The organism is Mesorhizobium sp., assembly GCF_004963255.1.
Taxonomy (GTDB): Bacteria; Pseudomonadota; Alphaproteobacteria; order Rhizobiales; family Rhizobiaceae; genus Mesorhizobium.
In genome coordinates, this window is the sequence record NZ_SUGA01000010.1 from 1 (window position 1) to 55,941 (window position 55,941).

A 55,941-nucleotide genomic window follows, 5' to 3' on the forward strand; every position below is an offset into this window, starting at 1 on the left:
CTACTCCCCTACTCCCCACGTACCCAGCCACGCCACCCTCCGTCAGTTCCGCCAATGCCAGCGACTGGTCGAGGTGAGCGGCGCGCCAGGCAAGCATCTTCTCCGCGAACTCCAGCCGTACCGGCAGATAGGCCGGGTCGTTCGCCACATTGTTCAGTTCCCCGGGGTCTTTCTGCAGGTCGAACAGAAGCGCTGGCAGGCCACCACCGAAATGGACATATTTGAAGCCGGCCGAGCGGATGACGGCGAGGTTGCAGTCGCGCGACTCCATGCCGAAATGGCGTTCGGCTTCGCCTGCCGCGATCGTGCGGAAGTCGAACTCCCAATGCGCGGCGTCGCGCCAGTTTCCGGGCCGGTCGCCGTCAAGCCACGGCGCGAGCGAGCAGCCGTCGAGATGGTGCTGCGGCGCGGCGCCGATCAGGTCGAGCAAGGTCGGAAAGACATCGACGGCTTCGGTGAAGTGCTCCACGGATGAACCGGCCGCGGCTCTCCGGCGCGGGTCGCGGACGATCAGCGGAATGTGGTAGCTGGCATCGAAGAAGCCGCCTTTGCCCAGCATGAAATGGTCGCCCATCATCTCGGCGTGGTCGGATGTGAGCACGACGATGGTGTCGTTCCAGGCGCCTGCCGATTTGATCGCCCGCCAGATGCGGCCGAGCTGCGCATCGACCTCCGAAATCATGCCGTAATAGATCGCGCGGATGCGGCGGAAATTCTCCTCACTCCAGTCCGGCACGCCGCCCTCCATGCCCGGAACGAATTTCGTTCTTTTCTGGAGGGCGAGATCATAGGCGAGATAAGGGTGGCTTGCGGCCTCGGCCTGCCAATTTGCCGCGCGCTTGAAAGCGGGGCCTTCAGCCGGATCGTACATCGTATTGTAAGGCTCCGGCACGATGAAGGGCGGGTGCGGGCTGATGAAGGAGATGTGCGCGAACCATGGCGCGCCCTTGTCCTGCTCGCCAAGCCAGCGGATGAATTCGCCGGCCAGGAAAGCGCTCGGCGTCTGGTCCTTCGAATAGACCGGCGGCGCGTTGGTGACGTCGCATTCCGCCTGCCCTTCGGCCAGACGGTGGATGCCAGGGCTGCCGGAGCCGGTGTCTACGCCTTGCGCGCGCAGCCATGACAGCCACTGCTTCTGATGCTCGGGCAAAGCCTGTCGGACGGTGAAGCCGGGCAGCACGCCTTCATAACTGCGCAGGCGCGGATCCCCCACCGCAAGCTGGCGCGGGTCGAGCGAGACATCGGTGTATCCGAACAGGGTTGGATCGTAGCCCGCCGCGCGCGCCGAAAGCGCGATGTTGCCATGGCGCGCGTCGAGCGGCGTGCCGTTGCGGCAGACGCGATTGTTCATCTGGTAGAGGCCTGTATAGAGACAGGCGCGGGCTGGAGAACAAGGCGCTGCCCCGCCATAGTGGCGGCGGAAGAGCACGCCCTCAGCGGCGAGCGCATCCGCATTTGGCGTCTTCACCACCGGATGGCCGGCGGCCGAAAGGCAATCGCCACGCCATTGGTCGCAAGTGATGAGGAGAACATTCGGGCGGCTCGTCGGATTGTCCAAGATCATCTCCTTGTGGAAGCGCTCAGATGGAACGGAAATCACCTGGGTTGCAAGCCGATGCTGGTGATGGATTGGTGAACATATTTTGAACAGTCGTTCACGTTTATGATACAGTCCATCCTGTGTTTGCCCGCTTTGCCGCAGAGCCGCCCCTCCTCATATTGGCGTGGACAGCGGCGAGGGCCGCGCAAGAACAAGGGAAGGAGCACGATCATGCTCAATCAGATCCAGGGCCTGCATCACGTCACCTCGATGGCGAGCGACGCACGCCGCAACAATGAGTTCTTCACGAAAAAGCTTGGCCTGCGCCGGGTGAAGAAAACCGTCAATTTCGACGCGCCGGACGTCTATCACCTCTACTATGCCGACGAGGTCGGCACGCCGGGTTCGGTGATGACGTATTTTCCGTTCCCCGATATCGGCAAGGGCCGGCACGGCGTCGGCGAAGTCGGCACGACGGTGTTCTCGGTGCCGGAAGGCACGCTCGCCTATTGGGAAAAGCGCTTCGCCGACGAGGGCGTGGGCAATGTTGCCCGCACCCAAACCTTTGGCGAAAAGCGGCTTACCTTCACCGGCCCGGACGGTGACAGCTTCGCGCTTGTCGAGGACAAGGCCGACAGCAGAGCGCCCTGGGTCAAGGGCGGCGTTCCCGGCGACGAGGCGATCCGCGGCTTTCACTCGGTCTCGCTCCGGCTGAAGGACGGCGGCGCCACGGAGGAGCTCTTGAAGTTCATGGGCTATGAGGAGGTCGACAAGTCCGGCAATATCCGCCGGCTGGCGATCAAGAACGGCAATGGCGCCGATGTCGTCGACATCGAATCGCTGCCCGGCGCCGGCTTCGCCAATCTCGGCGCCGGCTCGGTGCACCATGTCGCCTTCGCGGTCGAGGATCGCGCCAAGCAGCTCGAGGTGCGCAAGGCGCTGATCGACACGGGCTATGGCGTGACGCCGGTCATCGATCGCGACTATTTCTGGGCGATCTATTTCCGCACGCCGGGCGGCGTGCTGTTCGAGGTGGCAACCAACGAACCGGGCTTCGACCGCGACGAAGACACTGCCCATCTTGGCGAGGCGCTGAAGCTGCCGACGCAGCATCAGCATCTTAGGCCTTATCTCGAAGAGCACCTGCAGAAGCTGGAAGGCTGAAGCCATGAGCAAGGACGCTTACATCCACAAAACGCTGCCCGGTTCGCCGGGCAGCCCGCTGCTCTTTGTCTTCCACGGCACCGGCGCGGACGAGAACCAGCTTCTTGGCTTCGGACGCGATCTGGTGCCTTCGGCGACGATCGTTTCGCCGCGCGGCGACGTGTCGGAGCATGGCGCTGCCCGTTTCTTCCGCCGCACTGGCGAGGGCGTCTATGACATGAACGACCTGGCGCGCGCGACATCGAAGATGGCGGGCTTCGTCAAGGCGCATGTCGAAACGGCAAAACCATCGGCGGTGTTCGGTCTCGGCTATTCCAACGGCGCCAACATCCTGGCTTCGGTGGTGTTCGCCGAGCCAACGCTGTTCGATGCCTCGGCACTCATGCATCCGCTGATCCCGTTCGAGCCGAAGGTGCAGGGCAGCCTTGCCGGCCGCCATATCCTGCTCACGGCCGGCAGGCGCGACCCGATCTGCCCGCCTAACCTGACGTCGCGGCTCGAGGCCTATTTGCGCGCCGACGGCGCGGATGTCACAGTGGAATGGCACGACGGCGGGCATGAGGTTCGGCCGAATGAAATCGAAGCGGCGCGGCGGCTCTTTGCGCTGGCGCCAGCTGCCCAAGGAGGCAAGTGAAATGGCTGACCAACTGCCCGAGATCGAACTGGAAGACCGCGGCTCCAAGGGGCGCTATGTGCTGCGCGGCCCCGGCGGCGCCGAGGCCGAGATGACATTCACCAAGATCGGCGAGCACCAGCTGATCATCGATCATACCGAAGTGCCGGACGTCTTTCGCGGCCAGGGCGCCGGGCTTCGGCTCGTCACCCGCGCCGTGGAGGATGCCCGTGCCGCCGGCAAGAAGATCATCCCGCTCTGCCCCTTCGCCAACGCCCAGTTCCGCCGCCACCCGGAATGGGCGGATGTGTTGAAGCAGTAGCGCGGCTTCTCCCTTCTCCCCTTGTGGGAGAAGGTGGATCGGCGCGCAGCGCCGAGACGGTTGAGGGGTGGGGGACGGATCACCGTCCTTGTCAAGCTGGAGCACCCCTCATCCGACCGAGCTTCGCTCGGCCACCTTCTCCCACAAGGGGAGAAGGGAAAGACGCGCTCTGGCATTTGCACCGGCCGGCCATCTTGCCTAAGTTGACGGTTCGTTCGGACGAAACCTGTCGTCCCGCCTGTCCCCGATTTGAATGGCTCCCCTGATGACCGATACCGACCTGATCCCCGTTTTCGACGGACATAACGACACGCTGCTGCGACTCTACCAGTCGAAGGAAGCCGATGTCGAAAAGCTGTTCATCGAGGGAACGCCGGGCGGCCATATCGACCTGCCGCGCGCCAGAAAGGGCGGCTTTGCCGGCGGCATGTTCGCGATCTTTCCGCCGCCGGTCGAAAAGTCGAAGCGCAGCGCGGTGCCGCCGGCGCCGAGCGACAACGAGCCCTTGCCGCCCGAACTGCCGCAAGCAGAAGCGATCACCTCAACCATAGGGATGGCTTCGATCCTGTTCAGGCTGGAGCGCGCCGGCGCGCTGACCGTCTGCCGCAGCGCCGGCGATGTTCGCGCCGCGATGGCGAAGGGTTCGATCGCGGCCGTGTTCCACATCGAAGGCGTCGAGGCGATCGATCCCGGGCTTGCCATGCTCGACGTGCTGCATGCTGCGGGCCTGCGCTCGCTGGGCATCGTCTGGAGCCGCCCCAACGCCTTCGGCAATGGCGTGCCGTTCCGCTTCCCATCGTCGCCCGATACCGGGCCTGGCCTCACCGATGCCGGCAAGGCGCTGGTCAAGGCGTGCAACCAGCTCAGGATCATGATCGACCTCTCGCACCTCAACGAGAAGGGTTTTCGTGACGTGGCGGGCTTGAGCGACGCGCCGCTGGTCGCGACTCATTCCAACGTGCATGCGATCTGCGGCCATTCGCGCAATCTGACCGACTGGCAGCTCGGCGCGATCCGCGAATCGGGCGGCATGGTCGGCCTGAACTTCGCCACCGGCTTCCTGCGCGAGGATGGCCGCATGAACGCCGACACCAGCATCGACATCATGGTGCGCCACATCGATTCGCTCTTACAGGCGCTGGGCGAGGATGGCGTGGGCCTCGGCTCCGATTTCGACGGCGCCATGATCCCGGCCCCGATCGGTGATGTCGCCGGCCTGCCCAAGCTCATCGATGCGCTCGCGGCGCGCGGTTTCGGACGCGCGCTGATCGAGAAGATCGCTTACCGGAACTGGTTGAGGGTGCTGGAAAGAACAATAGGGTGAAGCCTGCCTACTGCGCGTAACCCATCCGCTTCAGCCAGTCCTTGTCGACGCCGCGGTCGCGGATGATCGCCAAGGGGCTTTCCGCGTCGAGCCGGGCGCAGACGCGATAGACCTCCAGCGTCTCGGCATTCATATCGCCGCGCTTGAAGAAATACATCGCCGCCGCGTAGCGGGTGCGGCCGGACCACATCTCGCCGAGCGGCGTGTTGACCAGCTGCCACTGCTCGGCGGCTTCCGCCTCCAGGTCTTCCGCTTCGCTTGCCATCGTCAGAAGTCCGCCGGCGGGTTGGCGGTGCGGCGGTCGAGCTTGATGAAGGGCCGCGGCACCACCTTCGCCTTCTTCATCAGCTTCTGGTACTGCAGCTCGCGCATGGCGTAAATCTCGACCCAGAGATCGTCGACGATCGTGTCGCCATAGGGCCGCTGCAGGGAGGCAAGCGCGATGTTGCGCTTGGCCATGGGCGACCACATCGCCGCGCTGACCAGCCCGACCTCCTGGCTCTTCCTATAGTAGACGATGGCATGCTCGGCCGGGATGTTGCCTTCGATCTCCAGCCCAACCAGCACATGGCGCAGCCTCTTCTTCGAGCGCGCTTCGAGGATGGCGCGGCGGCCGTTGAAGTGGCCCTTGTCCGGATCGATCATGAAGCCGAGGCCGATCTCGTCGGGCATGCGCAGGCGGTCAGCGCGGATGGCATGCTCGGCAGCTGTGAAGTCGGCATTGGCGACGATCAGCCCGGCTTCCAGCCTGGCGCGGTTCAGCGCGGTGTAGCCGATGGCGCGGATGCCGCGCAGCTCGCCCGCCGCCATCAGCCGGTCCCAAAGGCTCAGCGCCTTGTCGGTCGGCACGAACAATTCGTAGCCGAGATCGCCGGTGAAGCCGGTGCGCGAGATGGTCACGGTAGCACCCTCATGCGCGAATTCGGCAAGGTCGAAGATTTTCAGCCGCTCGACGCCGGCAAAGCCAGCGTCGCGCAGGATGGCGAAGGAGGTCGGGCCCTGCAGCGCCAGTCCGGCGACGGCCTCGGTCTCTTCCTCGACAGTCACATCGTATCGAAAAGCGCTGTCGAGCAGCCAGGGCAGGTGCCGCTCTTGCGAACACAGGCGGAAGCGTGTCGGCGAGAGCCGGAACAGCGTCCCGTCATCGAGCACGAAACCGTCGTCGTCGCACCAGGCGGTGTAATGGACGCGGCCGGGTTTCAGTTTGGTCACGTCGCGCAGCGTGACGCGGTCGAGATAGGCCTCGGCGTCCGGGCCCTCGATCCGGTATTTGGTCATCGGCGAGATGTCGAACAGCGCCGCCTGGCTGCGGATGGCGAAATATTCGAGCTCCTCGTCCCACAGCGAATGCGGGGCGCGGTAGCCGGCCCAATTGTACCAATCCTGCTTCAGTGCCAGCGCGTCGATGCGGGGCTGGAACGGCGTGCCGAGCCGCAGCGTGCGGAAGTGGGATTGGGCTGCTGTGCGGGCGTCGGCCAAGGGCTTGATCGTGGGATGATGGTTCATGACGGCGTTCCTTCGCCGTAGCGCACGACTTCAGCGATTTGCAAAAACATCCCTAGGCCCTCATCGCGATGATGCGGCGCGCGGCGTTGAGGCCGGGCGCGCCGGAGATGCCGCCGCCCGGATGTGAGCCGGCGCCGGCAAGGAACAGCCCTTCGAGCGGCGTGTCGTAACCCGACCAGCCGGAAACCGGCCGCGACATCAGCATCTGATCGGCCTGCAACTCGCCATGGTGCCAGTGGCCGGGCATGCGGTAGCGCGCCTCGATGTCGGCGGGCGTCAGAAGCTCGGCATGGCGAACCGTGGCGCCGATCCCCGGGGCATAGATTTCGAGCTGTGCCATGATTGCTTTCAGGAATAGCGGCTTTCCGGCAGTCCAGCCTTCTTTCAACGCATAGGGCGCGTATTGCACCACGGCCGAGAGCACGCAGGCGCCGCACGGTGCGAGCGAGGCATCGACAAGGCTGGGCAGCGTGATCTCCATCACCGGCTCGGGCGAGAACGCGCCATATTTCGACGGGTTGAAGGCGCGCTCGACATGGTCGGGCGAAGGCGCGATGACGAGGCGGCCTTTGTGGCCGGCGGCGTCCACGCCTGGGAATTGCGGCGGCCGGTCGAGCGCCAGATGGAGCTTCGCCGCATCGCCCTTCATGCGGATATTCCGGACCTTGCGCACGAAGCCGGTGTCGACCTCGCGCGGGCCGACGAGATCGAGGATCGTGGTTGCGGGATTGATGGCCGAGACGACGGTCTTTGCGCGCAGCGTCTCGCCGCTCTGCGTGACGACCCCCACGGCGCGGCCCTTCTCGACGATCACCCTGGCGACCGGCGAAGCGTGACGGATGGAGACGCCGGCCTTCTCCGCCGCGGCGCGAATGGCGGCAACGACGGCGCCCATGCCGCCTTTCGGCTGGACTTGCGCGCCCGCAAGGCCGCCGATCTCGCCGGCAAGCCTGTAATAGAGGCCCAGCAGCGAGGTCGGCGAGCGTGGCCCCAGATGCGAGCCGAGCGTCGCGTCGAAGGCGAGCAGGCCCTTCAGCCGGTCGTCCGAAAGCTGCTCGTCGAGCAGGTCGTAGACGTTCATCAGAAGCACGCGCAGAAAGTCGCGCATGTCTTCCTTGCCGAGCCGCTTCAGCGCCAGCGCGGTCTGGCCAAGCCCGGTCATTTCCGCGAGCGACATGTTGCCGAGGTCTGGCGCCCGGCGCGACAAGAAAGGTTTCAGCACGCCGGCATAGCGCAGCAACTGCGCGCGCAGTTGCTTCCAGGCGGACTGCTCCGCCGAGCTTGCACCTGTCAGCACCTCGCCATAAGCGCCGTGCAGCGTAAGCGGGCCGTTCTTGGACAGCGCGACCGATGGCACAAAGTTACCGCGCTCAATCGTCAGCCCATGGCGCTCGAGCTCCAGGGTCTTCACCACATCGGGATGTAGGCGGTTGAGGAGATGCGCGACGGCGGAGACGCGAAAGCCCGGCGCGAATTCCTCGGTGCGCGCGGCGCCGCCGACCTCGTTGCCGGCTTCGAGCAGCAGCACCCTGCGGCCGGATTTCGCCAGCATCGCGGCAGCGACGAGGCCGTTATGGCCGCCGCCGATGACGATGGCGTCCCAATTCAGTTCAGATGACGTCATGGGCCGGGCTCATATGCAGGGTCGGCTTGGCGAGATCGCGCAGGATCTCGGCGGCGGCGTTGCGTCCGGGCGCGCCCATGACGCCGCCGCCGGGATGGGTGGAGGAGCCGCACATATAGAGCCCGCCTATCGGCGAACGGTATTGCGCGTAGCCCGGCACCGGGCGGTTGAAGAGCAACTGGTCGAAGGTCAGCTCACCCTGGAAGATGTTGCCTTCGGTCAGGCCTACCTCGGCCTCGATCTCGCGCGGCGTGCGTACTTCCATGTGGACGATGCGGTCGCGGAAGCCGGGCGAATATTGCGCGATCTGGGAAATCACGCTTTCGGCGAAGCCGTCGCGGTCGGCGTCGGTCCAGTCGCGCCCGTCTATCTTGGGCGGCGCGTATTGGACGAAGCAGCTCATGAAGTGCTTGCCCGGCGGCGCCATGGTGGGGTCGAGCGTGGTCGGGATCATCATGTCGAGGAAGGGATCGGCAGACCAGCGCCCGGCCTTCCAGTCGTCATAGGCGCGCTCCATGCGCTCGATGGAATCGGTGAAGTGCATGTCGGCGCGGTAGACCGGCGAGTCCTTCGGCAGAGCCGGGAACTCGGGCAGTGAATCCAGCGCGATGTTGACCTTGCCTGAGGAGCCACGAATCTTGAAGTTCCTGACACGGCGCAGGAAGATCTCGGGCAGTTCCTTCTCCTCGACCAGCTTCAGGAAGGTGCGCTTGACGTCGGCGTTGGAGACGACCAACTTGCCGTAGATCTCCTCGCCGCCAGCGAGCACCACGCCCTTCGCCTTGCCTTTTTTGATCAGCACATGGTCGACCTCGGCGCCGGTGCGGATGGTGCCGCCGGAAGCCTTGAAGGAGGCGGCCAGCGCCTTGGTGACGGCGCCCATGCCGCCGCGCGCATAGCCCCAGGCGCCGACCGAGCCGTCGACCTCGCCCATATAGTGGTGGAGCAGCACATAGGCCGTGCCGGGCGACATCGGCCCGAGCGCCGTGCCGATAATGCCGGACAGCGCGAAATTCGCCTTGATCACGTCGGTCTCGAAATACTCGTCGAGGAAGTCCGAGATCGACATCGTCCAGAAGCGCAGGGTCAGCGCCATCTCCTCGGCCGAGAGGCCGACGAATTTCTTGCCGAGATAGAGCAGCTCACCGAGGTCGCGCGGCTTGAAACTCGTCGGGTCGGGGGCGGTGCGCATCAAGAGCGGCTGGATGAAGCGGCACTGCCGCGTGACGTCGCGCGAATAGCGGTCATAGGCCTCGGCGTCGCGCTTCGAGAAACGGGCGAACTCGCGGCGATGCGCGTCATGGTCGCGGTAATTGGCGAGATAGTCGCCGTCGCGCGTGAACACGGCACCGCCTTCATAAGAGATCACCTGCAGGCCGAAGCGCGGCAGCTCCAGGTCGCGCATGATCTCGGGCCGGAACAGCGAGCAGACATAGGAACAGTTGGAATAGAGGAAGCCCGGCGTTAGCTCGCGGCTGGTCGCCGCGCCGCCAACCCAGTCGTTCTTCTCGAGAACCAGAACGTCGAGCCCGGCGCGCTGCAGATAGCAGGCGTTGACCAGGCCGTTGTGGCCGCCGCCGATGACGATCGCGTCCCAGGCCTTCATGTGCGCAGAACCTCCATCCGGCCGCCCTTTTTCGATGCTGTTTTGTTCCCTGATTGCGAGAATTTGGCACGGTTCACGGATTTTTGTCCAGCCATTTTGAATGAATGTTCAACAAATGATGTTGCGTTTTGCTGTTGATGCGCTAGGCTTTGGCAGCATTCTGGACTGATCCGCATCGGCATTTGGGGTTGAAGATCCGATGATCGAAACGGCTGACGCCGAGCCGGAATATGACGACACCGCCATCCGCTTTCTCGAAGCGTTGTGGGGCGAGGGCTACCTGTCGCCGGGTGGCCCGGAAGAGGTCGACCGCGTCATCGAGGGCCTGTCGCTCAAGGGCAAGACGATCCTCGATATCGGCTGCGGAGCCGGCGGCATCACGCTGCATCTGGTAGCAAAGCACGGCGCGGCTCGAGCCACCGGCTTCGACGTCGAAAAGCCGGTGATCGAGGCGGCAAGGCGAGGGGCGATAAGGCAGGGCCTCGAGGACCGCGTCAGCTTCGTGCAGGCGCCGCCGGGGCCGCTGCCTTTCACCGATGCCTCCTTCGACATCGTCTTCTCCAAGGACGCGCTTTTGCATGTGCCGGACAAGGACGCGCTGTTCGCAGAAATTTTTCGCGTGCTGAAGCCGGGCGGGGTCTTTGCGGCATCGAATTGGATGATCGGGCATGACGGCGAGCCGTCGCCTCAGATGAAGGCTTATATAGCGGCCGAAGGGCTCTCCTTCGCCATGGCCTCGCCGGCGCGTTATGCCGAAGCGATGCGGCGCGCCGGCTTCACCGACATCGCCGTCCGCGACCGCAATCCATGGTACCGCGAGGTCGCGCGCGAAGAGCTTTCGCGGCTCAAGGGGCCGCTCTACGCCCGGGCCGCGGCAGCGGTCGGCGCGGCCTATGTCGACAAGAACATCAGGACCTGGGAGGCGATGCAGAAGGTGCTTGACAGTGGCGAGCACCGCCCCACTCATCTGCGCGGTTGGAAGCCGGTTGGATAGCCGGCCATGCTGGAGACCGTCACACCCATGAACACCGAGGCGAGCGATGCTCTCTCCGAAACGTCGCAAAAAGGCGATGCCGAAAAGCGCGGCCGCAAGGCCTCGAAAGAGGTCCGGCGGTTGCAACTGATCGAGGCGACGATCGATTCACTGGCCAAGCGCGGCTATGCCGAAACGACAATGGCTGACGTGGCCGACGGCGCGGGCCTGTCGCGCGGCATCGTCAACTTCCATTTCGAGAGCAAGGAAAAGCTGCTCATCGCCACGCTGCAGCACATGTATGACGAGTATTCGGCGCATTGGCGCACCGCCCTCCAGAAGGCGGGCGACGATCCGGCGAGACAATTGCAGCAGCTGGTGTGGGCCGATTTCGACCGCTCGATCTGCAACAAGCGAAAGCTCGCGGCCTGGCTGGCCTTCTGGGGCGAGGCCAAGTCGCGGCCGACTTACCAGGCGCTGAGCAGCTCGCGCGACGCCTATTACCAGCAGGTCTTCATCGATCTCTGCACGACGCTCAAGGAAAGCGGCGGATACTGCTATGACCCCCAGGCCATCGCGCTCGCGCTCAGCGCCATGCTCGAGGGCCTGTGGCTGCGGCTGATGATGGGGACGGAGGACACCACGCGCGAGACCGCGCTGCAGGCGGCGAACGCGTTTTTGGCCGCCGCCTTCCCGAAGCACTATGGCTAGCGAGTACTGGGACTAGCAAAAACCGGGGTTAGCAACAGCCGGCCAAACAAGACCGGCAAACCAAAAGAGGATGGAACAGCATGAAGAAACTCAGCCGACGCCTGACTTTGACCCTGGCGCTTGGGAGCGCGATCACGGCTTCGGCGGCGGCGTTCGCCGTCGCCGCCGACAAGGATCTGATCGTGTTCGACTGGTCCGGCTACGAGGATCCGAGCTTCCACGGCAAATATGTCGAGAAGAACGGCGACTCGCCGACCTTCGCCTTCTTCGGCGACGAGGACGAGGCCTTCGAAAAGATCCGCTCCGGCTTTAAGTCCGATCTCGGCCATCCCTGCTCGCAAAGCGTGGTGAAGTGGCGCGAAGCCGGGCTCTTGCAGCCGCTCGACACCTCGAAGATCACCGGCTGGAAGGACCTCAATCCCGGCATCATGGCGATGAAGGACCTCGCCACCACGCCCGACGGCAGGGCCTGGTTCATGCCCTGGGACTGGGGCGACACCCAGCTCACCTATAACTCCGACAAGATCGCCGAGAAGGACGTGCAGTCGCTGAAGGCCTTCGCCGATCCGAAATACAAGGGCAAGGTCTCGATCGGCGACAATGTCGACGACGCCTACGCGCTGGCCAGCCTCGCGATCGGGCTCAAGGACTGGACCAAGATGACGGACGACCAGTTCCGCCAAGCGTCTGATTTCCTGCGCCAGGTGCACAAGAATGTGCGCTCCTACTGGACCGACACCACTGACATCGTGCAGCTGCTCTCGGGCGGCGAGGTCGATCTCGCCTGGGCCTGGAACGACGCCACCGTGCAGTCGGCCGCCGCGGGCGTGCCGATCAAATCCAAGAAGGATACTGACGAGGGCATCTCGACCTGGGTGTGCGGCTACGTGCTGTTCAAGGACGCGCCAGGCAATATCGACAAGGCCTATGACTACCTCAACGCCGTCAACGATCCGGAAGTCGCCAAGGTGCTGGTCAAGGACTGGGGCTACGGTCAGGCCAATGCCAAGGGCATGGCGGGAGTCGACCCGGCGATCCTGAAGGAAAAGGGCTACGACAATGTGGAGAAATGGGTCGACAAGACGCTGTTCCAGCAGCCGCTGCCCTCGGAGCTCAAGCTCAAGATGATCGCCGAATTCGAGAAGATCAAAGCCGGCTATTGAGCGAATTTTGGCGACCCGCTCACTTGCCAAGCAGAGCAAAGTGAGCGGGCTCGCCAAAGCTTCTGAATTCTCCTAACTTCCTTCAGTCGTCCGCGATGGGGGAGTTTCTCGCGCCATGAAATCGATGCTTCGCCGCCTTGCTTTGACCGCCCTCGTCACCGTCGGCGCGGGCACCGCCCATGCGCTTGCTGAAGGCGGCGGCGACCTCGTCGTCTTCGACTGGTCCGGCTACGAAGATCCGCTGCTGCACCCGGCCTACACCGCCAAATACAATGCCGAGCCGACCTTCTCCTTCTTCGGCGACGAGGACGAGGCTTTCGAGAAGATGCGCGCCGGCTTCAAGGCCGATATCGCGCATCCCTGCTCGCAAAGCGTGGTGAAGTGGCGCGAGGCGGGATTGCTGCAGCCGCTCGACACCTCGAAAATCGCCGGCTGGAAAGATCTCAATCCCGGCATCATGGCGATGAAGGATCTGGCCACCACCGTCGACGGCAAGGCCTGGTTCATGCCTTTCGACTGGGGCAACACCTCGCTGCTCTACCGCACCGACAAGGTGACGGCGGACGAGGCGCAGTCGCTGAAGATCTTCGCCGACCCGAAGTTCAAGGGCCGCGTCACCATCGGCGACAATGTCGACGACGCCTATGCGCTGGCGAGCCTGGTCATCGGCCTGAAGGACTGGACCAGGATGACGGACGAGCAGTTCGGAGAGGCATCCGCCTTCCTGCGCGACGTGCACAAGAATGTCCGCTTCTACTGGACCGACGACACCGACCTGAACCAGGCCTTCACGGGCAATGAGGTCGACTTGGTGTGGGGCTGGAACGAGACCTATGTGACGCTGAAAGGCCAGGGGATGCCGATCGCCATGAACCGCGACACCAAGGAAGGCATTTCGACCTGGGTGTGCGGCTACGTGCTGCTCAAGGATGCGCCGGGCAAGCTCGACCAGGCCTATGATTTCCTGAGCGCGGTCAACGCGCCGGGTGTCTCTGAGTATATGGTGAAGACCTTCGGCTACGGTCACGGCAACAGCGCCGGCATGGCGGCGATGGACCAGAAGCTGCTCACCGAGCGCGGCTTCGACAATCTCGACAGGTTCCTCGACAAGACGCTGTTCCAACAGCCGGTGGCGCCGGATCTCAAGCAGCGCATGGTCGCCGAATTCGAGAAGATCAAGGCCGGCTATTGAAGAGCATCGTTGAAAGAACCGACGTCGTCATCGTCGGCGCCGGCTTCACCGGCCTGTCCGCCGCGCTCGAGTTGAACCGCGCCGGTATCGATTTCCTAGTGCTTGAAGCACGCGATCGTGTCGGCGGCAGGGTGGAGGCCGTCCGCAACGGGCTCGGCGAGCTGATCGACAGCGGCGGGCAGTTCCTGTGCGTCGACATGCCCGAGGTGATGGCGCTGGCCAAGGCCCACGGCAAGGCCTTCGTCGAGACCTATGTCGACGGCGAATTCATCACCCATCCGTCGATGACAGCGGCGCGGGCGCAGCGGACCTACCATGTCTCGATGGCGATCCGCGAGCGCATGAACCGGATCGATCCGGACGATCCGGCGATTGCCGGACTGACCGTCGCCGATTGGCTGGAACGCCAGCACGACGAGCCAGACGCCAAGGCCGCATTCCGCTCGCTGGTAGAGGGCCTGTGGTGCCTGGCGGCGGACAAGGTGCCGCTCTGGTACCTGATCGACAATGATCGCCGCATCACCAACGAGGTGTTCGAGCTGCAGTATTTTCTGGGCGACACCATGCAATCGCTGGCCGAGGATCTGGCCGCCGAGCTTGGCGACCGGCTGCGCCTGAACCAGGCGGCGACGCGTGTCGAGCGCGCCCCGCAAGGTGTTCGCATCAGCACCGGCGCGGCCACGATCGAAGCGCGCGAGGTTCTGATCGCGTTGCCGCCGGCGACGGCCGCCAAGCTCGACTTCGCGCCTGCCCTGCCTGCCGAGCTTGCGGGCGCGCTCGGCGTCTGGGAAAGCGGCGCGGTGATCAAGATCCTGGTGCGCTACGCAAAGCCGTTCTGGCGCGAGCGAGGCCTGTGCGGCATGGTGATGTGGCGTGACCAGCCGGGGTTGTTTGCCTGCGACGCCAGCAGGGATGCCGAACACGCCGCGCTCGTCGTCTTTGTCGGCGGGCCGCTGGCGCTGCGCTGGCATCGGCTCGGCGAGGCTGCATTGCAGGCGGAAATCACCGCGAGGCTTGTCCAGGCGCTCGGCCCGCAGGCCGCCGACATCGTCGATTTCAGCGCGCGTGACTGGACGCATGACCGCTGGAGCGGCGGCGCCTATAGCGACCTCATCACCGACGTGACGGCGCGCGATGCCGAGCGCGTGATCCTTGCCGGCGCGCCGCCGGTCCATTTCGCCGCTTCTGAGGTCTCGCCGTCTTTCCCGGGTTATGTCGAGGGCGCGATCGTCGCCGGGCGCATCGCTGCCGCAAAGATTCAGTCGGCCATCGCCACCAAGGCCTCGGGGTCGTAGGCGAGGCGGATCGGGGCGCCGACCGGAATATCGTCGGCGCCGAAATCGTTGGTCTCGGTCACCGAGAGCGGTTTTTCGAGCCCCGGTATCTCGACGATCAGATGGGTGATCTCGCCGAAATAATGCCGCTCGACGACCTTGCCGGCGACCTCGAATTTCGCCGACGCATTGTCCCACAGAACGCGCAGGCGTTCGGGCCGGATGCCGAGCGTCGCCGCGCCGCCATTGCGCATGAAAGCTTTGGGCTTGTCGGTCCTGACGCGGCCGAAGCCCAGCGTGTCGAGCACCAGCGAAGCGCCGTTCTCCTCGACGATCTCGGCCTTGACGAAGTTCATGCCGCCGAGGAAGTCGGCGACCTGGCGGTTGACCGGGCGCTGGTAGATCTCCTTCGGCGAAGCGACCTGCGCGATGCGGCCGCCGAACATCACGGCGATGCGGTCGGACATCGCCAAGGCCTCGTACTGGTCATGCGTGACCAGCACGAAGGTGATGCCGACCGCCTGCTGCAGCCGGCGCAACTCGACCTGCATCTGCTCGCGCAACTTCTTGTCGAGCGCCGAGAGCGGCTCGTCCAGGAGCAGAACCTTGGGACGCATGACCAGGGCGCGGGCCAAAGCCACGCGCTGGCGCTGGCCGCCGGAAAGCTCGGTGGCGCGACGCTTGCCGAGGCCGGTGAGCGAGACCTGGGCCAGCGCCTCCTCGACGCGGCGTTTTTCTTCGCCGCCCTGCAGCTTCAGGCGCTTCAGCCCATACGCGACATTCTGCTCGACATTGAGATGCGGGAAGATCGCATAGCTCTGGAAGACCATGTTGGTCGGCCGCCGGTTGGCGGGGATGCCGTCCATCGGCTGGCCATCCACGGCGATGGAACCGCTGGTCGGCGTGTCGAATCCGGCGATCATGCGCAACAGCGTGGTCTTGCCGCAGCCTGAGGGCCCGAGCAGCGAAAAGAACTCACCTTCGCGGATCGCCAGCGAGGCGTTGTCCAGCGCCTTGAACGATCCGTAGCTGCGGGTGACGTCGCGGATCTCGATCATGGTGCGCTCGGACTGGATGCGCTCGGACTGGACCCGCTCAAGCATGGAGGCCTCCCTCGTTCTGGGTGCGTCTCGCCGCGCGGCGGCGCAGGATTTCGGCAATTGTCATCAGCACGAAGGACGCCAACAGCAACAAGGTGCCGAGCGCCAGCACGCCAGGAAGCTTGGCCGCGAAACGCAACTGGCCCCAGATGTAGATCGGCAGTGTCGCCTCGGTGCCGGTAAGAAAGAAGGCGATGATGAATTCGTCGAGCGAGATGGTGAAGCACACCAGCAGGCTGGAGATGATCGCCGGCGCGACCATCGGCAGCGTCACGCGCCGGAAGGTGCCGAAGGCGCTCTCGCCGAGATCGGCGGAGGCCTCCTCCAGGCTGCGATCGAAACCCTCGAAGCCGGAGGTCAGGACGGTCATGGAGTAGGGGATGCAGACCAGCACATGGCCGAGCACAACGGTGAACAGCGACAGGCTGAGGCCCAACTGCAGCATGACCAGCAGCATGGAGATGGCGACGATCACCTCGGGCAGCACGAGCGGCGCCATGATCAGCCCGTTGATGGTGCGGCGGCCGGGATAGCGGTAGCGGGTGATCGAGCGGGCGGCGAGGATGCCCAGCACCGTCGACAGGATCGAAGCCGATATGCCGACCAAAAGGCTGTTCCAGGTGGCGTCGATCAGCGCCGGCGTTTTCGGCAGGTCCTCGTACCAGTGCAGCGTTATGCCGGAGAGCGGGAATTTCGGTGTCGCCGCCGTGTTGATCGAGAAGATCGGCAGGAAGATCACCGGCAGATAAAGGAACAGGATGTAGAGCGTGGCGTAGCTCGACAGCCATCCAGGCAGGAAACGTCTCATCGCCGTCATCGTGCCAGCCTCTGCAGGGCGCGGATGACCAACACGGTGGCGCCGGCCATCAGCGAGACGATGATCATGGTGGTGACCGAGAGCGCGGCGCCCAGCGGCCAGTTCGACGCCTTGCCGAACTGCGCCTGGATGGCATTGGCGATCATGACGCCGTCCTTGCCGCCGACCAGCTTCGGCGTGACATAGTCGCCGACGGTCGGGATCATGACGATCAGCGCCGCCGAGATGACGCCGGGCGCCGACAACGGCAGGGTGACGCGCAGGAAGGAGCGCAGCGGCCCGTCGCCGAGATCGGTCGCCGCCTCGACCAGGGTTCGGTCGACCTTCTCCAGCGAAACGAAGATCGGCAGGATGGCGAAGGTCGCCCAGGCATGGGTGAGCGTGATGATAACGGCGGTGGAATTGTAGAGCAGCGCGTCCGACGGCTCGCTGATGATGCCAAGGCCCATCAGACCGGAATTCAAGACGCCGTTATAACCGAGGATCACCTTCCACGACATCACGCGCAGCAGGTAGCTGGTCCAGAACGGGATGGTGATGAGGAACAGCCACAAGCTCTTGTGGCGGCCACCATGGAAGGAAATGAAGTAGGCGATCGGGTAGGCGAGCGCCACCGTCAGCAGGCTGACCGTCAGCGAGATGTAGAGCGAGCGCCAGAGCAGGTCGCGGTAGATCGGCTCGGTCAGCGCGATCCGGTAGTTCTCCAGGGTGAAGGTGTGGTCGATGGTGAGATAGTTCTGCGTCCAGAAGGAATGGGCGATAACGACCAGGATCGGCAGGACGAGAAGAATAAGGGCGTAGACGAAGGTGGGACTGATCAGGGCAAAGCCCTGGACGGCTTCCGATTGCAGAAGGGGATTTCGTCTGGCCCCCGCCATGCGCAACGGGGGCGACCCTTCCGCGGCAACCGTCATTGCAGAGCTCCGGGCGTGATTTCGGTAGCTGGCACGGACTGTCCCGCCATGCGGCCTTCCCATTCGTGGCGCCGGCCGCCTGTTCCCGAATTATGCTTGGAGCATGATCGCTCCCTGGCTTGCCGGCTTTCTTTCATCATGAGCGTATCCGCCGATTGAAATCAAGCGCTATTTCTGCGATATTGATTGAACGAACATTCAAAATGAAGTGGTGAAAAGCCGAATTTCCTTGGTTTTCCGCGCTTTTTGATGTGCGACAAGGTTTCTGCAACCCGATAGTGTGAGGCGAAGATGGCGGCTCAAAGCAAGATCAAGGCAAGCGAACTGATCGGCCCTGGCGATGACGACGCGGTCGCGCTCGCCAAGCGCCATCTGGTTCAGCCCTGGCCCTATGCCGGCTCGGTCGGCGACGAGGCGCGCACGCTGATCGGCGAGGGCGACGGCATCTACATCACCGACGCCTCCGGCAAGCGGCTGATCGATGGCCCGGCCGGCATGTGGTGCATCAATGTCGGCCATCGCCGCGAGGAACTGGCCAAGGTCATGTACGACCAGGCGATGGCGCTCTCCTACAACACGCCGTGGTACACGATGAACGCGCCCTCGGCCGAGCTGGCGCGCCGCATCGCCGATGCGGCGCCCGGCGACCTCAGCCACACCTTCTTCACCACCGGCGGCTCATCGGCGGTGGAGACGGCGCTGCGCTTCATGCAGTTCTACAACAATGTGCGCGGGCGACCGGAGAAGAAGCTGATCCTCAGCCGCGGCGGCGCCTATCACGGCTCGACCTATCTGTCGGCCTCGCTCAACGGCCGTCCGCGCGATCACGACTGGATGGATGGCGCAAGCGATCTGGTGATCAAGCTTTCCTCGCCCGATCCGTTCCGCCGGCCCAAGGGCATGAGCATTGCCGCCTTCACCGACTTCCTGGTCGATCAGTTCCGGGACGCGATCGTGCGCGTCGGCGCCGACCGCATCGGTGCCTTTGTCGGCGAGCCGGTGCAGGCTTCGGGCGGCGTCATCGTGCCGCCGGACGGGTATCTGAAGCGCATCCGCGAGATCTGCCGCGAGAACGATATCCTCTATGTCTCGGACGAGGTGGTCACCGGCTTCGGACGGCTCGGCCACGTCTTCGCTTCGGGCGACGTGTTCGGCATCGATCCGGACATGATCACCTTCGCCAAGGGCGTCACCTCAGGCTATTTCCCGCTCGGCGGCGTCATCATCTCCGAGCGGCTGCTGGAAGAGCTGCGCCGCTCCAACCATCCCGACGCATTGTTCGGTCATGGCCTGACCTATACCAGCCATCCGATCAGCTGCGCGGTGGCGCTGAAGAATCTCGACCTGCTGGAAGAAGGCGTACTTGCCCACACGCGCGAGATCGCGCCCTACTTCCAGGCGCAGTTGAAGACGTTGGAAGAGCTGCCGCTGGTCGGCGAGGTGCGCGGCGTTGGCCTGATGGCTTGCGTCGAATGCGTGGCCGATCGCGAAAGCAAGGATCCGCTGCAACTCGACAAGGATGTCGGCAAACGCATCGACGCGCATTGCCACGAACTCGGCCTTCTGGTGCGGCCGCTGATCAACATGTGCGTGATGTCGCCGCCGCTGATCATCACCAAAGAGCAGGTCGACGATATGGTGGCGATCCTGCGCGAAGGGATTTCGCGGACGATGGATGATTTGCGGAAGGAAGGCGTCTGGCGGGGGTGATTAGCTCTTTCCTTCTCCCCGTTTCACGGGGAGAAGGAGGAGAGGAGCTACCCCCTCGACCGCAGCGCGTCGTTCAGGCCCCACATGTCCTTTTCCTCGGGTGCCGTCTCCAGGTTCAGCACCGGGACCTGCCTGCGCAGATGGTCGTGGTGGGTGCGCACGCCGTACTCCAAATCCGACAAGTAAAAGCCTTCGAAAGCCTCCGACAGCATGGATTCGTTCGACCACACCGAAAGCTGCACGTCCTCGTTCATGGTGTCGCGATCGATGCGGTACGCAAGGTAGCGCGCGGCCGCCTGCTCCCTGGTCTCGTCCTTGTAACGGTAGATGGCGCCGCGCAGCAGCGTCTCGCCGGTCGACAGCGGGAACTCCTGATAGAACTGGACGGATTCCGGCATGATCGACAGCGCGTTGTTGGGGAAGATGCCGTAATAGATCCAGGCCTTGCGCAGATGCTCCGGCAGATGCGCGGCCTCGGGCGCGAGCTTGATGTATTCGCGCACGCTCCAGCGCCGGCCGGCATGCGGATTGTAGGTGGCGAAGGAGCGCGACACGCCGTTGACGAAAGGCTCGTCGAAATAGGTGGCGCCGTAGAGGTCCTGCAGCGCCGGATGCGCCATGGCGACGTGATAGCCTTCATTGTCGACGTCGCGCACCGACTTCCAGTTGACCGGCGATTTCTGCGTCCAGATGCCCCAAGACGGCACCATGTCGGCGACGTTGTAATGCGCCATCTCGGCCTCGATCGGCTTGAGCAGCTCGGCGACCGAAGGCTGCGGGCCGCCCTTGCGGAAGCGGATGAAGATGAACCCCATCCAGATTTCGAGATCGAGCGGCATAAGGCCGAACTCGGTCTTGTCGAGCTCGGGGAAGGAGCGCGGACGGGCAGCGCCGCGCAGCGTGCCGTCGAGATTGTAGACCCAGCCGTGAAACGGGCAGACCAGCGCGTTCTTGCAGCTGCCCTGGCTGTCGGCGACGACGCGGCTGCCGCGGTGGCGGCACATATTGTTGAAGGCGCGCACGACGCCGTCCTTGCCGCGCACGATCAGCGCGCGCTCGCCAATGACGTCCATGGTCAGATAGTCGCCTGCATTCGGCACGTCGGAGACATGGCCGGCGATCTGCCAGTGATTGCGAAAGACATATTCCTTCTCGAGCTCGAGAAGGGCGTTGGAGTGATAGCTCCACCCCGGCAAACCCCGCCGGTCCCAATCGTTGGGGATCGCCACGTCACGGAGGTGCGGGTTCATCGGAATGCTCTTCTTTTTGTTGAATGCTCATTCAATATAGACATATTTTCCATTGAAATGCAACGGCTTGTAGGAATACGGAAATTCCAAGGCTGTAAGTTCGACCTCGTCCGGGCCGGAAAAATCCCGTAGAATCCGGGCCTTAATCGAGGAAGCGGAACGGCGCTTGCGAGCGCCGGTGCCCGCGTCGGAAAGGGCATGTTTCGATCGATGCCGAGCTGCGGCAGACGACAGCGACGCGCTCGATTCAAGCGTTGCTGTGTGAGGCTGTTTACAGTCGGGCAGGCGCGACAGGCGCATAGCTGCGCCAACCAGCTCGATAATCGGTCGAATGGTTGCCGTGGATCCGAAGGCCGCACCGCTCAGCGTCTGTTTCAATCCTGTTACACAGGCAATCGCCGCCAATCATCCGACTGTTACGTGGTGCGACTAAGTTCGTTTCACAGCAAAAAGAAAGATAACGAAGGGAACAGCCGATGTTTGCGAAAGTTCATGCCGCCGATACGAATCGCCGCCAGCATGGCCCGGAGCGCAATGACCGCCGGCCGAAACTTGCGCTGCGCCAGCGCGCCAGCGACCATCCGATGGCGATGTTCATGCTGATCGGCGCCTGCGCCTTCGTCGGCATGCTGGCCGCGCCCGCCTCCGGTCCGGCCTTCGCGTCGATCAACCCGCCAGGCAATGTCGTTGAAGGCGCGCAGACCACGCTCAAGACCGCCCGCCTGCCGGAACCTGCAATCGACTTTGCCTGTAAGGGCCAGAACTGGGGCGCCGAGAGCGTCGAGTGCCTGCGCGCCATCGCCGAGCAGTCCGGCCAGCACCGTGAGCGCGCTGTGCGCATGATCGCCAACGCCGCGCCGGTCACCAACACGCCCAACATTTTTTAAGACCTCCCCAGAGCGCTCCCTCCTGCGCTCAAGTCAGGCTCCCGCCGCTAAGTCGGTCGGGAGCCTCTTTTTTTGGGGTCTGTCCATATTCAGGTGAGGCCGGCCTGCGAAGGGTGGCCTCCTGCGCTTCCGGTGCTCACGTACTTTTAGTACGCTCCGCTCCGGTTCTCGGAAGCCACCCTTCTCGGCTCGGCCTGACCTGAATCTGAACAGACCCGTGCAGGCGCCAACTCGGAATTCGGCCGCGCGCCTTTCCAGGTTAGCCCGCTCAGATGTGCGAGCCATTGTCGGCTGCTGCTGCGGCTTCGTCAGCTACGGCCGACAGGATGCCGCGGACGTCGAGCGTCGAGAACGGCTTTTCCAGAATGTGCGGGCGCTGCGGCGGCGGCAGCGCTTCGATCTCCGCCTTGGCGCCGATGAGGTCGCCGGTCACCAGCACGAAGCGCTTGGCCAGAGCGGGCTGCTGCGAGAGCAGCTCGCGGTAGATCGCGATGCCGCTGATGCCCGGCATGCGCAGGTCGGAAAAGACGATGTCCGGCGGCATATGGCCCGTGAGCACGTCGGCGGCGGACGTCCAGCTTGCCACCACACGCGACTTGAGCCCCATCAGCTCCAATATATCCGAAAGCGAGCCCGCGACGTCGGGCTCGTCGTCGATGATCAACGCATGGCGCAACCCGCTCGAGCGCGCCGGCCCTTCACCCGCGCTTGCGGCACCGCCGGCAATCGCCGGCAATTGCACGACGAAGCGCGCGCCGGTCGGTTGCACTTCCTCGAACCAGATGCTGCCGTTGTGGCGCTCGACGATCGACTTCGAGATCGACAGGCCGATGCCGGTGCCAACCCCGACCGGCTTGGTGGTGAAATAGGATTCGAAGATGCGCGCGCGGATCGCCTCTGGAATGCCCGGGCCGTTGTCCTCGACGGAGAAGCCCGGATTGCCGTGCTCGTTGCGGAATGTCCGCACCTTGATGATCCGCTCGCCGGTGATGCCGGCCAGCGCATGCTGGCTGTTGATGAGGAAGTTCGCCGCCACCTGGGTGATATGGTCGGCGTCGGCCATGGCAAGCAGCGGCCCGGTGGCGAAATCGGTGTCGATGATGATGCCGCTGGAGCGGGCGCCATAGGCGGTGACCTCGAGCGCCGAGCGCATCACCTGGTTGAGATCGGTCTCGGCCTGCTCGGTCGGGTGCAGGCGCACCATCGACAGGAAGCTCTTGACGATGCGGCCGCAGCGCTCGGCGGCCGCGCGCACCTTCTCGGCGCGCACCTTGGTCTGCGGGTCGCCGGCGAATTCGTGCAGCAGCGTCGCCTGCGCCACCACCACCGCCAGTGGGTTGTTGAGCTCGTGCGAGACCCCGGCGAGCAGCGAGCCCATCGCCGCCATCTTCTCGTTCTGGTGCAGCTTCTCGCGCTGGCGGTTGATCTCCTCCTCGGCCTGCAGCTTTTCGCGCAGGTCGCGGATCGAGCCGAAGATCAGGCGGCGGTCGGCAACGCGCATCTCCGTCGCCGTCAGCTCGATCGGGAAAATCTCGCCGGCGGCGTTCTGGGTGACGGTCTCCAGGCGCTGGCCGACCATCGGCGCGCCGCGGCCGGCCATGTATTCGGCACCCGAGGCGTAGCCCTTGCGGTAATATATCGGAACGATGGTATCGAGCAGGTCCTTGCCGAGGATGGCGCTGCGCTGGAAGCCGAACATCTTCTCGGCGGCCGGATTGAACTCGATGATCGAACCCGTCTCGTCGATGACAATGATGGCGTCGAGCGAGGCCTGCAGCATGGTGCGGCGGATCACCTCGCTGGCATGCGCCTCGGATGGCGAGCGCTCGATGGCGTCGCCGATGGCCAGAGCGATGATGTGCAGCGTCGCCTCTTCCTCATCCGTCCATTCACGCTCGGCGATGCAGTCGTTGACGGCCAGCGTGCCCCAGAAATGGCCATGCGCGAAGACGGAGACGGACAGGAACGACTTGATGCTCTGCTTCTCGAAATCGGCGCGCAGGAAACCGTCCAGGTTGCGCGTGTGGCCGGAGAAGATCTTGCCCTGGCGCTCGTCTTCCTGCAGCCGCTCCAGCAAGGAATCCGAGTTGATGATCGACTGCATGATCACGGTGGGCGAGGCCAGGTCGCCGCCGAAGTCGGGGTCGATCCAGTAGGCAGCGACGGACTGCGCAAAACCCTCACCCGGCAATTCACGCAGCCGGAAGAGAATGCCGCGCTGGCAATCCATCTTGCGGCACACCGTCTCCAGTATGCCGTCCATCTCGCGCTGCCAGTCGCCCGCCTCGCGCAGGCGGCGCACGACATGGACGGCCGCCATCGCGGCGCCGCCCGGGCGCGAGGCATGCATATCGGTGCGTGCTGCATCAGCAGTCATGGTCATTCCAGCCCGGAACGTCGGTCGTTCAGAGCATCCTCCGTTCCCGCGGAAACGGCGAACCACTCTATCGCTTTGTTTTGACGCAATTCCGGACGGAAGGCTACGGCGAAACCGCCGAGCCGCCACTCACACTTTCCCGGAACCGATCTAGTTGGGCTCCCCGCTCGGCAGCGAGAAGATATAGCCTTCGCCGCGCACCGTGCGCAGGAATTTCGGATTGGCTGGGTCGGCCTCGATCTTCTTGCGCAACCGCATGATGCGGATGTCGACCGCGCGCGAGGATTCCGGGTCCTCGACGAAGCCGATGGCTTCCGAAATCGCCGCGCGCGTCAGGAGGCGGTTGGCGCGGGTGAGGAAAACCTCGAGCACGTCGAATTCGCTCTTGGCCATCTCGATCACCGCGCCGTTGGCGGCGGTGACCAGGCGACCGTCGAAATCGGCCTGAAAGCCGCCGAAATTCATGAAACGCCGATTGCCGGTCTCGGCCTTCGCGGCTTGCGGCTCCGCCGGTTGCGGCACGCGGCGCAAAACGCTGCGCACCCGCGCCAGCACCTCGCGCAATTCGTACGGCTTGACGATGTAATCGTCGGCGCCGAGCTCCAGCCCGACGATGCGGTCGAGCGCGGTGCCGGCTGCGGTGGCATAGATGATGCCGATCGGCGTTTTCGAGCGCAGCCAGCGGCCGAGCGACAGCCCGTCCTCGCCGGGCATGGCGATGTCGAGGATGGCGAGGTGAAAGGGCTGGGCTTCGAACAGCGCTCGCGCCGCCACGGCATTCTCGGCCGTCACGACGTCATAGCCGCTGGCGCCGAGATACTCGGCCACGGCCTCCCTCAGATCAGGTTCGTCCTCGACGACGATGATGCGTGCCTTCACGACGCGCTCGCTCCCGCTTTCAGTGGAAAGTAGATTGGGTATAAACATGATGTCCAGCACTCATCTCGAGTTGTCTGTGGCGGGGTGGAGAAAATGGCCGCACGATCCGTCATTGCGCTTGTGTCCGTCGCCGAGGTGGTGGCAGGCGATCTCGCCGACCATCTCGAGCGGCGCGGGCACGACGTGCGCCAGGCGCGCCAGCCCTGGGAGGCTGAGACGCTGCTTTCGGCCGGCGGCATCGATGTCGTGGTGGTTGGCGACGAGGTCACCCAGGCCGAGAGCCGCGAACTGCTCAAGCGTTACAGCAGCCAGGGTGGGGGCGGCGACGGCGGCCCCGATTTCATCCTGATCTGCCGGCCCCGCGACCTCGTCGACAAGGTGCTGGCGCTCGAGCTCGGCGCCGCCGATGTGGTCGAAAGCCCACTCAACGTGCGCGAGCTTGCCGCGCGCATCGGCGGCCTGCTGATGAGACGCGGCAGGGCCGCCGGGGAGCTGATCGTGCTGGAGAACGCCACCGTCGACCTGCGATCGGCCATGGTCATGCATCGTTCGGGTGCGGAGGATCAGCTTTCCCCGGGGCAGGTGGCGTTGCTGAAGCTGTTCCTGGCGAGCCCGCGCAAGGTGCTGACCCGCGATGACATCATTGCCGCGGCCCCCGCCGAGAATGCTGACGCTTTCGACCGCTCGATCGATTCGCGCATCGTGCGGCTGCGCCGTAAGCTCGACACCGAGACCATCATCACCATCCGCGGCGCCGGCTATCGTTTCGATCCACCAGCCTCGCGCAACGAGTGAATTCGGGTCGACGAGCCTATCAAGCATCGGATTCCCCAAAGCGGTGGTCATCTTGGGTCCGGCGCCTGGCGCTCAGCGCACCACAATGATCGAGGGGCCGGATAAAATGTCGGCGCCGGCGGTTGTCTCGGCGTGGGCGCGCTCCTTGAGCAGCACCGTCGCCAGCGCGGCAAAGCCGAGCAAGCCCTGAGCATAGAGCAGCGCCGAAAGCACCGAGGCAGCAAATTTCGTCTTCATCTCTTTAAATCCCAATCGTGAAATGGTGGTGCTTCAGGAAACTCCCGAAGCGCCCGCGCCGCTGACGGAGCCCCCCGCTGCGGCGCGGGCCTTCGGTCCTCTCGGCAGCAAGTAGCCGGAGGGGCCGCGCGTCCTCATCAGCCGAAGGCCGACCCGCCAGAGGGCCTTCAGCCGGTGGACGCGCAGGCTGGAAACAATCCAGACCGTGGCGATGAACAGAGCCGTGTGCAGTGTCGAAACCTCGCCGGACGTCATCGCCGCCAGCGCCGTCACCGGGCTGCCGGTCACCGAGCCGGCGCCGCCGAGCGCGATTGCCGCGACGCTGATCCTGAGAAGCCAGGAGCGGAGTTTCGATTTCCTGCCCATTTTCGTTTGCAGTTGTCTGTTCCCGTTGCGTCAAATCTGCCTTCGGCCTGTATCCAGATCATGCCGCCGTGGCTGCGCTTTGTTGCAGTTTGGTTTCGAACCGGGCGTAAGTGCTTAATATAGAAAATGAAATGAGCTTTCGTTTCCGGAACTAAAGCTCATCGTGTAGCGCCGACCGGCCGCGCCCCGGAAGAGGTCTGGCCGGACCCTTTGTTAACTTATAGAAACGAATTCGAAACAGAAACGAGCATCAAGCGAAATATCTCGGAAACGGACGAGAACGATAAGGTCCCATCGAAATTGAAGCCGGACACAACGGCAAAAAACAGAGGGATCGTCATGCATACCGCCATTTCCGCCAAGCTCATCCATGTCGCCGCCGCCGCGCTCACGGGTGCTGCGCTGCTCTTCGGCGCCGGCAATGCCGCTCACGCCAACCAGATCGTCGCCAAGGTCTCGCTGTCGCAGCAGATCATGGAAGTCACCGTCGACGGTCGCCCGACCTACACCTGGAAGGTCTCGACCGGCGCGAGGGGGCACATCACGCCGACCGGTTCGTTCAAGCCGACGCGTATGCATGAGATGTGGTACTCGAAGAAATACGACAACGCGCCGATGCCGCATTCGGTGTTCTTCAGCGGCGGCTACGCCGTCCACGCCACCTACGCCATCAGCCGTCTCGGCCGTCCCGCTTCGCATGGTTGCGTGCGGCTGCATCCCGACGCGGCAGCCGACTTCTATCAGCTCGTCGAGGCCTTCGGCCCCGCCAACACCAGCATCGTCATCGTCAAGTAGGCTGGGTTAGGGTAGCAGGCCGTTGCCGCCTTCGGCGTAGTTTGTGAGACGCAATTCCGGACGGAAAACCGTTACACACTTTTCCTGGAATTGCTCAGCCGAAGCCGTGAGGCAGCCGCCAAAAAAAGAGGCCGGAATTCCCGGCCTCTTTTGTTTTTAGCTGTCGTGCCGATCAGCTCGGCAGCGCCGGCATCAGCTTCGGATCGGGCTTCTCGGCGAGATGCGGCAGGTCCTTGCTGGCGATGAAGGTGTAGAACATCGGCACGACGAAGAGCGTGAACATGGTGCCGACCAGGATGCCGGTGAAGATGACCAGGCCCATCGAATAGCGGGCGGCCGCGCCGGCGCCGCTGGAGATGATCAGCGGCACGACGCCCAGCGCCATCGCCGCCGTCGTCATCAGGATCGGCCGCAGGCGCACCTTGGCCGAAGCGATGATGGCGTCGCGGCGGCGCATGCCGTGCACCTCGCGCTGCTGGTTGGCGAACTCCACCAGCAGAATGCCGTGCTTGGTGATCAGGCCGATCAGCGTGATCAGGCCGACCTGGGTGTAGATGTTGAGCGTCCCGAGCCCGATGTTGAGCGGCACGATGGCGCCGAAGATCGACAGCGGCACGGCCATCATGATGATCAGCGGGTCGCGGAAGCTCTCGAACTGGGCCGCCAGCACCAGATAGATCACGACCACCGCCGCGGCGAAGGCGATCAGGATGGTGTTGCCCTGCTCCTTCTCCTGCCGCGACTGGCCGGAATAGTCGATGAAGAAGGTGTCGGGCAGGGTCTCCCTGGCGATATCCTCCAGCACCTTCAAGCCGTCGCCGGTGGTCACGCCGGGCAAAGGCAAGGCCGAGATCGTCGAGGAGTTCAGCTGGTTGAACTGCTCGATGGCCGCCGGCGAGGCGTTGGTCGAGATTTTCACCACCGCTGACAGCGGCACCATCTTGCCGTCGACGCTGCGAATGAAATACTCGCCGAGCTTCTCGGGGTTGTCGCGGAATTCCTGCGGCACCTGCGGGATGATGTCGTAGCTGTTGGAATCGCGGTCGAACTGCGCCACCTCGGCGCCGCCGACCAGCAGCGTCAGTGTATTGCCAATATCCGCGATCGGCAGGTTCAAGGCCGCCGCGCGTTCGCGGTCGATCGTGACTGTCACCTGCGGCGCGTCGTAGGCCATCGAGTTCTGCACGACGATGAAGCGGCCCGAGGCTTGCGCCTTGTTCTTGATTTTCTCGGCCTGATCGAAGACCTCCGAAGGGTCGCCGGTGGAGCGCACGACCATGGAAATCGGCAGGCCGCCGCCTGAACCCGGCAGCGTCGGCGGCGCGAAGACGAAGGCCTGAACGCCGGCGACCTTGGCGAGCCGTGCCGTGATGTCGGCCTGCAGTTCCTTCGAATTGCGCTTGCGGTCCGCCCAATCCTTGAAGGCGAAGCCGACGAAGGCGCTGTTGGTGGCGCCGCCGAAGGCAACGGCCGAGAACTGCGCCCGGGTCTCGGGGATGTCCCTCACCAGGCCGAGCATCTGGTTGACATAGGTCTCGGTATAGTCCGACGTCGCATAGCGCGGTGCGGTCACCAGAGAGAGCAGGAAGCCCTGGTCTTCTTCCGGCGCCAGTTCGGTCGACGTCTTGGTAAACATGAAGCCGGTGAGGGCGACAAGCGCCACGACGATGATCAGCGTCACCGGCCGGTTCCGGAGCGAGGCGGTGACGGCCCGTTCATAGACGCGCTCGACGCGGCTGAACGTACCGTCGACGATGCGCTGGAAGCGCCCGTGCTGGCCAGCCTTCAGCAAACGCGCCGACATCATCGGCGTGATCGTCATGGCGATCAGGCCCGACAGCACCACGGAGCCGGCCAGCGTCACCGCGAATTCGCGGAACAGCGCGCCGGTCAGGCCTCCCGTGAAGGCAAGCGGGGCGAACACGGCGGCCAGCGTGATGGTCATCGCCACGATGGCTGTCGCGATCTCGCGCATGCCGTTGAAGGCCGCCTGCATCGGCGACATGTGGTCCTCTTCCATGTGGCGGTGGATGTTTTCCACCACCACGATGGCGTCGTCGACGACGAGGCCGATCGCCAGCACCATGGCAAGCAGCGACAGAAGGTTGATCGAGTAGCCGACCGCAAACAGGATGAAGCAGACGCCGATCAGCGACAGGGGGATGGTCACGATCGGCATCATCACCGAGCGGAAGGAGCCGAGGAACAGAAGGATGACCACGATGACGATGGCGACGGCCTCGCCGATGGTCTTGAACACTTCCTCGATCGAGGCGCTGATCTGGCCGGTGGCGTCGTAGACGACCTCGATCGTCATGCCTTTCGGCAGCGTTTCCTGAATCACCGGCACGAGCTTGGTAACCGCGGCCGCGGTCGTCAGCGGGTTGGCGGCCGGCGTCGGGAAGATGGCGAGGAAGGTTCCCGGCTTGCCGTTGAAGCTCACCCTGGTGTCGGTGCTGGCCGCGCCGAGCTCGACACGCGCGACATCGCGCAGGCGCACAACCTCGCCGTTCGTCGAGCGGATCGGGAGCTGGGCGAAGGCCTCCGGCGTCTGCAGGGTCGAATGCACGGTGATCGAGGAGACCACATACTCGTTCTGGGTGTTGCCGGGCGCCGACAGGAAATTCGAGTTGTTGATGGCGGTCAGCACGTCAACCGCCGTGGCGCCGCGCGCGGCGAGCCGGATCGGGTCGATCCAGATGCGCATGGAATATTCCTGGGCGCCGAAGATCTGGACGTCGGCGACGCCTTCCACGGTCGAGATGCGGGGCCGAATGACGCGCTCAATATACTCGGTGAGCTGCTCCTTCGTCATGTTCGGGTTCTGCATCGAGATGTACATCATCGCGAACTGCTGCCCTGTGCCCTTGACGATGACCGGATCCTTGGAGGCGTCCGGCAGGGTGCCGCGCACGCCCTGGACCTTGGACAGCACCTCGGCGAGCGCGACGTCCGGATTGGAGCCGAGCTTCATCTGCACCGTGACCGTGCTCGAGGACGGACGGCTGGACGAGGTGACGTAGTCGATGTTTTCGGTCGAGGCGACGGCGCGCGCGATCGGCGCCGAGATGAAGCCCTGGATGAGGTCGGCGCTGGCGCCCGGATAGGCCGTGGTGATCGTGATCGCCGTCTCGTCAACCTTGGGATACTGGCGGATCGACAGGCCGAAGATGCCCTGGAAGCCCAGCAGCAGGATCATGCAGGCCAGCACCGTCGACAAGACGGGCCGGCGAATGAAGAGGTCGGAAAAGCTCATTGCTGAACCTCTTTGTTCGCCGATTTGCTGGGGTCGATGGTGTTGTCGACGGCAACCGACATGCCGTTGAAGAGCCGGTTCTGGCCGGCGGTGACGACCTGGTCGTCGTCCTTGAGGCCCTCGACGATCTCGACCATGCCGTTGTTGCGGCGGCCGAGCTTCACGAAGATCTGCGAGATGGTGAACGCCTGCTGCTGCGCGGCATCGGCCGGCTTGGCGTCAGCCGGCTTCGTGGCGTTGTCGGCGGGTTTGGACGCGTCAGCCTGCGGCTTGGCGGCATCGGCGGCGGCCTTCTGCTCGTCCGGCTTTGCGGGCGCGGCAGCGGCGCCCTCCGCCGGCTTTGCCGGCACGACCACGAAGACATAATCGCCGTAGAGGCTCGTCGTCACCGCGGTTTGCGGCACCGAGATGACATTGTTTTCCTGCGGCAGCTCGACACGGATCTGGACGAACTGGCCAGGCGTCAGCTTGCCTTCCGGATTGGCGACCTCGCCGCGGATCGAAACCAGCCGGCTTGCCGGATCGATCTTGGGATCGATGCCGCGGATGGAGCCGGCAAAGGACATGTCCGCAAGGCTGCTGCCGAGCTTGACGGTCTGGCCGATCTTGAGCAGCGGCAGCTGCTGTTCGGGAACCGTGAAGTCGACCCGCATCGTGTCCAGATCCTGGATCGTCACCACCGAATTGCCGGGGGCCAGATATTGGCCGATATCGATCTTCGGGATGCCGACCGTGCCGCCGAAGGGCGCGGACAACTGCTTCTGGTCGAGCACGGCCTGCAGCTTGTTCACCTGCGCGGCCGAGGCATCCGCGGCTGCGCGCGCGGCGTCGAGCGTCGCGTCCGTGCCGACGCCGCGCCGCTGCAATTCGATCGCGCGGGTCAGCGCCGCCTGGTCGGAGGCGGCCTGCGCCTTCTGCGCCACCAGATCAGCCTTCTCGACCGCGTCGTCCAGCTGCAGGAGCACCGCGTCGGTGGCGACCTTCTGGTTGGCGTGGAAGAGGATGTTCTTGACGATGCCGCTCGTTTCGACGGTAAGGTCGACGCCGCGCACGGCATTGACGGTGCCGATGGCCTCGACGCCCGGCGTCCATTCCGAAGGCTTGACGACCACTGTCGAGACCGTGGCAGCCGGCGGCTTCATCGTGGCGAAATACTGCTTGATGCCGGCATCGCGCATGAAGTTGAAACCAACGATGCCGACGCAGACCAGAGCGAGCAGAATCAGGAACACGGCGATGATGAAAAAGCGCTTCACGGACAGTCCCCTCGAGCCGGCAACCGGCAAAACAATCGATGGCCGGGACACTTATCGACAACAGGTCCCGATTTCAAACGGCGCGCCTTACTGTACCGGCTGGACGGTCTTGTCAATTCTGCCTAAGCTAATATAGGGGAGGCGTGATGAGAGCACCCAGGGCAAACTCACGCGAAAAGATACTTGCCGCCGCCGCCGACGTGGCGCGCGAGGCAGGCCCGGGAAGCTTGTCGCTCGAGGCGGTCGCCAGCCGCGCCGGGGTGTCGAAGGGCGGCCTGCTCTACAATTTCCCGACCAAGGCCAAGCTGATGCAGGGGCTTGTCGAAAACTATCTCCGCGATTTCCAGAAGGCGTTGGAAGCACGCACCGCCGAGGCCAGGCACGAAAGCGCCCTCTCGGCCTACATCAAGCTGTCGGCCGACGACTGCGAGCGACCGAAACCCTCGGCCTCCTGGATTTTCTCGGCGATCGCCGAAGATCCCGATTTCCTGGCGCCGATAAAGGCCTTCAAGCACCAACTGCTGGAACGGTTGAAGGAAGAGACCAGCGATCTCGGCTCGCTGCTGATCTGCTTTCTCGCCATCGAAGGGCTGCGCAGCATGAACCTTTTCGATTCCGATGTGCTTTCCGAAGACGAGCATAAGCTTCTGGTGGCCTCGCTCCTGAAGATAGCCGGATAGATCGCCAGCCGGCCAAGGCGTCACACCAGCTTCATCCTAGGGACATAGCGTCCTTCCCGGTTCTTTGCTGCAATGCAAATGGAGTGGGACAATGGTGGACGTGGTATCAAGTGAGGCGGGGATCCCGAGACCGGATCATCCCCTGGAGCAATCGGGCGGCGCCAAATGGTTCCTGCCGGCTTTCGGCGTGCTGGTGCTCGTCGGCATCATCTATGTCGGCTACGCGCTCAGCCAGGATCTGGCGATCGCCAAGACGGTGCCGTGGATCCTGCTCGGCATAGCGCTTCTGATTGCGCTGGGCTTCGAATTCGTCAACGGCTTCCACGACACCGCCAACGCGGTCGCCACCGTCATCTATACGCGGTCGCTGCCGGCCGAATTCGCCGTCATGTGGTCCGGCGTCTTCAACTTCCTCGGTGTCTTGACCTCGAGCGGCGCGGTGGCGTTCGGCATCCTGTCGCTGCTGCCGGTCGAGCTCATCCTGCAGGTCGGCTCGTCATCCGGCTTCGCCATGGTGTTCGCCCTGCTGGTCGCCGCCATCCTGTGGAACCTGGGCACGTGGTTCCTCGGCCTGCCGGCTTCGAGCTCGCACACCATGGTCGGTTCGATCATCGGCGTCGGCCTCGCCAACCAGTTCATGGCTCCGGCAGGAAGCGCCACCAGCGGCGTCGATTGGGGGCAGGCGACCAATGTCGGCACCACCTTGCTGGTCTCGCCGATCGTCGGGTTCTTCGCCGCCGCGGTGCTGCTCTATGCGATGAAGCTCCTGGTGCGCAATCCTGCCCTCTACGAAGCGCCGAAGGGCAAAACGCCGCCGCCATGGTGGATCCGCGCGCTGCTGATCTTCACCTGCACCGGCGTCAGCTTCGCGCATGGCTCCAATGACGGCCAGAAGGGCATGGGGCTGATCATGCTGATCCTGATCGGCGTGGTGCCGACCGCCTATGCGCTCAACCGCACGCCCGACGTCAACTATCTCGACGCCTATAAGTCGGCATCCGCCGCCGTCGAGCAGGCGCTGGGCAAATACGTCAAGCCGGGGGTCACCGTCGCGGATGCCAATGCCGCAAAGGCCGCCGTGCAGGAAGCCGTGCGCAGCAAGTCGTGGAACGACCAGACGACGCTCGCGCTGCAGACCTACATCCACAGCACGACCGCCGGGCTGCAGCCCTACGCCACCGTCGACAACGTTCCGACCGACCTGGTCAGCAACGCACGCAACGACATCTATCTGATCGGCGAGGCGCTGAAGCTGATCGACAAGAAGAGGCTGCTGCCGATGCAGGACGCCGACCTGAAGGCGGTCACCGACTATCACAGGGCGGTCGACAACGCGACGAAGTTCATCCCGCTGTGGGTGAAGATCGCCGTTGCGCTGGCGCTTGGGCTCGGCACCATGGTCGGCTGGAAGCGCATCGTCGTCACTGTCGGCGAGAAGATCGGCAAGAGCCACCTGACCTATGGCCAGGGCGCCGCCGCCGAGCTGGTCGCGATGATCACCATCGGCATGGCCGACCGTATCGGCCTGCCGGTGTCGACCACGCACGTGCTGTCGTCCGGCGTCGCCGGCACGATGGCAGCCAACGGCTCAGGCCTGCAGTGGTCGACCGTGCGCAACCTTCTGCTGGCCTGGGTGCTGACGCTGCCCTGCTCGATCGCGCTGGCCTTCGTGCTGTTCGTGATCTTCCGCCAGGTGTTCTGAGCGGCGGAAGCGTTCCAAACAAGGCAGCGCCGGTCGCCGGCGCTGCCCTTTTTTTTGGGCAAAACCCGATGATTGGGACACGAGTCGCGAGGGACGCACTTGTTGTCTCCACGTGGGTTGCATCGGAGATAGCCGAGGCGCCCCTCATGTCGTCATTCCATGGCGGAGCAAGGAGCGAAGCGACGCGGCGCAGACCATTCCGTTACCAATGAGCGTCACGGCGGTGCAGAAAGATCTTTGTTCTGCGCCGTCTTTACCCTTCGCGCCAAGCCACGGAATGGATCCTCGGGTCTTCGCGACGCCGCTTCGCGGCTGCTCCGCCCGTGGATGACGACGCGAGGCAGGGTTTCGACATCTCGTAGGGCCGATCCGCTCGATCGAACGACTGGTTCTCGCGGCCAACAGATACGATGCCGCTGAAAGCCGCAGCGCAGGGCTGATCAGGTCGGGTCTTCGCGGTGCAGGTCGTGGATGGTGACGCCATCGGCATTGTCGGGCAGCATCAGCCATTTCTTGTGGCGCAGCGTGCGCTCGGTGTCCTCCAGGCCCATCTCCCAGTGCTCGCGCATCGAGGTGCCGGAGAACTCATAGTCCTTGGCGTGGCCTTCATAGCCTTTGTGCTGATAGATCAGGTGGACGATGTTGACCACGCCGGCGTCGGAATAGTCGGCTATCAGCTCCTTCTCGCCATCCTTCAACTGTTCCGGCGGCACGCGCTTCAGCGCGTCGAGCAGCTTCATCTTGAGCGCGTAGATGCGCTGGAAATTGTCGGTGTTCTGGCGCGTGCGGCTGGAATACATGATGTCCTTGTGGCGCGACAGGACGTCGGCCATGCCGCGCGGCAGCACGCCGCGGGCGCTGAACAGATCGACCTGGAACACCAGCGAGGAGCGGTCCTCCTCCTGGTCGAGCAGATATTGCAGCGGCGTGTTGGAGACGATGCCGCCGTCCCAGTAATACTCGCCCTCGATGCGGATCGAGGGAAAAGCTGGCGGCAGCGCGCCGCTCGCCATGATGTGCTCCGGCCCGATGCGCACCTTGTCGGTGTCGAAATAGACGAAATTGCCGGTCCGGACATTGACCGCACCGACGCTCAACCGCTTCCTGCCATCGTTCAGCACGTCGAAATCGATCAGGCTTTCCAGCGTGTCCTTGAGCTCGGCGGTGTCGTAGAAGCTGGTGGCGCCGTCCGCCCCGGCCAGTTGGAACCAGGGATTGGGACTGCGCGGCTTGAAGAAGCCGGGCTGGCCCATGGCCATGGTCATGAATGACGAGGTCTGGTTGCGGATATCGCGATAGATGTCGCCTTCCGGCGTATAGGCCCAGATCTTGCGGCCCGAGACGGTCTGCCAGAACTGCTCCAGCCGCTGCAGGCGTCGGCTCGGCTCGTTGCCGGCGATGATCGAGGCATTGATGGCGCCGATCGAGACGCCGGACAGCCAGGTCGGCTCGCAGCCGGCGTCGGATAGCGCCTGATACACGCCGGCCTGATAGGCGCCGAGCGCGCCGCCGCCCTGGAAGACCAGGGCGATGCGGTCGTATTGCGCGGTGATTTCAGCGATGGTGGCGGCGGCCGCCTTATTGCGGTTACGCTCAAGCACCGGCTTTCTCCAGCTCCTTCGCGCCGGCAGCCGATCGGCCGTGGTCGGTGAGATAATCATGCACGACTTCGCCGAGGCCGAGCGTCAGGTCGGCCTTGAAGTGCACGGCCGAAACGATGTCGAGCACAGGCAGCTTGGCCACATCGGCCATGACATGGGGGCGCAGGTCGAGCGCGGCGGGCGCCGTCCAGGCTTCCTTCAGCGTGATGTCGGTGAGGTAGTAACGCACCAGCTCGCAAATGCGCGGGCTGCCGTCGACATGCGGGATGATCTTGATCAGGAAATTGGGCGCGGCGAGCGAGGCGAGCACCTGGTCGTGGTCGGCTTCGCGATGCTTGTAGCCCATGGTGCCGGTGGCGCAAAGAACGCTGCCATAATGCAGCGTGCCGACCACCACCTCGCCCTCATGCACGATCTTTGGGCTGGCGAGCTTCTTCGGGAAACCCCAGAGCTCGCGGCCGCCGGCGATCGGCGCGTCGTCGTCGAGATACATGGAATGCACATAGCCGCCATGCTGGCCCTTATAGCGCACCGGGATGACCTGGCCGGTCTCGGTGTAGTCGCCGAAGCCGGTCGAATCCGGCATGCGGATGAACTCGTATTTGACCAGCGGCTCGTCAATCTCGAGCGGCGCGGGCACGACCGCCTCCAGCGCCTCGCGCGTGGTGCGGTAGTTGATGATGACGTATTCGCGGTCGAAGAAACGATAGGGGCCAGGCGGGAAGGAAGGGTTGGTGAGCGGCATCGCGTAGGCGCGCCTCACGACATCGTCGATTTCCAAGCTATTCACCCATCGGTTCAGGAACGACACGCGCTGGACGCGCGGCAGAATATGTTGCACGGCACCATGACAGTGCCATGTCACCCGCATCGAGCGCCAGCTTGGCGGGCATCGGACAGCATCACAACATTGTAATCGCTACGACATATGGTCATGGCATTGTCATGCTGCGGCGCACAAACTATGTGCCCTTGCAGTTCCCTTCCCTCCTGTCGCGAGATCTCCCATGGGTTCCCTGTCTTCGAAGAATGCGCTCGTCACCGGCTCGACCAGCGGCATCGGCCTTGCAATCGCCCGCGCCTTCGCCGCCGAGGGCGCCAACATCACCATCAACGGCCTGGGCGACGCCGCGGCGATCGAGCAGGAGCGGGCCGGCATCGAAAGGGATTTCGGCGTCAAGTGCCGTTACTCGGACGCCAACATGATGGATGGCGCAGCCGTCACCGCCATGATCCATGAGGCCGAGGAGGCGTTCGGCAGCCTCGACATCCTGGTCAACAATGCCGGCATCCAGCATGTCGCGCCGATCGAGGAGTTTCCCGACGACAAGTGGGAGGCCATCATCCGCATCAATCTGCTTGCCGCCTTCTACGCCATCAAGGCGGCGGCGCCTGGCATGAAGAGCCGCAAATGGGGCCGCATCATCAACACCGCCTCGGCGCATGCGCTGGTCGCCTCGCCGTTCAAGTCGGCCTATGTCTCGGCCAAGCACGGCATTGCCGGGCTGACCAAGACGGTGGCGCTGGAAGTGGCGCAGGACGGCATCACGGTGAATGCGATCGCGCCCGGCTATGTCTGGACGCCGCTGGTCGAGAAGCAGATCCCCGACACAATGAAGGCGCGCGGCATGACCGAAGAGCAGGTCAAGCACGATGTGCTGCTGGCAGCGCAGCCGACCAAGGAATTCGTCACCGTCGAGGAGCTTGCCGCGCTGACGCTTTTCCTGTGCAGCGACGCGGCCAGGCAGATCACCGGCACGACCCTGCCGATGGATGGCGGCTGGACGGCGCAGTGAGGGCAAAGGCTGTTTCAGGGAAGGGGCGGAGCGGAGCTCGCGTCCTCCCTGGCAATTTGATTTCTTGACAATCGCGGGGGACCGTTCCAGCATTCCCGCAAGGGGTTCCCCGCGACGACCCCGTGAGGCGTCAGCCCAACGATCGCGTCCAGACTCTCTCTGTTCAGGAGGTGGACGCCATGCCGTCAACAACTGCAATCACCGTTCCGCAGCTTGCCCGTCTCGTCGGCCTGCCCGACGCGCCTTGCCTGGTCGATGTGCGCACCGACGAGGACTATGAAGCCGACTCGCGCCTGCTGCCGGCGTCATGCCGGCGCGATTTCAGGACTGTCTCGACCTGGGCGGCCGAGTTCTCCGGAGCAAAAGTCGCCGTCATCTGCCAGAGGGGGCAGAAACTCTCGCAAGGCGTTGCCGCATGGCTGCGTCATGAAGGCATTCCGGCGGAGTCGCTGGAAGGCGGCTTCGAGGCCTGGGTCGCCGCCAAGGCGCCATTGGTCAGCGCCGGCGCGATCCCGCCGCGCGACGAAAAGGGGCGCACGGTCTGGGTCACGCGTTCGCGGCCGAAGGTCGACCGCATCGCCTGCCCTTGGCTGATCCGCCGCTTCGTCGATCCCGATGCGGTTTTCCTGTTCGTCGATCCGGCCGAGGTGCCTCTGGTGGCCGATCGCTTCGGCGCGGTTCCCTTCGACATCGAAGGCGTGTTCTGGAGCCATCGCGGCGATCGCTGCAGCTTCGACACGATGATCGAGGAATTCGGCCTGCGCGTCGACGCGCTCGACCGACTGGCGCTGATCGTGCGCGCTGCCGATACGGCGCGCCTCGACCTCGTCCCGCAGGCGGCCGGGTTCCTCGCCGCCTCGCTCGGCCTGTCGCGCATGTTTCGCGACGATCTCGAGCAGTTGGAAGCCGGCATGCTGCTTTACGATGCCTTCTTCCGCTGGTGCCGCGACGCCGCGGACGAGACGCATAACTGGCCGGCCGGAGGCAAGGCGCCATGACCGCGCTCGCCAAGGACGACGCCGCGCCGCCAGTGGATACCCCCGCCATGCCGAGCTTCCGTGAGGCGACGCGGCTCTGGGCCAGGATCGGCCTGCTGTCCTTCGGCGGGCCGGCCGGGCAGATCGCGCTGATGCACAAAGAGCTGGTCGAGGAGCGCCACTGGATCGGCGAGGAGCGTTTCCTGCACGCGCTCAACTATTGCATGCTCCTGCCTGGACCCGAGGCGCAGCAGCTTGCCGTCTATATTGGCTGGCTGCTGCACCGGACCGCCGGCGGCCTCGTCGCCGGCACCCTGTTCGTGCTGCCCGGCGCGCTGGTGATGCTTTGCCTGAGCAGCTTCTACATGCTCTACAACGACGCGCCGGTGGTCGAGGCGCTGTTCTTCGGGATCAAGGCGGCGGTGCTGGCCGTCGTCGTCGAGGCGGTGATCCGCATCGGCAAGCGGGCGCTGAAGAACCGCGCCATGATCGCGATCGCGGTGGCGGCCTTCCTGGCGATCTACATCGCCAAGCTGCCGTTCCCGCTGATCGTGCTTGCGGCTGGCCTCATCGGTTGGATCGGCAACCGCTTCGCACCAGGCCTGTTTTCCGGCTCGGCGCATGGCAAGGGAGGGGCGACGGTCGACAGAATCGGCGTGGTCGACCTGATGTTCGAGCGCGGCGAACTGGCCCACACGGTGCCCACCAAATGGCACGCGGCCCGCACCATCGCCATCTGGCTGCCGCTCTGGCTCGGACCGGTGGCGCTGATCGCCTTGCTGGCGGGTCCAGGCAGCGTGTGGGCACAGATCGGCGGCTTCTTCAGCCTGATGGCCGTCGTCACCTTCGGCGGCGCCTATGCGGTTCTGGCCTATGTGGCGCAGGCCGCGGTCACCTCCTTCGGCTGGCTGTCGCCCGGCGAGATGGTCGACGGGCTGGGCCTTGCCGAGACAACGCCCGGGCCGCTGATCCTGGTGCTGCAGTTCGTCGGCTTCGCCGCCGCCTATCGCCATGCCGGCCTTGCCAGCCCGCTGCTCGCCGGATCGCTCGGATCGCTGCTGACGCTCTGGGCGACCTTCGTGCCCTGCTTCTTCTGGATATTTCTGGGCGCCCCCTACATCGAGCAGCTGAGGCAGAACCGAGCGCTGGCGGCGGCGCTCGGCGCGATCACCGCGGCGGTGGTCGGCGTGATCATGAACCTGGCGCTGTGGTTCGCGCTGCACGTCGTCTTCGGCAAGGTTGCAAGCGTCGGCTGGGGCGTGGAGGTGCCGGTCCTGTCCTCGCTCGACTGGCGCGCCGCGCTGCTGTCGGTTGCGGCGATGGTCGCCATGTTCAGGTTGAAGGCCGGCATGCTGCCGACGCTGGCCGGATCGGCGCTGGCGGGGCTTGCCTTGCAGGCGCTGTAAGGCCCGCACGCCGTCGATCACGTTAGCGTGAACGAAAAAGCCGACTTGCCGGGAATAAACGGCCCGGTCCGCCGGTCTCCGAGGCATGCGCTCTTTGTGCGCAACGGCAGGAGACCATCATGAAGCGGCATGAAGACAAAAGCACAGGGACCGGAGGCGGCGAAGGCGTCCACCGCAGCCGTCCCTTGGAGCGCTGGCGCTGGGCGCATCTGTTCCGGGCGATACCGCCCCGCCGCCGGCCCTAATCCGTGCCGGTCGCAACCATCGAGATCCACGGCCATGACGACGAGCATCCCCTTGCAGCCAGCGATGCGCCGTCCCCTTGCGAGGCGCCCCTTGCTTCCGAGACACTTGACTCCGGTGACACCAATGCCTTCTCCTCCCTCGAAGCAGGCGCCATCGCCTGCGGTCGCGATCTTCACCCGCACGAGCAGGGACAGATCGTCGCCTCCCGCTGAGGACGGCGGCAGACCCATGGCGGGAGCGCCCGACGGCGGAACGGTGTTGAGCGAAAAGATGCTGGCCGCGCGTTTTGCCGAGGTGGTGCTGCCGCATCTCGGCGATGCGCTGTCGCTTGCGTGCTGGCTGACCGGCAACACCGCCGACGCCGAGGATGTCGTGCAGGAGGCCTGCCTCAAGGCGCATGCGGGTATTGCCGGGTTCGCTGGGGGAAACCCCCGCGCGTGGCTGCTCACCATCGTGCGCAACGCCTCCTATACATGGATGGCGAAGAACCGGCCGCGCAGCGTGGTGGCGGTCGGCGACCTCGCCGATCTCGACGACGTCTCGCCGCCGCCCGACAATGATGCCGACAGCCCGGAGGCGGCGCTGATCGCCAAGGCAAATTCGGCGGCGGTGGAAGCGGCGATCGCCAGGCTGCCGCAAGCCTTCCGCGAAACGCTGGTGCTGCGCGACATAAACGGTCTCAGCTACCGCGAGATCGCCGCCATGCTCGGCGTGCCGCAAGGCACGGTGATGTCGCGGCTGGCACGGGCTCGCGGCGTGTTGATGACGGAACTTGGAGGGCGCCATCATGAGCCCGCGTGAAAATGGCCCGCATGAAAATCGCCCGCGTGAGGATGGATTGCCGCAAGACCCGCAGGATGTGAAGCTGATGATCCACGCCCTTGTCGATGGCGAGCTCGATGCCGCCGCCGCACTGGCGGTCGAGCGGCGCATGGCCGCCGATCCGGAACTGGCCGCCGAGCATGCGCGCCTGGTAGCGCTGCGCGGCGCTGTCGCCAGCGTGCCGCGCCCGACCGTCAGCGACGCTTTCCTGGCGCGCATCGCCGCCATTGCCGCAGTAAAAGATCCCGAGGACGTAGAAGCCGCACAGGGTGAGCACGTGAAGGCGGAAGCGCAGCCGTCCGCGCGGCAACAGCAGCAAGGCAATGTCGTCGCGATGCGACCGCGCGCGGCGCGCTGGTTCGACTCCTTCGACTGGCGCCAGATGGCGGCCTCGATCGTACTGACGGCGTTCCTCGCCAGCGGCGCGACGCAGTGGCTGGCGACGGCGGATAACGGGGCCGAAAGTTTCGCCGTGGCCGTCGCCAACAGCCATCGCCGCAGCCTGCTTGCGGCGACGCCGGTCGACATCGTCTCGTCCGACCGCCATACGGTGAAGCCATGGCTCGATGGCCGCATCGGCGTGTCGCCGGCGGCGCCGGACATGGCCAAGGACGGCTACGCGCTGCTCGGCGGCCGCGTCGAGGTGATCGGCGACAGACCGATGCCGGCGCTGGTTTATCGCCATCACGAGCACCTGATCACGCTGGTCGCCGCACCCCGGCAGAACGAAGCCAAATCCGTGCCGGTGGCGGACGACCTCTCGGCCGGCGGCTTCCTCCTGGTCCACTGGACCGACGACGCCTTCTCCTACTGGGCGATCTCGGATGCCGAACGCCCGGCGCTCGACGATTTCGTCGCCCGCTTCCGGGCGGCGATCATCGCCAATCCGGCAGCGGGCAGTCCGGGGTAGGGAAACGAAACCTTCTATCGCCGCTATTTCTGAGGCCGATAGTCCGTTTGGCTGGATGAGCGAAGGCAGGTGCCTGTCCCAGATGATCGCGCCAAAGCACTTGCCCCGTTGCGCCGGCCCCAAGGCGCGCAAGTAGATAGGTCAAGGTCGATTTTGGTATGTTATAAACGCTCCATTCTCGAGGCGGATACGGGGCAATGGATCAGGAAAGACTTCTAGCCGCAGTCCTCCTAGCTGATGTCGTGGGCAGCACGCCGCTCTATGAGCGCATCGGCGACGATGCCGCCCTGCGGCAGGTCTCGAATTGCCTCGACGCGATACGCGCGATCGTCGCCGAGCACGGCGGTGACTTCATTTACTCGAAGGGCGATGACGTGCTCAGTCTGTTCGAGAGCTCGGAGGCGGCGCTGAGGGCCGTCTGCCAAATCAACCGCCAACTGACGAGAGGGCCGTTGAGCGCCCGGATCGGATTGCATTTCGGGGCGGTTATTCGCGCGCGCGGCGCGGTATTCGGCGATGTTGTCAATGTCACCGCAAGGCTGTCCACTACGGCCAATCCGGGGGAGGTGCTTATCAGCCAGAGCTTCTTCGAAGCGCTTTCGGCTGGCAGCCGCAGCGCCTTGCGGCTCCTCGACAAAATGGCGTTCAAGGGCAAGCAGGAACTCTTCGATGTCTATACGCTGCGGAGCGACGATGGGGTCCCCAGCACGAACGTCGCCAGCCGGGGTACCATTATCGAAAGGCGCTCCGCGCCGCCGCGGCAGATCAATCTGGTCATCCGCTATGGAGATCAGTTGGGGTCCTGCCGAAACAATGAATTCGTGACGATCGGCCGATCTCCGGAATGCGATATCGTCGTCCAGCGGCCCTGGGTCTCAAGGCACCACGCGACCTTCACCATTTCGAATGGTAAGGCACGGCTTGTCGAGCGGAGCTCGTCGGGCACATTCGTGTCGATGGGACCCGGCCAGGAAGAAGTATTCGTGCGCCGCGAAGATATCCTCCTCTTCGGCTCCGGCGTCATCTCGCCCGGACGCAGATCGTCCCTCGGCGATGCCCAGATCCTGCACTACGAAATTGTCTCAGGCTGATCTGGCCGGTTGGGCGGGACCGCCGCACCCGCGGCTCTGGATCTCGGCCGGAATTGTCCTGTCGGATGCTGCGATGAGCGGCAGGCCAAGTTTCATCAGCCGCTTGACAATCACCTTCAACGCGCCGCTTCCGGCAGGATCGCGGTCGACATTTCGGGCAAGGTCTGCCCGCCGTCTACGATGATACTTTGGCCGGTGATGTAAGCCGCTTCATCGGAAGCGAGAAAACGCACCGCGTGGGCAACGTCCTGCGGTGTGCCGAGACGGCGAAGCGGCACGGCGGCGCATTGTGCATCCACGAAGCCTTGTGACTGATGCTCCATCACCCCCTCTGTCAGGATGTTGCCCGGCTCAACGGCATTCAGCGTAACGTTCCAAGGCGCAAATTCGAGGGCCGCCGTGCGCATGAAGCCCAGAATTCCTGCCTTGCTGGCCGCATAGTGAGAATACCCAGGAGAAGATACGCGCGCACCCGTTATTGAGGACAAAAAAACCACCCGGCCGTGGCGCTGCCGCTGAAAATAGGGCAGGCAGGCCTTTGCCAACAGGAAAGGCCCGCGCAGGTTGACCGCCATCACGCTGTCCCACTCGTTTGGCGTAATCGATGCGATATTGGTGTTCGGATAGATCGCAGCATTGGCAACGGCAATATCAAGTCGACCCATCTCGGCAAAGATATCATCGATCACGTGCGTGACCTCCGACTCGTCGCTTGTATCCATGCGGCGATAAGTTGCTGCCAGACCCATTGCGCAAATGTTGGCGGCGGCGCGATAGCCGTCGACGTCCTTTATGCCCGTCAGGACGACTTGCGCTCCGGCGCGCGCCAGTTCAGTAGCAACACCCAGTCCGATCCCGCGTTGTGCGCCGGTGACGATGGCAACCTTTCCCGACAGGTCGAAGCCACTCATTGGGCAGCCCGAGCAAAAGCGGGCAACAAGCTGCCATGAGCTTCGATCAGCGCATCCACCAGGGAATCGATTTCGGCAAGCGAAAGCTCCGCTGCCGTGTGAGGGTCCATGGCGGCTGCGTGGTAGATGTGCTCGCGCTTCCCGGTGAGGGCGGCCGTCACGGCCAGCTCCTGCACATTGATGTTGCTCCGCATGATGGCGGCAAGCTGAACCGGTATGCGTCCGATGCGGATAGGCTGAATGCCGTTGCGATCGACATGGCAAGGAACTTCAACCGCAGCGTTCGATGGCAGATTTTCGATCAGGCCCCGGTTGGCGACATTGCCGTAGATCAGGCTTGGCTCACCCGTCACGCAGGCATGAATGATGGCGGCAGCATACTCCTTGCTGCGCGAGACTTCGATCGGCCGACTCTCGTCTTCCAGTTCGTGGCGCAGTTCATGCCATTGCGCGACCTGTCTTTCGCAGCGGGTGATGTATTCGTCGAGCGGCAACCTGAATTCTTCCAGCAAGTCCTCGCGCCCGCGCTTGATGAACCAGGGCGTGTATTCCGAAAAGTGGATGGAACTCTCGGTCACGAAATGGCCGAAGTGCTTCATGACCGCGAAACGAACTGCATCATCGACGGGAAAAGTCCCCTCGCGGGCAATCTGCCGAAGCCGCGGATAAAGGTCTACACGGCCGCCGTCGGGCAGGCGTTTTTCGAATTTGAGGAAAAAGGCCACATGATTAAGGCCGGCGCACAGATAGTCGATGTCGGCAATATCCTCGCTGAGAGTGCGGGCCAGGAATTGCGATGTTTCCTGAACGGAGTGACACAGGCCGACATAACGAATGTCCGGATAGCCCTCCGCCATGGCCCAGCTGATCATGGCCATCGGGTTCACATAGTTCATCATCAGCGCCTGCGGGCAATGCTTGCGCATGTCGTCGGCGATGGCAAACACGACGGGAATTGTACGCAGAGCCCGGAAGATGCCGCCGATGCCCAGAGTGTCGGCAATGGTCTGCCTCAGGCCGAACCTTTTCGGGACTTCGAAATCGGTGACAGTGGCCGGCTTATAGCCGCCCACCTGCATCATCAGGATGACGAAGTCTGCGTCCTTGAGGGCGATTGCCCGATCGACTGTCGCGACGAGCCTTACCTCGTCCTCGATCCCAAGCGCGCGGCAGATGCGGCGTGTCATGATCTCGGAGGTGGCAAGGCGATCGGGATCGAGATCGTGAAGCGCGATTTCGCAACGCGAGAGAGCTTCATTGCTCAGCACGTCGCTGAGGATGTTGCGGGCGAACACCGTGCTTCCGGCGCCGACGAGACAGATCTTGGGCATTGCGGGTATCCAGTCCTTGCTATGCGCTTTCGACGCAGCTTCCCTATTGCCATTAGAAACCGGAAAATGCTTGCTTGAATGCAATTGATATTTCCGGTTTTTAAGTGGAACCGCGCTAGCCGGGGCGCGAAAAACGGAGGGAGCGAATGCGTCAGCTTGACCCGCGCCAGACCGGCAACCGTTTTCTCAAGCCGGACGAATTCCTGGCTGAGACGCATATCGTGGAGCCTATGCCGGAAGCCCACTGGCACGACCATGTGGAACTCAACGTCATAACGCGCGGCGGCATGACCTATCTCATCAATGGCAAGCAGGTCAGCCTGCGCGAAGGTGCCATCTACTGCTTCTGGGCCGCTGTTCCTCACCAGGTGATATCTGCTGGCGACGGAACGGAGCTCGTCTGCATCTACGTGCCATTCGCCGATCTTCTGTCCCTTGCGGTCTCAAGTGATTTCAAGAACGACCTCATGGCGGGTCACGTCGTCACGGGCTCGTCCATCGACGCTGCCGACACATTATTGGTGACGCGCTGGGCGCGAGAGTGGGACACCAACAGCGAACTGGCCGCCGACATATTACGCGACGAGGTTCGCCTTCGCCTTCGCCGGCTGGCGGCCGACCCGCGCATCGCCGAAATAGGCCTGGGCGCCCTCGAAGCTGAGCATCGGCGCCAGGCGATGCATGTCGCCGACCGGCGAGTGGTTGCGCGGGTGCAGCAGATGACGACCTTCATCAACAACGAATTCGCCAGGCCGATCAACGTTGCGGACGTAGCGCTTGTCGGCGGACTCCATCCGACGAACGCAACCGCGACCTTTCAGAAGGTCCTGGGACAATCCATCGCGCAATATCTGCGCCGCCGGCGGCTCAACCATGCACTGAAGCTTTTGGCCGACAGCGATATGGCAATTATCGAGGTGGCTTTCGAAAGTGGCCACGGCTCTCTCAGCCGCTTTTACGATGCCTTCCAGCGGCAGGTTGGCTGTACGCCGAAGGACTACCGGCGCCGCTTCCGCGCCTGAACATCACCCGGACGTTGACGCTTCATCACCAGCGCCGGATTTTTTGCTGCTGCGACAGACCGCAGGGCTGAAAAACCTGAAAATTTGGGTCGAAACCGGCAAGAATATCAGAATTTCCAGCGATAGCGTTACCGTCTATTGGTGCGGGCAGCGGCCAAGAAGCATAGTGGGAACAATGCTGCCCGCTCGCGACGTCACGGGAGATAATCATGCATTTGCCGAAGTCTGATCTGGTCTTCGCCTTCAGCGTCGTTTTGATGGCCATTACCAGCGGAATTGCGCTGGCCGATGATGCCAAGCCCTTTGCGGGACAAACAGTTTCGGTGCTCCTGCCCTCGCCTCAGGATGCAAACATGGCGGCTGATTTCGAGAAAGCCACCGGCATCAAGCTTGATCTGCAGACGGCGTCATGGGACGACGTGTCGGTGAAGATTTCAACGGCGTTGCTGGCTGGCACGGCGCCGGCTGACGTGACCGAGTTCGACTGGTCCTGGACCGGCCAGTTCGCTGCGGCAGACTGGTATACGCCGCTCAACGACACCGTTGACGCCGCGACCCTGGATGACATCAAGGGGTCGACGATCTTCAACGTGAACGGCAAGGTTCTGGCCATTCCCTACACAAATGACTTTCGCGTCATGCTGGTGAACAAGAAGCAGTTCGCCGACGCCGGCGTGACCGTCATGCCAAAGACGCTCGACGAGCTTGTGGCGGCGGCGAAGGCCGTCAAGGCCAAGGGAATCGTAAAGTATCCGATCGGCCTGCCGCTTTCCGCGACCGAAGGCGCATCGACAAGCTGGTACCTTCTGACCAAGGCGTTTGGCGGAGATCTTTTCGACAAGGATATGAAACCTCTGTTCACGGCGCCGGACTCGGCCGGCTACAAAGCGATGGCCTTCGAGATGATGCTCTTGAAGGAGGGCCTGGTTGATCCCGCCTCCACCGGCCTTAAAGACAGTGAGATCAATGAGACACTTTTCGCCAAGGGCCTGACCAGCATCATGATCAGCGGCGAACCGGGCCGTCTTGGCGCTTACAATGATCCCGCACAGTCTGTCGTTGCCGGACAGGTTCAGGCGATTCCGATCGCCACCGAAAGCGGCAAAACGCGGTCATTCGGGTTGCTGGAGGGCCTCGGCATCCCAAGGAATGCCCAGAATCCGGAAGCGGCCAAGGAATTCATCAAATGGATGACATCCAAGGACTATCAGATCCACAACTACGCAAACGGGGTATTGCCGACGCGCACGTCCGCGCTCGCAGAGCTGCAGCAACAGGGCAAGCTGGTCAGCGGCGAGGCGCTTGTGGAGCAGGCGCCTACCGTCGAGGCGCTGTTTCCGTCCGGCGCTCCAGCCTGGTATCCGCAATTCTCGTTGGCCGTAAACACCTCGATCAACAGCGCGGCAAAGGGTGAGATCAGTGTGGAGCAGGCTGTTCAGCGCATCGCCGAGGCCGCGGCTGAAGCCGTGAAGCAGTGACGTCGCAAGCGGTAACTGTCCTCCCGCGACAAGGTCGTGGCGCCCGCAAAGTTGGGGACGCCACGACCGCCTTTTTGATGGTGCTGCCGATCCTGCTCACCATGGGAGGGCTCGTTTTCTACCCACTGCTGAGCACCGCATGGGACAGTTTGCACCGCGTCAACCCGATGCAAGCAGGGACCCCATTCGTCGGCATCTCCAATTATACGCGCGTCTTCAGCGACGTAGAGGTGGGACAGGCTTGGCTCAACACCTTCAAATATGTCGTAATCGCCGTTTTCGCCGAGACGGTGCTGGGGGTCCTGGCGGCTTCACTCATCAATCAGTTGAAGAGCGGGCGTCAGTGGGTGTTGGCAGCCGTGGTCCTGCCGTGGGCGCTGCCCGGCGTGGTCAGCGGGGTGATCTGGCAATGGATCTATTCGCCCGGCCCCGGCCTCCTCAACGGGCTGCTGGTGATGATCGGTTTGGACTATGAGGGTCATCTCTGGTTCAATGACAGCACCAGCGCCATGCTTGCAGTCTCGGTGGTGCATATCTGGCGCATGTTGCCGCTTACCATCGTTATCGTGCTGGCGGCGATGCAAAGTATTCCGGGCGACCTCTACGAGGCCGCGCGCATGGATGGCGCCAGTCGCCTGGTGATGTTCCGCAATATTACCTTGCCGCTGACGCGCGGGGCGATCGCAGTGGCGATGACCAATGCCACGGTGTCGGCCTTCAACCTGTTCGACGAAGCGATCGTGCTTGCCCGCAACAGTCTGGAGACGCGGCCGATCCTGCTGCAGATCTATCTTGAGGCCTTCAAGAAACTCAATTTCTCGTACGGCATGGCATTGTCGCTGATGGTCACCTTCATTTCGCTCGCCATATCGCTTGGTTATGTGCTGCGCATCCACCGCAGCACGAGGCTCGACTGATGAAGGAACCTTGGCACATCCGTCTTGGAATCTGGGCCGGCATTGCGCTGCTGCTCGCCTGGTCGCTTCTTCCCATCTACTGGACACTCGCCTCCAGCCTGACGCCGACGGTCGAGTTCAATGCGCGGCCGCTTCATCTTTTTCCCGAACATCCCACCGGCGAGCACTATCTGAGGCTTCTTGGCGTGCTCGACGGGCATATGGGCGGCGTCGACGTGGCCGGCGAGTTCCGGCTTGCGCTTTTCAACAGCATACTCACTTCGGGTGCCGCCACCGTGCTTTGCGTGCTGATGTCGCTGCTTGCGGCCTATGCCTTCGCGCGCCTCAACTTTTTCGGGCGCGAGGTGCTCTTCTATGCTGTGGTAGGGACCATGGCGGTGCCGGGATATGCGGTTCTCATCCCGCTGTTCCGGCTGATGGTGTCGCTCCGGCAGATCGACGCCTATCTCGGCGTGACGCTCATCTACGTCTCGGCTTTCCTGCCGCTTTGCCTTTGGCTCCTGAAAGGCGTCATGGACACGCTGCCGCGATCACTGGAAGAGGCGGCGCGCATCGATGGGGCAAGCCACATGCGCATCCTGTTTTCCATCATCGCGCCGATCGCTGCCCCAGGACTTACGGCGGCCGCCATTCTCACCTTCCTCGGTGCCTGGGGGCAATATGTTGTGCCGCTCGTCTTCTCACCCAAGGACACAAAGCCGCTGACGGTTCTGATCCCGGAATTCGCAGGGAAGAACTTCGTCGATTACGGGCTTATCATGGCCGGCGGTTCTATCGCCATTGCGGTGCCCTGCCTGCTGGTGATCTTCCTCAATCGATACCTCATTTCCGGCTTGCTTGCAGGTTCAACCAAATAGCGTCTGTAGGCCACAGCTGGAGCAACGCCGCAAACGGCGCAATCCTTGAGACGGCGGTCGGCGTCAGTGGAACACGATCTCCGCCCTGTCGCGCGTCAATAATCCAGACCCTGCCGGAAAGCGCCGATGACCACCGACAGGCCGCACTCGCTACTAGCGGCGCGCTCGCGACCGGCTCCACAACCCTCTGCTACACCATCTGGTGGGACACGACCCATGGTGATCCCGACAGGAATCGAACCTGTGACCTACAGATTAGGAATCTGCCGCTCTATCCTACTGAGCTACGGGACCACGCGGCCCGACACATAAACGCTTCGGGCCGGTTCGCCAAGAGGAGTCTGAAAGCCGATCAGGCGGCCGTCTGCGATGGGCGGCCGCCTCTTCTTGCCAAGCCAGTGCCGTCAGGCCGCCAAGGCCGTCTCGGCCAGCTTCACCCAGTAGCTCATGCCGTGCGGGATGACCTCGTCGTTGAAGTCATAGGCAGGGTGATGCAGGCCGGCCGAGTCGCCGTTGCCGATGAAGATGAAGGCGCCGGGGCGGGCTTCCAGCATGTAGGAGAAATCCTCGCCGCCCATCACCGGCTGTATGGCGCGATGGACATGCGCGTCGCCGGCGACGTCGGCGGCGACATCGCTGGCGAACACCGTCTCTTGCGCATGATTGAAGGTGACGGGGTAGTTGGCGTCGTAATCGACCTCGATCGTGGCGCCGAAGGCGGAGGCCAGCCCGGCGCAGAGCGCGCGGATGCGCTCTTCCGATTTCTTGGCCACCTCCTTCTTCAGCGTACGGACCGTGCCGGCGATCTCGGCGCTTTCGGGGATGACGTTGTAGGCGTCGCCGGCGTGGAACTTCGTGACCGAAACCACCACGGCCTCGACCGGATCGGTGCTGCGCGAGGCGATGGTCTGCAGCGCGCCCACCAGCTGGCTGGCGATGACGATGGGATCGATCGTGCCGTGCGGCATCGCGGCATGGCCGCCGCGGCCCTTGACGGTGATGGTGAACTCGGCCGTCGCGGCCATGATCGGACCGGGCTTGATGGCGAACTGGCCGACCGGCAGGCCCGGCATGTTGTGCATGCCGAACACCTTCTCGATGTCGAAGCGTTCCATCATGCCGTCCTTGACCATCTCGTTGCCGCCGCCGCCGCCTTCCTCGGCCGGCTGGAAGATCACCGCCACGGTGCCGGCGAAATTTCGCGTCTCGGCAAGATATTTGGCGGCGCCCAAGAGCATCGCGGTATGGCCGTCATGGCCGCAGGCATGCATCTTGCCGCGCACGGTCGAGGCCCATGGCTTGCCGGTGATCTCGTCGATCGGCAGCGCGTCCATGTCGGCGCGCAGTCCGATGGTCGGGCCATCGCCCTTGCGGCCGCGGATGATGCCGACGACGCCGGTCTTGCCCAATCCCGTCACCACTTCGTCACAGCCGAAGGCCTTCAGCTTCTCGGTGACGAAGCCGGCGGTCTGGAAGACGTCGAAATTCAATTCCGGCGTCTGGTGGAGATGGCGTCGCCAGCCGGCGACTTCTTCCTGCATTTGTGCGGCGCGGTTGAGAATCGGCATGGTCGGTCCATCTCTTGGTTGATTGGCGGCGGTCGGTTCAGAACCGATGCTCAGCAATTGTGATTGTGTTGAACTTTGCCATTTTGGCGTCACATAGGGTAAATAGCACCGCAACAATGGGGTCCGGGTCGAGGGGCCGGGCCGCATTTATGCTGGCGATGGGTAACGAAATCTTACGGACCCAGTGGCGATTACGGCAAGAGGCGATTTCGGATTTGATCATGCGGCAGAGGCATTTCCTCAACCTGTTGCTGGCGGGCGCGCTGGCGCTTCCGGCGTTTGCCGGCGTTGCGCGCGCCAATCCGGTGGTCCTGTTCGACCTTAAGAGCGGCTCCATCCTGGAGCATCAGGACGCGTTCAAGCGCTGGTACCCGGCCTCGCTCAGCAAGCTGATGACGGCCTATGTCGCCTTCCGTGCGATCCAGGCCGGCGAGGTGGCGCTCGATTCGCCGATCAAGGTAACGAAGCATTCGGCCGGCGAGCCGCCGAGCAAGATGGGCTTCAAGCCCGGCTCGGTGATGCGGCTCGACAATGCGCTGAAGATGATGCTGGTCAAATCGGCCAACGACATCGCCATGGCCGTGGGCGAGAATATCGGCGGATCGCAGGCGGCCTTCGCCGACCGCATGAACGCCGAGGCGGCCCGGCTCGGCATGGTCGGCACGCATTTCGTCAACCCGAACGGGCTCTATTCGCCGGAACAGTACACCACAGCGCGCGACCTCGCCCTGCTGGTCACGGCGCTGCGCAACGACTTTCCGCAATATGCGCCCTGGTTCTCGATCGAAGGCCTTGCCGTCGGCAAGAAGGCGCTCCCGAACTACAATCTGCTCATCGGCCGCTATCCCGGCGCCGACGGCATGAAGACCGGCTTCGTCTGCTCTTCCGGCTTCAACATGATCGGCTCGGCGACGCGCAACGGCCGCACGCTGGTCGCCGTGGTGCTTGGCGAGAAATCGGCGGTCAGCCGCGCCGAGGCGGCGGCAAAGCTGCTCGACCAGGGTTTCGATACGCCGGCGGAGGGTTCGACGACGCTGGCCGCTCTCAAGCCCTATGGCGACACGCTGTCGCCCAACGACATGCATGACGAGATCTGCAAGAAGAAGCCGAAGGAGGAGCAATCCGAGGCGGCCCCCGAGGTCGCTGCCAAGGATAAGCCCAAGTCGCCCTATCAGGTGAAGCTCGACCATCCGACGCTGATCGCGGTCGGCCTCGGGGGCGCAACCGGACCGGCGCCGAAGGCATTCGTCGACCAGACCGATCAGAACTATGCCGACGTGCCGCTGCCGAGCTGGCGGCCCGACCGGCCGGCGCCGAACGGCGCCGAACCGGCGGCGACCGCCGCAGCAGGGGCGCAAGGCGACCAGCCCGCCAAGGCGGCGAACTAGCCATCATGAAGGGCGGCTTTCCCATTCCCGTTTCGGTGCTCACCGGCTTTCTCGGCGCCGGCAAGACGACGCTGCTCAACCGGCTGCTCAAGGATCCAGCGCTTGCCGATACGGCGGTGATCATCAACGAGTTCGGCGAGGTGGCGATCGACCATCTTTTGGTCGAGCAGGCATCCGACGGCATCATCCAGCTTTCCGACGGCTGCCTCTGCTGCACGGTGCGCGGCGACCTGGTCGACACGCTTGCCGATCTCGTCGACCGGCTGCAGACCGGCCGCATCGCGAAACTCGCCCGCGTCGTCGTCGAGACGACGGGCCTCGCCGATCCGGCGCCGGTGCTGCAGTCGATCATGGCGCATCCGGCGCTGGTGCAGGCCTTCCGGCTCGACGGCGTCATCACGCTGGTCGACGCCGTCAATGGCGAGGCAACGCTCGACGGCCATGTCGAGGCGGTGAAACAGGCGGCGATGGCCGATCGCATCGTGCTGACCAAGACCGATCTTGCCGACGCGGCCGAGGTCGAGGTGTTGCGGGCAAGGCTGAAGCAGGTCAATCCTGGCGCCGTCGTGCTCGACGTCAACGAGGCCGGCGCCGCGGCGCTGTTCAATTGCGGGCTTTATGATCCTAAAACCAAGTCCGCCGACGTGCGGCGCTGGCTTGGCGAAGAGGCGGCGCATGATCACGATCATGGCCATCATCACCATGACGGCGATCATGATCACCACCATCATGAGCATCGCCACGATACGCGCGTGCGCACCCATTCGCTCGTCCACGATGGCCCGGTGCCGTTCTCGGCGATCGAGATGTTCCTCGACCTTCTGCGCTCGACGCATGGCGAGAAGCTGCTGCGGATGAAGGGCGTCATCGAGCTCGCGGAGGATCCCTCGCGACCGCTTGTCATCCACGGCGTGCAGAAGATCCTGCATCCGCCGGCAAGGCTGCCGGCCTGGCCCGACGGCCAGCGCGGCACCAGGCTGGTGCTGATCACGCTGGACATGCCGGACGACTATATCCACCGGCTGTTCGCGGCCTTCACCAACAAGCCGTCGATCGACACGCCGGACCGGGCCGCGCTCGAGTCCAATCCGCTGGCAATAGCCGGGCTATAAGCAAAAAAACGACGCCGGCTCAGGCGGCGCTGCCGCGTTCGACCAGGAAGCGGTGGCCGCCGGTGACCGCGGCCGTTTCGACCAATTGGTGGCCGGCATCGGCGCAGAAGGCCGGGATGTCGATGACCGCGAGCGGATCGGTGGTTTCCAGCCAAAGCCGGCTGCCCGGCCGCATGGCGGCCAGCCGCTTGCGGGCTTTCAGCACCGGCAACGGACAGTTCAGTCCCTTGAGATCGTAGATGGCAGGCGGCTTTGCCCTTTGTTCATGCATGTCGTTATCCCAAAATCGCCTTACACTTTTGGGCGACATGCATTGGGTCTCAGCCGCCGAACATGCCGAGCAGCTTCTTCTTCAGCTTCGACACGGTGCCCTGGTCGGCGTCGGCGGCCTGCTGGGTTTCCTGCGCGGGCGCTGGCTCGACGCCGGCGGTGACGACCGGCTGCTGCGCGGCCTGCTTGGCGGCTTCCTTCTCAGCCAGCGCTTGCGCCTTGGCCTGTTCCTTGGCGGCCTTGGCCGCCTCGATCGCCGCCAGGCGCTGCTCTTCGGCCTTGCGCTTGGCTTCCTTCTCCGCGTCGAGCGCGGCCATCTTGCGGCCAGCCGGGGAATCGATGCGGCCCATGCGAGTCGTTTCCGTCACCGAGCCGTCGGCGTTCAACGACGGCGGTTCAATCGGCACGCGCTCGCCGCGGGCGCGGCGCTTCGACCAGTCCGAGACGATGCTGGCTTCCTTGATGCCGGCAATCGTCGGCTTCGGCGGCGGGTTGCTGGAATTCACGGCCGAACTGAAGGCCGCGTCATAGCTCTTCTCGTAATTCGTGTAGGCGGTCTTCAGCGAATCCGGCTGCGTCGTCGGGGGGCAGGGGCCGGTCGGGTCGAAAGTCGTGCCTTCCGGCGCGACCTGGTTGAAGACGTAGCGCTTCTCGCAGACGTCAACCTTCGGCGGCACCTTGGTGATCTCGAAATTGTCGTAGCCGACCTTCAGCATCTTCCAGAATTCGTAGTTCGGGTCGTTGCGGTAGCGCGCCATGTTGGCGGCGGTCATGCGGAAGGGGAAGGCCTGGATCTGGAACTCGGTCTGGCCGCCCTGGAAGGCGTCGCGGCCGAAGGCATAGATCTGCTCGATCTGCGCGTCGGTCATCGAATAGCAGCCGGAGGACGAGCAGGCGCCGTGCACCATCAGGTTCTGGCCGGTGCGGCCATTGGCGCGGTCATAGGCGTTGGGGAAGCCGATGTTGAACGACAGATGGTAATTCGAGCGCGGGTTCATCTGCGACGGGCGCACCGTGTAGAAGCCTTCCGGCGCCTGGCGGTCGCCCTCGGTGTATTTGGGGCCGAGCTTTCCCGACCATTTGCAGATGTCGTAGGTGGCGACGAGATCGTAGCGGCCGTTGGTCTTGGCCTTCCAGATCTCCAGTTTGCCTTCTTCCTTGAAGATGCGCGCCATCACCGAGGAGGTGCGCACCATGCCCTTGGCCTTCATGTCGGCGAGGATCTTGTCCGGCAGCGGCTTGTTGGCCTCCGGCGCGAAATCCTTCATCGACGAATCATTGCAGCCGGCGACGCCGATGGCGGCGATCAGGACTCCGGTGCGGGCAAGCTTGGCAAACATCGGTGCGGCTACGTCTCTTCTCTCGGGCCAACGACTCTCGACATGGCCGGGCCCGCAGGCTGAACACCAGTGGACCGTAAGCCCGTTAACCTTGAAAATTCCTTACCGCAAGCCTTCGTCACAATCTGGGCAAACCCCTCACGGCAAATCCCATTGAGCCGAATCCGGCGGCATTTTTGTGGCGAAATTGGTCATTGCCGCCACAGTTTACCAGCAGAGGCCCGATTAAAGGCTTCGGCCCATCGCCAGATACTTCTCGCGGCGCTGCTCGCGGAAATCGGTGTTGGCGCCGGCAAAGTCCTTCATCGTCCTGGCGATGAGGTCGCCGGTGGAGGCAATCACCGTCTCCGGCGCGCGCTGGGCGCCGCCCATCGGCTCGGGAATGATGGCGTCGATGATCTTCATCTCGAGCAGATCCTGCGCGGTGATCTTCATGTTGGTCGCCGCGTCCTTGGAGCGGGTGGTGTCACGCCACAGGATCGAAGCGGCACCCTCCGGCGAGATCACCGAATAGATGGCGTGCTCCAGCATATAGACCCGGTTGGCGGTGGCGATCGCAATGGCGCCGCCGGAGCCGCCTTCGCCGATGACCACCGAGATCGACGGCACTTTCAGCGAAAGGCAGGCGGAAGTCGAACGTGCGATCGCTTCGGCCTGGCCGCGCTCCTCGGCGCCGACGCCGGGATAGGCGCCGGCGGTGTCGACCAGCGTCAGAAGCGGGATCTTGAAACGGTCGGCCAGTTCCATGAGGCGCACCGCCTTGCGATAGCCCTCGGGTCGCACCGAGCCGAAATTGTGCTTGATGCGGCTTGCCGTGTCCGATCCCTTTTCCTGGCCGATCACCGCCACCGGCTCGCCGCGGAAA

Annotated in this window: 52 protein-coding genes and 1 tRNA gene (1 of these 53 only partly in view); 27 read left to right on the forward strand and 26 right to left on the reverse strand. The window is 63.9% G+C overall.

What is annotated here, in order from left to right:
• Positions 1-1,558 (reverse strand): alkaline phosphatase family protein (locus E5X34_RS13480; protein ID WP_292565242.1); only part of this gene is annotated, 1,558 nt, incomplete at its 3' end.
• Positions 1,559-1,771: 213 nt separating this feature from the next.
• Here E5X34_RS13480 and E5X34_RS13485 point away from each other — a divergent pair.
• From E5X34_RS13485 to E5X34_RS13500, 4 genes are all read left to right on the forward strand, one after another.
• A complete protein-coding gene (locus tag E5X34_RS13485; protein WP_292565245.1) occupies positions 1,772-2,704 on the forward strand; it encodes a VOC family protein in 933 nt (310 codons plus the stop codon).
• 4 nt (positions 2,705-2,708) lie between these two features.
• Entirely contained in the window at positions 2,709-3,338 is a 630-nt protein-coding gene (locus E5X34_RS13490; protein ID WP_292565247.1) for an alpha/beta hydrolase, read from the forward strand.
• A gap of 1 nt (position 3,339) precedes the next feature.
• Positions 3,340-3,639, forward strand: a complete 300-nt coding sequence (locus E5X34_RS13495; RefSeq protein ID WP_027166574.1) for a GNAT family N-acetyltransferase — start codon at positions 3,340-3,342, stop codon at positions 3,637-3,639.
• 265 nt (positions 3,640-3,904) lie between these two features.
• Positions 3,905-4,963 (forward strand): dipeptidase, encoded by a 1,059-nt coding sequence (locus E5X34_RS13500; RefSeq protein ID WP_292565250.1) that lies wholly within the window; start codon positions 3,905-3,907, stop codon positions 4,961-4,963.
• 7 nt (positions 4,964-4,970) lie between these two features.
• On the opposite strand, the gene E5X34_RS13505 is transcribed toward E5X34_RS13500, so the two are convergent.
• Genes E5X34_RS13505 through E5X34_RS13520 form a run of 4 tightly spaced genes read right to left on the reverse strand, consistent with a single transcriptional unit; the run spans position 4,971 to position 9,699 of the window.
• On the reverse strand, positions 4,971-5,228 hold the full coding sequence (locus E5X34_RS13505) for a hypothetical protein (RefSeq protein ID WP_292565253.1): 258 nt from the start codon (positions 5,226-5,228) through the stop codon (positions 4,971-4,973).
• A 2-nt stretch (positions 5,229-5,230) separates the two neighbouring features.
• A complete protein-coding gene (locus E5X34_RS13510; RefSeq protein WP_292565255.1) occupies positions 5,231-6,469 on the reverse strand; it encodes an aminomethyltransferase family protein in 1,239 nt (412 codons plus the stop codon).
• Between the two features lie 52 nt (positions 6,470-6,521).
• Positions 6,522-8,093 carry an NAD(P)/FAD-dependent oxidoreductase gene (locus E5X34_RS13515; RefSeq protein ID WP_292565258.1) on the reverse strand — a complete coding sequence of 524 codons (1,572 nt, stop codon included), beginning with the start codon at positions 8,091-8,093 and terminating at the stop codon, positions 6,522-6,524.
• On the reverse strand, positions 8,080-9,699 hold the full coding sequence (locus tag E5X34_RS13520; RefSeq protein WP_292565260.1) for an NAD(P)/FAD-dependent oxidoreductase: 1,620 nt from the start codon (positions 9,697-9,699) through the stop codon (positions 8,080-8,082). The genes E5X34_RS13515 and E5X34_RS13520 overlap by 14 nt, the downstream gene beginning before the upstream one ends.
• Before the next feature lie 199 nt (positions 9,700-9,898).
• Between E5X34_RS13520 and E5X34_RS13525 the strand changes: the two genes are divergently transcribed.
• The 5 genes from E5X34_RS13525 to E5X34_RS13545 all read left to right on the forward strand — a co-directional run bounded on the left by E5X34_RS13525 (position 9,899) and on the right by E5X34_RS13545 (position 15,033).
• Positions 9,899-10,693 carry a class I SAM-dependent methyltransferase gene (locus E5X34_RS13525; protein WP_292565263.1) on the forward strand — a complete coding sequence of 265 codons (795 nt, stop codon included), beginning with the start codon at positions 9,899-9,901 and terminating at the stop codon, positions 10,691-10,693.
• Between the two features lie 6 nt (positions 10,694-10,699).
• On the forward strand, positions 10,700-11,383 hold the full coding sequence (betI, locus tag E5X34_RS13530; protein WP_292565265.1) for a transcriptional regulator BetI: 684 nt from the start codon (positions 10,700-10,702) through the stop codon (positions 11,381-11,383).
• 80 nt (positions 11,384-11,463) lie between these two features.
• The gene (locus E5X34_RS13535; RefSeq protein ID WP_292565268.1) at positions 11,464-12,546 is read left to right on the forward strand and encodes an ABC transporter substrate-binding protein; all 1,083 of its coding nucleotides are present in this window, start codon (positions 11,464-11,466) and stop codon (positions 12,544-12,546) included.
• Positions 12,547-12,661: 115 nt separating this feature from the next.
• Positions 12,662-13,738: an extracellular solute-binding protein gene (locus E5X34_RS13540; protein ID WP_292565271.1), complete on the forward strand. Its 1,077-nt coding sequence runs from the start codon at positions 12,662-12,664 to the stop codon at positions 13,736-13,738.
• Positions 13,711-15,033, forward strand: coding sequence for a flavin monoamine oxidase family protein (locus E5X34_RS13545; RefSeq protein WP_292565614.1), 1,323 nt, complete (start codon positions 13,711-13,713; stop codon positions 15,031-15,033). The genes E5X34_RS13540 and E5X34_RS13545 overlap by 28 nt, the downstream gene beginning before the upstream one ends.
• Here E5X34_RS13545 and E5X34_RS13550 read toward each other — a convergent pair.
• The 3 genes from E5X34_RS13550 to E5X34_RS13560 are packed head-to-tail and all read right to left on the reverse strand — an operon-like array spanning position 14,997 to position 17,843.
• The gene (locus E5X34_RS13550) at positions 14,997-16,070 is read right to left on the reverse strand and encodes an ABC transporter ATP-binding protein (RefSeq protein WP_292565617.1); all 1,074 of its coding nucleotides are present in this window, start codon (positions 16,068-16,070) and stop codon (positions 14,997-14,999) included. The two genes, E5X34_RS13545 and E5X34_RS13550, sit on opposite strands and share 37 nt — an antisense overlap.
• Before the next feature lie 37 nt (positions 16,071-16,107).
• The gene (locus tag E5X34_RS13555) at positions 16,108-16,929 is read right to left on the reverse strand and encodes an ABC transporter permease (RefSeq protein ID WP_292565275.1); all 822 of its coding nucleotides are present in this window, start codon (positions 16,927-16,929) and stop codon (positions 16,108-16,110) included.
• A complete protein-coding gene (locus tag E5X34_RS13560; protein WP_292316466.1) occupies positions 16,926-17,843 on the reverse strand; it encodes an ABC transporter permease in 918 nt (305 codons plus the stop codon). The genes E5X34_RS13555 and E5X34_RS13560 overlap by 4 nt, the downstream gene beginning before the upstream one ends.
• A gap of 291 nt (positions 17,844-18,134) precedes the next feature.
• Here E5X34_RS13560 and E5X34_RS13565 point away from each other — a divergent pair, with 291 nt between their 5' ends.
• The gene (locus E5X34_RS13565; protein ID WP_292565279.1) at positions 18,135-19,553 is read left to right on the forward strand and encodes an aminotransferase; all 1,419 of its coding nucleotides are present in this window, start codon (positions 18,135-18,137) and stop codon (positions 19,551-19,553) included.
• 47 nt (positions 19,554-19,600) lie between these two features.
• Here E5X34_RS13565 and E5X34_RS13570 read toward each other — a convergent pair whose 3' ends face one another.
• Both E5X34_RS13570 and E5X34_RS13575 read right to left on the reverse strand, forming a co-directional pair.
• Positions 19,601-20,803 carry an aromatic ring-hydroxylating dioxygenase subunit alpha gene (locus tag E5X34_RS13570; protein WP_292565282.1) on the reverse strand — a complete coding sequence of 401 codons (1,203 nt, stop codon included), beginning with the start codon at positions 20,801-20,803 and terminating at the stop codon, positions 19,601-19,603.
• A 27-nt stretch (positions 20,804-20,830) separates the two neighbouring features.
• Positions 20,831-21,181 carry a hypothetical protein gene (locus E5X34_RS13575; RefSeq protein ID WP_292565285.1) on the reverse strand — a complete coding sequence of 117 codons (351 nt, stop codon included), beginning with the start codon at positions 21,179-21,181 and terminating at the stop codon, positions 20,831-20,833.
• 98 nt (positions 21,182-21,279) lie between these two features.
• Here E5X34_RS13575 and E5X34_RS13580 point away from each other — a divergent pair, with 98 nt between their 5' ends.
• Entirely contained in the window at positions 21,280-21,690 is a 411-nt protein-coding gene (locus tag E5X34_RS13580; RefSeq protein ID WP_292565288.1) for a hypothetical protein, read from the forward strand.
• A gap of 268 nt (positions 21,691-21,958) precedes the next feature.
• On the opposite strand, the gene E5X34_RS13585 is transcribed toward E5X34_RS13580, so the two are convergent.
• Together E5X34_RS13585 and E5X34_RS13590 are read right to left on the reverse strand one after the other, a co-directional pair.
• The gene (locus E5X34_RS13585; protein WP_292565291.1) at positions 21,959-24,067 is read right to left on the reverse strand and encodes a hybrid sensor histidine kinase/response regulator; all 2,109 of its coding nucleotides are present in this window, start codon (positions 24,065-24,067) and stop codon (positions 21,959-21,961) included.
• 150 nt (positions 24,068-24,217) lie between these two features.
• Positions 24,218-24,946 (reverse strand): response regulator transcription factor, encoded by a 729-nt coding sequence (locus E5X34_RS13590; protein ID WP_292565294.1) that lies wholly within the window; start codon positions 24,944-24,946, stop codon positions 24,218-24,220.
• A gap of 93 nt (positions 24,947-25,039) precedes the next feature.
• Between E5X34_RS13590 and E5X34_RS13595 the strand changes: the two genes are divergently transcribed.
• Positions 25,040-25,741: a response regulator transcription factor gene (locus E5X34_RS13595; RefSeq protein WP_292565297.1), complete on the forward strand. Its 702-nt coding sequence runs from the start codon at positions 25,040-25,042 to the stop codon at positions 25,739-25,741.
• A 72-nt stretch (positions 25,742-25,813) separates the two neighbouring features.
• Here the strand turns inward: E5X34_RS13595 and E5X34_RS13600 are convergent, their stop codons facing one another.
• Together E5X34_RS13600 and E5X34_RS13605 are read right to left on the reverse strand one after the other, a co-directional pair.
• Positions 25,814-25,978 (reverse strand): hypothetical protein, encoded by a 165-nt coding sequence (locus E5X34_RS13600; RefSeq protein WP_108702949.1) that lies wholly within the window; start codon positions 25,976-25,978, stop codon positions 25,814-25,816.
• Positions 25,979-26,011: 33 nt separating this feature from the next.
• Positions 26,012-26,344, reverse strand: a complete 333-nt coding sequence (locus tag E5X34_RS13605) for a hypothetical protein (protein WP_292565300.1) — start codon at positions 26,342-26,344, stop codon at positions 26,012-26,014.
• Between the two features lie 339 nt (positions 26,345-26,683).
• On the opposite strand from E5X34_RS13605, the gene E5X34_RS13610 reads away from it, so the two are divergent.
• Positions 26,684-27,139, forward strand: a complete 456-nt coding sequence (locus E5X34_RS13610) for a L,D-transpeptidase (RefSeq protein ID WP_126080901.1) — start codon at positions 26,684-26,686, stop codon at positions 27,137-27,139.
• 172 nt (positions 27,140-27,311) lie between these two features.
• Here the strand turns inward: E5X34_RS13610 and E5X34_RS13615 are convergent, their stop codons facing one another.
• Together E5X34_RS13615 and E5X34_RS13620 are read right to left on the reverse strand one after the other, a co-directional pair.
• Positions 27,312-30,395 (reverse strand): efflux RND transporter permease subunit, encoded by a 3,084-nt coding sequence (locus E5X34_RS13615; protein WP_292565303.1) that lies wholly within the window; start codon positions 30,393-30,395, stop codon positions 27,312-27,314.
• Positions 30,392-31,651 carry an efflux RND transporter periplasmic adaptor subunit gene (locus E5X34_RS13620; RefSeq protein WP_292565305.1) on the reverse strand — a complete coding sequence of 420 codons (1,260 nt, stop codon included), beginning with the start codon at positions 31,649-31,651 and terminating at the stop codon, positions 30,392-30,394. The genes E5X34_RS13615 and E5X34_RS13620 overlap by 4 nt, the downstream gene beginning before the upstream one ends.
• Before the next feature lie 146 nt (positions 31,652-31,797).
• Here E5X34_RS13620 and E5X34_RS13625 point away from each other — a divergent pair, with 146 nt between their 5' ends.
• The gene (locus E5X34_RS13625) at positions 31,798-32,331 is read left to right on the forward strand and encodes a TetR/AcrR family transcriptional regulator (RefSeq protein ID WP_292565308.1); all 534 of its coding nucleotides are present in this window, start codon (positions 31,798-31,800) and stop codon (positions 32,329-32,331) included.
• 91 nt (positions 32,332-32,422) lie between these two features.
• The gene (locus tag E5X34_RS13630) at positions 32,423-34,033 is read left to right on the forward strand and encodes an inorganic phosphate transporter (RefSeq protein WP_292565311.1); all 1,611 of its coding nucleotides are present in this window, start codon (positions 32,423-32,425) and stop codon (positions 34,031-34,033) included.
• A gap of 440 nt (positions 34,034-34,473) precedes the next feature.
• Here E5X34_RS13630 and E5X34_RS13635 read toward each other — a convergent pair whose 3' ends face one another.
• Both E5X34_RS13635 and E5X34_RS13640 read right to left on the reverse strand, forming a co-directional pair.
• Positions 34,474-35,634 (reverse strand): patatin-like phospholipase family protein, encoded by a 1,161-nt coding sequence (locus tag E5X34_RS13635; RefSeq protein WP_292565314.1) that lies wholly within the window; start codon positions 35,632-35,634, stop codon positions 34,474-34,476.
• Positions 35,627-36,415: an acetoacetate decarboxylase gene (locus tag E5X34_RS13640; protein ID WP_292565317.1), complete on the reverse strand. Its 789-nt coding sequence runs from the start codon at positions 36,413-36,415 to the stop codon at positions 35,627-35,629. Before E5X34_RS13640 ends, E5X34_RS13635 begins: the two co-directional genes overlap by 8 nt.
• A 226-nt stretch (positions 36,416-36,641) precedes the next feature.
• Here E5X34_RS13640 and E5X34_RS13645 point away from each other — a divergent pair, with 226 nt between their 5' ends.
• The 3 genes from E5X34_RS13645 to chrA all read left to right on the forward strand — a co-directional run bounded on the left by E5X34_RS13645 (position 36,642) and on the right by chrA (position 39,813).
• A complete protein-coding gene (locus E5X34_RS13645) occupies positions 36,642-37,430 on the forward strand; it encodes a 3-hydroxybutyrate dehydrogenase (protein WP_292565320.1) in 789 nt (262 codons plus the stop codon).
• Positions 37,431-37,609: 179 nt separating this feature from the next.
• Positions 37,610-38,428 (forward strand): sulfurtransferase/chromate resistance protein, encoded by an 819-nt coding sequence (locus tag E5X34_RS13650; RefSeq protein ID WP_292565322.1) that lies wholly within the window; start codon positions 37,610-37,612, stop codon positions 38,426-38,428.
• Entirely contained in the window at positions 38,425-39,813 is a 1,389-nt protein-coding gene (gene chrA, locus E5X34_RS13655) for a chromate transporter (RefSeq protein WP_292565325.1), read from the forward strand. The genes E5X34_RS13650 and chrA overlap by 4 nt, the downstream gene beginning before the upstream one ends.
• A 17-nt stretch (positions 39,814-39,830) precedes the next feature.
• On the opposite strand, the gene E5X34_RS13660 is transcribed toward chrA, so the two are convergent.
• Entirely contained in the window at positions 39,831-40,289 is a 459-nt protein-coding gene (locus E5X34_RS13660) for a hypothetical protein (protein ID WP_292565328.1), read from the reverse strand.
• Between E5X34_RS13660 and E5X34_RS13665 the strand changes: the two genes are divergently transcribed.
• The 3 genes from E5X34_RS13665 to E5X34_RS13675 all read left to right on the forward strand — a co-directional run bounded on the left by E5X34_RS13665 (position 40,288) and on the right by E5X34_RS13675 (position 42,882).
• Positions 40,288-40,860: a sigma-70 family RNA polymerase sigma factor gene (locus tag E5X34_RS13665; protein ID WP_292565331.1), complete on the forward strand. Its 573-nt coding sequence runs from the start codon at positions 40,288-40,290 to the stop codon at positions 40,858-40,860. The genes E5X34_RS13660 and E5X34_RS13665 overlap by 2 nt on opposite strands.
• Positions 40,847-41,791: an anti-sigma factor gene (locus E5X34_RS13670; RefSeq protein ID WP_292565333.1), complete on the forward strand. Its 945-nt coding sequence runs from the start codon at positions 40,847-40,849 to the stop codon at positions 41,789-41,791. The genes E5X34_RS13665 and E5X34_RS13670 overlap by 14 nt, the downstream gene beginning before the upstream one ends.
• 197 nt (positions 41,792-41,988) lie before the next feature.
• Entirely contained in the window at positions 41,989-42,882 is an 894-nt protein-coding gene (locus E5X34_RS13675) for an adenylate/guanylate cyclase domain-containing protein (protein WP_292565336.1), read from the forward strand.
• Between the two features lie 116 nt (positions 42,883-42,998).
• Here the strand turns inward: E5X34_RS13675 and E5X34_RS13680 are convergent, their stop codons facing one another.
• Positions 42,999-43,793 carry an SDR family NAD(P)-dependent oxidoreductase gene (locus tag E5X34_RS13680; protein WP_292565338.1) on the reverse strand — a complete coding sequence of 265 codons (795 nt, stop codon included), beginning with the start codon at positions 43,791-43,793 and terminating at the stop codon, positions 42,999-43,001.
• A complete protein-coding gene (locus E5X34_RS13685) occupies positions 43,790-45,124 on the reverse strand; it encodes an alpha-glucosidase/alpha-galactosidase (protein ID WP_292565340.1) in 1,335 nt (444 codons plus the stop codon). The genes E5X34_RS13680 and E5X34_RS13685 overlap by 4 nt, the downstream gene beginning before the upstream one ends.
• 146 nt (positions 45,125-45,270) lie before the next feature.
• Here E5X34_RS13685 and E5X34_RS13690 point away from each other — a divergent pair, with 146 nt between their 5' ends.
• The 4 genes from E5X34_RS13690 to E5X34_RS13705 all read left to right on the forward strand — a co-directional run bounded on the left by E5X34_RS13690 (position 45,271) and on the right by E5X34_RS13705 (position 49,398).
• Positions 45,271-46,146: a helix-turn-helix domain-containing protein gene (locus tag E5X34_RS13690; RefSeq protein ID WP_126064154.1), complete on the forward strand. Its 876-nt coding sequence runs from the start codon at positions 45,271-45,273 to the stop codon at positions 46,144-46,146.
• A 257-nt stretch (positions 46,147-46,403) separates the two neighbouring features.
• The gene (locus E5X34_RS13695) at positions 46,404-47,624 is read left to right on the forward strand and encodes an extracellular solute-binding protein (RefSeq protein ID WP_292565620.1); all 1,221 of its coding nucleotides are present in this window, start codon (positions 46,404-46,406) and stop codon (positions 47,622-47,624) included.
• Positions 47,621-48,541, forward strand: coding sequence for a sugar ABC transporter permease (locus E5X34_RS13700; protein ID WP_348633072.1), 921 nt, complete (start codon positions 47,621-47,623; stop codon positions 48,539-48,541). Before E5X34_RS13695 ends, E5X34_RS13700 begins: the two co-directional genes overlap by 4 nt.
• Positions 48,541-49,398 (forward strand): carbohydrate ABC transporter permease, encoded by an 858-nt coding sequence (locus tag E5X34_RS13705; protein WP_292565344.1) that lies wholly within the window; start codon positions 48,541-48,543, stop codon positions 49,396-49,398. Before E5X34_RS13700 ends, E5X34_RS13705 begins: the two co-directional genes overlap by 1 nt.
• Before the next feature lie 217 nt (positions 49,399-49,615).
• Here E5X34_RS13705 and E5X34_RS13710 read toward each other — a convergent pair.
• Both E5X34_RS13710 and E5X34_RS13715 read right to left on the reverse strand, forming a co-directional pair.
• A tRNA-Arg gene (locus tag E5X34_RS13710) sits at positions 49,616-49,692 on the reverse strand.
• 110 nt (positions 49,693-49,802) lie between these two features.
• Positions 49,803-50,966, reverse strand: coding sequence for a M20 aminoacylase family protein (locus E5X34_RS13715; RefSeq protein ID WP_292515571.1), 1,164 nt, complete (start codon positions 50,964-50,966; stop codon positions 49,803-49,805).
• Positions 50,967-51,187: 221 nt separating this feature from the next.
• Between E5X34_RS13715 and E5X34_RS13720 the strand changes: the two genes are divergently transcribed.
• Positions 51,188-52,354, forward strand: coding sequence for a D-alanyl-D-alanine carboxypeptidase family protein (locus tag E5X34_RS13720; RefSeq protein ID WP_292565346.1), 1,167 nt, complete (start codon positions 51,188-51,190; stop codon positions 52,352-52,354).
• 5 nt (positions 52,355-52,359) lie between these two features.
• Positions 52,360-53,466 carry a GTP-binding protein gene (locus tag E5X34_RS13725; RefSeq protein ID WP_292565348.1) on the forward strand — a complete coding sequence of 369 codons (1,107 nt, stop codon included), beginning with the start codon at positions 52,360-52,362 and terminating at the stop codon, positions 53,464-53,466.
• 19 nt (positions 53,467-53,485) lie between these two features.
• Here the strand turns inward: E5X34_RS13725 and E5X34_RS13730 are convergent, their stop codons facing one another.
• From E5X34_RS13730 to E5X34_RS13740, 3 genes are all read right to left on the reverse strand, one after another.
• On the reverse strand, positions 53,486-53,737 hold the full coding sequence (locus E5X34_RS13730; protein ID WP_042643420.1) for a sulfurtransferase TusA family protein: 252 nt from the start codon (positions 53,735-53,737) through the stop codon (positions 53,486-53,488).
• 49 nt (positions 53,738-53,786) lie between these two features.
• A complete protein-coding gene (locus E5X34_RS13735) occupies positions 53,787-55,076 on the reverse strand; it encodes a murein L,D-transpeptidase family protein (protein ID WP_292565351.1) in 1,290 nt (429 codons plus the stop codon).
• 225 nt (positions 55,077-55,301) lie between these two features.
• Positions 55,302-55,941: the 3' portion of an acetyl-CoA carboxylase carboxyltransferase subunit alpha gene (locus E5X34_RS13740; protein WP_126064161.1), read on the reverse strand. Its footprint extends 311 nt past the window's final position; 640 of the gene's 951 nt are visible here — the last part of the coding sequence; its start codon lies beyond the right edge, outside the window; it ends in the stop codon at positions 55,302-55,304.

Excerpts from the sequence above, each read along its gene's own strand:
- E5X34_RS13485 (WP_292565245.1), top strand. The coding sequence starts at position 1,772 with ATGCTCAATCAGATCCAGGGCCTGCATCACGTCACCTCGATGGCGAGC.
- E5X34_RS13490 (WP_292565247.1), top strand. The coding sequence starts at position 2,709 with ATGAGCAAGGACGCTTACATCCACAAAACGCTGCCCGGTTCGCCGGGC.
- E5X34_RS13495 (WP_027166574.1), top strand. The coding sequence starts at position 3,340 with ATGGCTGACCAACTGCCCGAGATCGAACTGGAAGACCGCGGCTCCAAG.
- E5X34_RS13500 (WP_292565250.1), top strand. The coding sequence starts at position 3,905 with ATGACCGATACCGACCTGATCCCCGTTTTCGACGGACATAACGACACG.
- E5X34_RS13505 (WP_292565253.1), bottom strand. The coding sequence starts at position 5,228 with ATGGCAAGCGAAGCGGAAGACCTGGAGGCGGAAGCCGCCGAGCAGTGG.
- E5X34_RS13510 (WP_292565255.1), bottom strand. The coding sequence starts at position 6,469 with ATGAACCATCATCCCACGATCAAGCCCTTGGCCGACGCCCGCACAGCA.
- E5X34_RS13515 (WP_292565258.1), bottom strand. The coding sequence starts at position 8,093 with ATGACGTCATCTGAACTGAATTGGGACGCCATCGTCATCGGCGGCGGC.
- E5X34_RS13520 (WP_292565260.1), bottom strand. The coding sequence starts at position 9,699 with ATGAAGGCCTGGGACGCGATCGTCATCGGCGGCGGCCACAACGGCCTG.
- E5X34_RS13525 (WP_292565263.1), top strand. The coding sequence starts at position 9,899 with ATGATCGAAACGGCTGACGCCGAGCCGGAATATGACGACACCGCCATC.
- betI (WP_292565265.1), top strand. The coding sequence starts at position 10,700 with ATGCTGGAGACCGTCACACCCATGAACACCGAGGCGAGCGATGCTCTC.
- E5X34_RS13535 (WP_292565268.1), top strand. The coding sequence starts at position 11,464 with ATGAAGAAACTCAGCCGACGCCTGACTTTGACCCTGGCGCTTGGGAGC.
- E5X34_RS13540 (WP_292565271.1), top strand. The coding sequence starts at position 12,662 with ATGAAATCGATGCTTCGCCGCCTTGCTTTGACCGCCCTCGTCACCGTC.
- E5X34_RS13550 (WP_292565617.1), bottom strand. The coding sequence starts at position 16,070 with ATGATCGAGATCCGCGACGTCACCCGCAGCTACGGATCGTTCAAGGCG.
- E5X34_RS13555 (WP_292565275.1), bottom strand. The coding sequence starts at position 16,929 with ATGACGGCGATGAGACGTTTCCTGCCTGGATGGCTGTCGAGCTACGCC.
- E5X34_RS13560 (WP_292316466.1), bottom strand. The coding sequence starts at position 17,843 with ATGACGGTTGCCGCGGAAGGGTCGCCCCCGTTGCGCATGGCGGGGGCC.
- E5X34_RS13565 (WP_292565279.1), top strand. The coding sequence starts at position 18,135 with ATGGCGGCTCAAAGCAAGATCAAGGCAAGCGAACTGATCGGCCCTGGC.
- E5X34_RS13570 (WP_292565282.1), bottom strand. The coding sequence starts at position 20,803 with ATGAACCCGCACCTCCGTGACGTGGCGATCCCCAACGATTGGGACCGG.
- E5X34_RS13580 (WP_292565288.1), top strand. The coding sequence starts at position 21,280 with ATGTTTGCGAAAGTTCATGCCGCCGATACGAATCGCCGCCAGCATGGC.
- E5X34_RS13585 (WP_292565291.1), bottom strand. The coding sequence starts at position 24,067 with ATGACTGCTGATGCAGCACGCACCGATATGCATGCCTCGCGCCCGGGC.
- E5X34_RS13595 (WP_292565297.1), top strand. The coding sequence starts at position 25,040 with ATGGCCGCACGATCCGTCATTGCGCTTGTGTCCGTCGCCGAGGTGGTG.
- E5X34_RS13600 (WP_108702949.1), bottom strand. The coding sequence starts at position 25,978 with ATGAAGACGAAATTTGCTGCCTCGGTGCTTTCGGCGCTGCTCTATGCT.
- E5X34_RS13605 (WP_292565300.1), bottom strand. The coding sequence starts at position 26,344 with ATGGGCAGGAAATCGAAACTCCGCTCCTGGCTTCTCAGGATCAGCGTC.
- E5X34_RS13610 (WP_126080901.1), top strand. The coding sequence starts at position 26,684 with ATGCATACCGCCATTTCCGCCAAGCTCATCCATGTCGCCGCCGCCGCG.
- E5X34_RS13615 (WP_292565303.1), bottom strand. The coding sequence starts at position 30,395 with ATGAGCTTTTCCGACCTCTTCATTCGCCGGCCCGTCTTGTCGACGGTG.
- E5X34_RS13625 (WP_292565308.1), top strand. The coding sequence starts at position 31,798 with ATGAGAGCACCCAGGGCAAACTCACGCGAAAAGATACTTGCCGCCGCC.
- E5X34_RS13630 (WP_292565311.1), top strand. The coding sequence starts at position 32,423 with ATGGTGGACGTGGTATCAAGTGAGGCGGGGATCCCGAGACCGGATCAT.
- E5X34_RS13645 (WP_292565320.1), top strand. The coding sequence starts at position 36,642 with ATGGGTTCCCTGTCTTCGAAGAATGCGCTCGTCACCGGCTCGACCAGC.
- E5X34_RS13650 (WP_292565322.1), top strand. The coding sequence starts at position 37,610 with ATGCCGTCAACAACTGCAATCACCGTTCCGCAGCTTGCCCGTCTCGTC.
- chrA (WP_292565325.1), top strand. The coding sequence starts at position 38,425 with ATGACCGCGCTCGCCAAGGACGACGCCGCGCCGCCAGTGGATACCCCC.
- E5X34_RS13665 (WP_292565331.1), top strand. The coding sequence starts at position 40,288 with ATGGCGGGAGCGCCCGACGGCGGAACGGTGTTGAGCGAAAAGATGCTG.
- E5X34_RS13660 (WP_292565328.1), bottom strand. The coding sequence starts at position 40,289 with ATGGGTCTGCCGCCGTCCTCAGCGGGAGGCGACGATCTGTCCCTGCTC.
- E5X34_RS13670 (WP_292565333.1), top strand. The coding sequence starts at position 40,847 with ATGAGCCCGCGTGAAAATGGCCCGCATGAAAATCGCCCGCGTGAGGAT.
- E5X34_RS13675 (WP_292565336.1), top strand. The coding sequence starts at position 41,989 with ATGGATCAGGAAAGACTTCTAGCCGCAGTCCTCCTAGCTGATGTCGTG.
- E5X34_RS13680 (WP_292565338.1), bottom strand. The coding sequence starts at position 43,793 with ATGAGTGGCTTCGACCTGTCGGGAAAGGTTGCCATCGTCACCGGCGCA.
- E5X34_RS13685 (WP_292565340.1), bottom strand. The coding sequence starts at position 45,124 with ATGCCCAAGATCTGTCTCGTCGGCGCCGGAAGCACGGTGTTCGCCCGC.
- E5X34_RS13690 (WP_126064154.1), top strand. The coding sequence starts at position 45,271 with ATGCGTCAGCTTGACCCGCGCCAGACCGGCAACCGTTTTCTCAAGCCG.
- E5X34_RS13695 (WP_292565620.1), top strand. The coding sequence starts at position 46,404 with ATGGCCATTACCAGCGGAATTGCGCTGGCCGATGATGCCAAGCCCTTT.
- E5X34_RS13705 (WP_292565344.1), top strand. The coding sequence starts at position 48,541 with ATGAAGGAACCTTGGCACATCCGTCTTGGAATCTGGGCCGGCATTGCG.
- E5X34_RS13715 (WP_292515571.1), bottom strand. The coding sequence starts at position 50,966 with ATGCCGATTCTCAACCGCGCCGCACAAATGCAGGAAGAAGTCGCCGGC.
- E5X34_RS13720 (WP_292565346.1), top strand. The coding sequence starts at position 51,188 with ATGCGGCAGAGGCATTTCCTCAACCTGTTGCTGGCGGGCGCGCTGGCG.
- E5X34_RS13725 (WP_292565348.1), top strand. The coding sequence starts at position 52,360 with ATGAAGGGCGGCTTTCCCATTCCCGTTTCGGTGCTCACCGGCTTTCTC.
- E5X34_RS13730 (WP_042643420.1), bottom strand. The coding sequence starts at position 53,737 with ATGCATGAACAAAGGGCAAAGCCGCCTGCCATCTACGATCTCAAGGGA.
- E5X34_RS13735 (WP_292565351.1), bottom strand. The coding sequence starts at position 55,076 with ATGTTTGCCAAGCTTGCCCGCACCGGAGTCCTGATCGCCGCCATCGGC.